Consider the following 56,427-nt stretch of genomic DNA (forward strand, 5'->3'; position numbering starts at 1 on the left):
ACCGCGACCCCGGCGACCTGCCCGCCGTGCTGCGCCGGCTGCCCGGGTCGCTGACCGCGACCGTCCACGCGGCCGCGCACGAGGAGGCCCGCGACCTCGTCCCGGTCCTGAACCGGCTGGCGGGGCGGCTCATCTGGAACGGCTGGCCCACGGGCGTCGCCGTCTGCTGGGCGATGCACCACGGCGGTCCCTGGCCCGCCTCCACCACCCCGGCGCACACCTCCGTCGGCGCGGCCTCGATCAGGCGCTGGACGACCCCCGTGGCGTACCAGGACTGGCCGGGGGATCTGCTGCCCCCGGAGCTGCGCGACGACAACCCCCTCGGCGTGCCGCAGCGCGTGGACGGCCGCCTGCGCGTCTGACACCGGCGCACGCGTCTCCGCGCCGCCCCCGCACGCGTCTCCGCCGCGAACGCGCGTGTTTCCGCCGCTCCCGCAGTGTTTCCGCCGCTCCCGCTTAGGGGGCGGCGCGGACGCCTATCCGGGATCGAGCCCGAGGAGCCGGCCGAGGAGGGCGACCTGGTCGGCGTAGTGCCGGACGAAATCGGGGGAGCGGGGATCGACCCCGCAGACGCCTTCCACGACGTGCGGCAGCGTCGTGGTCGCCATCGCGGCGGCCATCAGCATGACGGTGAGGCAGGCCGGGTCCACCTCGTCCGGCAGCCGGCCGGCCGCCTGCCGGGCGCGGACCTCCTCCACGTAGCCCCGCAGCCGCTCCGAGCGCGGCGCCTGGTCGGGGTCGGTCCGCGGCCCTTCGTACTCCAGGCCGCTCCACGCCAGCAGCCGGACACCGTCCGGGTCGTGCAGCACCTCCAGCGCGTACCGGCGGAGCTGCTCGGGCAGCGGAGTGCCGGGCGCAACCAGCTCGCTCTGGCGCTCCCGCCAGCGTTCCCCGAGGGCCCGGTAGAGGCCTTCCTTGCCGTCGAAGTAGTACGAGATCAGCTGCTGGTTGACGCCGGCCCTGGCGGCGATCGCGCTGAGCCGGGCCCCCGCGTATCCGTGCGCGGCGAACTCCACCGTCGCGGCGTCCAGGATGAGCCGGCGGGTGCGGTCCGGGTCGCGCTGCCGCTCCTGGGGTCCGGGAGACCGGCGTGGCTTCGTGGGCACGCCCCGATCGTATAGCCGACGGCCGTAATCAATCGGATGGTTGACACAATTTTAGGTTCGGTTGATTATCGGAGAGGCGAGGCCGGCGGCCCGGCGCGACCCGCCGGGCACAGACGGGAGCCGCAGCGATGACCGGACCGTACGACCGCAGGACCGCCGTCCTCATCGTGGGAGGAGGCGTCACCGGCCTGTCCGCCGCGCTCTTCCTCACCCGTCTGGGGGTCCGTCCGATGCTGGTCGAACGGCATCCCTCCACGGCGATCACGCCGCAGGCGCGGGCGTTCAACCCGCGCTCGATGGAGATCTACCGTGCCGCGGGCCTGGAGGAGGAGATCCGCGGGCGTCAGTCGATCCTGGCCGGCCTTCCGGAGATGATCGGCGCGGAGACGCTGGCCGGTCGGGAGCGCTTCCGCGTCGACCTGCTGGCGCACGTCCGGCCGCCCGCCGCGGTCAGCCCCGCCGACTGGGCGATGATCGACCAGGACGAGCTGGAACGCGTCGTGCGCGCCCGTGCGGAAGACGGCGGCGCGGAGGTGTGCTTCGGCACCGAGCTGGTCTCCTTCGACGCCGACGACGACGGCGTGACGGCCGTCGTCCGCGACCTCGGCACCGGGGACGCGCGCCGCGTCCGCGCCGACTACCTGGTCGCCGCCGACGGTCACCGCGCGGGCATCCGCGACCGGCTCGGCATCGGCGCGGACCGGCCCGGGCCCACGACCGACGTGTCGTATTTCGTCTTCGACGCCGATCTGTCCGCCGTGCTGCGGGGGCGGCGCTTCCTGCTGGCCTACCTCGACCGGCCGGCGCCGGGCACCGTCCTGGTGCCGCTGCGCACGTACGGACGGTGGATGCTCGGGGTGCCCGCGCAGCCGGGGCAGGGTGAGCCCCACGGCGACCTCTCCGAGGAGCGCTGCGCCGAGCTGGCCCGCCTCGCGACCGGGGTGGCGGACCTCGACGTCACCCTCGTGCCCCCGGTGCCCGGGCGGCCGGGGATGGTGTCCCGCAGCACGATCGGCGGCTGGGTCGCGCACCGGTTCCGGTCCGGGCGGGTGTTCTTCGCGGGCGACGCCGCCCACGTCGTGCCGCCCGCGGGTTCGTACGGCGCGAACACCGGCATCGCCGACGCGCACAACCTGGCGTGGAAACTCGCCGCCGTGCTCGCGGGCCGGGCCGGGCAGACGCTGCTGGACACCTACGAGCGGGAACGCCGGCCGGTCGCGTGGCTGACGCTGGGGACCGCGACGCGGCACCTGGCCGGCCGCCACTCGGGAGGGGACGTCACCGGGACCGACGACGTGACGATGATCTTCGGCTACCGGTACGACTCCGCGGCGATCGTGCCGGAGACACCCGCCTTCGGGATGTCGGCCTTCGGGACACCGGCCTTCGGGACACCGGCCTTCGGGACACCGGCCTTCGAGACGCCGGCTCCCGTGGCGACGGCCGAGGACCCCCGCGGTCCCAGCGGGCGCCCGGGTCTGCGCGCGCCGCACGTGTGGCTGGAGCGGGCGGGGACCAGGCTGTCCACGCTCGACCTGTTCACCGGCGCCTTCACGCTGCTGACCGGCTCGGACGGCGGGGAGTGGGCCGCCGGGGCAGCGGGGGAGGCCGGGCTGCACGTCCATCGGATCGGCGTGGGCCTGCGCGACCCCGAGGACCGGTTCCTCCGCGCCTATGGCATCACGGGGACCGGCGCGGCCCTCGTCCGGCCCGACGGCTTCGTCGCCTGGCGCGCACGCGAGTTGCCCGCGCACGCGAGTCGCCCGCGTCCAGGGCGCCTGTTGCGGGACGCTCTGACGCGGCTGCTCTGCCTGGACGGCGCGCCGCCCGATCGGCCGGTCCTCCCGGCCTGGCCCGGCCCGCCGCCGCCCCGATAACCTGAACTACCAGGTGAGAGGATCGGGGGGTCTCGCCGTGGCCGACGTGGTGGACCGGTATTTCAGCGCGTACAACGCCCACGACCTGGACGCGGTGATGCGGTGCTACTGCGCCAAGCCCGTCGCGGTCGGCCCGGGCGGGCCGGCGGAGGGCCGCTCGGACGTGGCGTCCTACCACACCGGCATCTGGCAGGCCTTCCCCGACGTCCACGCCACGGTCCTGCAGAAGGTCGCGGACGGCGCGACCACGGCGGTCGCCGCGGTGGGGACCGGCAGGCACACCGGGCCGTTCGCGATCACCACGGGCGAGGTGCTCGGGGCCACCGGGCGGTACGTCAGCGTACGGTGCTGCTGGTTCTTCGGCACCGAGGGCGGCCTGATCGTCGATCATCAGGTCTTCTACGACCAGCTTGAGCTGTATCTCCAGCTCGGGTTGCCACTGGCCCGCCTCGCCAAGTGACGCCGGGGGACGCGCGGCCCCTCCGGGCGGAGGGGCCGAACGCCGCCGGCCGTCAGTGGATCTCGCCGGCCCCGGCGTGCCGGGAGACCTCCCTGCGCACGGTCGCGGCGGGATCGACGGCCGTGTGGAGGGTCGGGGTCCAGCCCGCGTCGGCGCCGAGGTCGGGGTCGTTCTTGGTGTTATAGGCGGCGATCAGGTCGATCGGCGTCTCCTTGCCGCCGACCCGCAGCAGGTTGCCCTTGGCCGTCAGCGTCGTGCCGCCCCAGTTGTAGAGCAGGTCGGCGGGGTCGACGCTCCGGCTCAGCCGGAAGTAGTTGTTCTCCGCGTAGATCTGGGACTCCACCCCCACGCCCAGCGCGTACTCGAAGGGCCCGGCGTCGGGCACCTGGTAGTAGTTGTTGTAGACGTGCACCTTGCCGAAACGGACGCGCGGCAGCCGCTGGAGGTTGTTGTCGAACTCGTTGTGGTGCACGGTGACGCTGAGCTTGCCCCGGTCCGTCGCGGGGTTGTTGGTCGACCCGATCAGCATGGTCTTGTCGTGGTCGGTGAACTTGTTCCACGACACGGTCACGAAGTCGGACCCGGACGTGATGTCCGCCTGGCCGTCGTGCACCTGGTAGGGCCGGCCGAAGTAGACCGGCTGCGCCGAGTCGGGGTTGTCCCCGTCGCTGAACGTGTTGTGGTCGATCCAGACGTGGGTCGAGCCGGTGACCGAGATGTTGTCGTAGAGGGAGTTCCAGTTGCCCTCGGCGCCGTCGGTGGGGTCCCACTGGGGGAAGCAGTCGGCGGCGTCCTCGAACCGGATGTTGCGGATGATGACGTTGTCGGCCTTGTCCACGTGCAGGTTGACGCCCCGGATGGTCGCCCCTGGCAGGCCCACGATCGTGGTGTTCGACGGCACCTTGAGCTTGATGTACTTCGTCTGCGCCGCGGCGGAGGCGGCCCGCGCGTCCTCCATCGGCCCGGACGGCTCGGTGTCGCGGCCCCACACCGCCGGGTCGTACGCCGCGAGATAGCCGGCCAGCGTGTAGCCGCCGGTGGCGAAGTCCGCGCAGGTCTTGTCGACCTCGACGACGCCCTTGACGTAGATGATGCGCGGGCCGGGGGAGGCGAGGGCCGCGGCCAGGCCCGCGCGGTCGGCGACCACGCGGACGTTCGCGGCGGGGGCCGCGGCGCCGCCGGTGGTGCCGGTGCCGGCCGAGGCCCAGCCGTCGCCCGCGGGCAGCGTCTGCCTGCCGAGGTCGGGCCGCGGGGCGGCCGCGGCGGGGCCCGTCCCGAGCAGGGGGACGGCGGCCGTGACCGCGAGGGCGGCCGACAGGAGTAGGGATCTTCCGGGCATGACAGTCTCCGTTCTGCGATCGCTCCCCCGAAACTCGTCGCCCGGCGCTCAGGCCGGATCGGGCGACCGCTCCAGTTCGTCGAGAAGGGCGAGACCGCGGTCGATCAGCGCGGCGAGCCTGTCGATGTGCTCGGGGCTGGGATCGGACAGCGGCCGGCGGACGGGTCCCACGTCCAGACCACGCAGGCGCACACCCGCCTTGATGAGCGAGACGGCGTATCCCGGGCCCTCGCCGCGCAGGTCGACCAGGGGCCGGTAGAAGCCCTCGATCAGGCGGTTCGCGACGTCGTCGCGACCGTCCCGCAGCGCCTCGTAGCAGGCGAGCGCGAGATCGGGGAGGAAGCAGAAGACGGCGGAGGAGTAGCGGACCACGCCGAGGTCCCGATAGCCGGCCTGGGACAGCTCCGCCGTCGGCAGGCCGTTGAAATACAGCAGGGAGGGCGGGGCGGCCTCGATGATCCGGCGCATGAGGCCGAGGTCGCCGTAGCCGTCCTTGAGTCCGATGACGCCCGGGTGCTCCGCGAGCGCCGCGACCGTCTCCGGCTCGAAGACGGCGTTGTCGCGCTGGTAGAGGATGACCGGCAGCCGGGTGCCGTCCGCGATCGCCTCGTAGTGGCGGCGCAGGCCGTGCTGGCCCGCCTGGACGAGGTACGGCGGCAGCGCGAGCAGGGCCGAGGCTCCGCCGTCCTCGGCGGCTCTGGCGAACTCCAGGGCCATCGCGGTGCCGTAACCGGTCCCGGCGACCACCGGGACGCGTCCGGCGGCCTCCTCGACGGCCGCGGCCACGCAGGCGGTGTAGTCCCGCAGGCTGAGCGAGGGGAACTCGCCGGTGCCGCAGCAGGCGAACACCGCGCCGCACCCCGCCTCGACGCCCTGCCGTACATGCCGGCGGAACACCTCGAGGTCGAGCCGCTCCTCCTCGTCGCACGGCGTGACCGGGAAGAACAGCAGGCCGTCGAACGTCACCGGCATCCTCCGTCATCCTCCTGCGTCATCCATCTGAACCTGATTCATATTCGTGAACACCGGGACCGTACGGCGCGCGGCGGCGCGTGGTCAAGACGCCCGCCGCAGAAGGGTGAATGTTTCGAAAAGGACACGGGTCCTTGACAGGACCGAGGCCCGAACATCACCGTTGATCCGTCCACGCTTGTGAACGAAGTTCAGGAATATGTCCTGACCGAGTTCCGAAAAGTCCGTGTTCCAAAAGTCACATAGGAGATGCGCCGGTGACGACGATGCGCCGCAGGGCCGTGCCGTACCTGCTGATCTCACCGACGGTCGCGCTCATCGCGGCGTTCCTCGTCTATCCCATCGGCAGCGTCGCGTACTACAGCCTGCAGCACCAGAACCTCACCAGGCCATGGGCCAACGGGTTCGCCGGGCTGGACAACTTCCGGCGGATGCTGTTCGAGGACGAGCTGTTCTGGCAGAGCCTCGGTTTCACCGCCAAGTGGGTGATCGTCGAGGTCGGCCTGCAGTTGCTCCTCGGACTCGCGCTCGCCCTCATCGTCAATGAAAGTTTCATCGGCCGGGGGCTCGCCCGGTCGCTGGTCTTCTCCCCGTGGGCCGTCTCCGGGGTGCTGACGACGGGCATCTGGATCCTGCTCTACACCCCCAGCACCGGGGTGCTGCGGTTTCTCGGGCAGCCGGAGGCGGCGGTCCTCGGCAACCCCGACACGGTCTTCCCGGCCGTCGTGGTGACCGAGCTGTGGCGCGGCGTGCCGTTCTTCGCGATCCTCCTGCTCGCCGGCCTGCAGGGCATCCCGGGCGAGCTGTACGAGGCCGCGGCGGTGGACGGGGCGGGCCGGACGAGGCGCTTCTTCCACGTCACGCTGCCGCACCTGCGGGACGCGATCGTGCTGGCCACGCTGCTGCGCGGGGTCTGGGAGTTCAACAACGTCGACCTGCTCTACACGCTCACCGGCGGCGGTCCCGCGCAGGCGACGACCACGCTGCCGCTGTACGTGGCCCAGCGCGCCGTCGACTCCAAGGACTTCGGGTACGGCTCGGCGCTGACGATGGCGGGCTTCGTGATCCTGCTGTTCTGCTCCATCCTCTACCTCCGGCTGAACCGGTTCGGGGAGGACCGAGACCGATGAAGAGGCGAGGGTTTTCGCAATGAGCGCCGACGTCATGACCCGCCCCCGCAGCCGGGCGGCGGTGCCCGCGGGGGCACGCCGCCGTCGTTCGAAGAGGAAGGACCCCGGCCGCGTGCTGCGGCTCTACATCCCCCTCGGGCTGTACCTGGTCTTCACCCTCGTGCCGTTCTACTGGATGCTCGTGTTCGCCCTGCGGCCGGCGGGCTCGACCGACCCCGTCCCCTGGCCGATCACGTTCGAGCACTTCGAGACCGTCTGGAACGACATCGGCTACGCGGTGTTCTTCAAGAACAGCGTGATCGTCGGGGTCTGGTCGCTGCTGTTCACCACGGTCATCGCGGTGATGGGCGGGTACGCGCTGGCGCGCTACCGGTTCCGCGGCCGGAGCCTGTTCATGGTCGTGCTGCTGTGCACCCAGTTCATCCCCGGCGCGATGATGCTGATCCCGCTGTTCTCGATCTTCAAGTCCCTCGGCCTGATCAACAGCCTGGGGAGCCTCGTCCTCGCCGACACCGTGTTCAACCTGCCTTTGTCGATCATCCTCATGAGCGGTTTCATCTCGGCCGTGCCGTTCACGGTGGAGGAGGCCGCGATGGTCGACGGCTGCACGCGGTTCCGCGGCTTCCTCGCGATCGTGCTGCCGCAACTGCGGCCCGGCCTGATCGCCGTGGGGTCGTTCGCGTTCATCCACACGTGGAACAACTTCCTGTTCGCGCTGATGTTCGTCAGCAAGCAGGACAGCTTCACGATCCCCGTCGGTCTCAGCTACACGATCGGGGAGTACAGCGCCGACTTCGGGGCTCTAGCGGCCGGGGGCGTCGTCGCCGCCCTGCCGGTGGTCTGCGTGTTCGCTGTGGTCCAGCGCTATCTCGTGCACGGCATCAGCGCCGGCGCGGTCAAGGGATAGCACCCCCACCCATTCGAGAGACCAGCCTGTCGAGAGCAGGAGGAACACAGATGAGAATGAAAGTGGCCTGGGCGGCGCTCGCCGTTCTCGCCGTCACCGCCACGGGATGCGGGTCGGACTCGGGCTCGGGTTCCGGCGACGGGTCCGGCAAGACGACCATCACGTTCTGGGACAACAACGGGGGCACCCGCACCCCGATCTACCAGGAGCTGATCAAGCGGTTCGAGGCGGCCAACCCCTCGATCCACGTCGAGTACGTCGGCGTCCCGATCGCGTCCGTCCAGCAGAAGTACGACACCGCCATCGCGGGCGGGGACACCCCCGACGTCGGCGGCGTCACCACGTCGTACCTGGCCAACCTGACCGGCCAGCAGGCGCTGGAGCCGGCCGACGACTGGCTCGCCAAGAGCGCGGTGAACGGCAAGCTCGCCACGCCGATGCTCGACTCGGTCCGCAAGACCGTGCCCGACGGCAAGCTCTACCTCGTGCCGGGCACCTCCAACATGGACGTGGTGTGGTACCTGAAGGACAAGCTCCAGCAGGCGCCGAACACCTGGGACGACTTCTTCACCAGCGCCGACGAGCTGACCAAGAAGCCCGACCAGTACGGCTACACCATCCGCGGCGGCGCCGGCTCGATCTTCCAGATCCTCGCCGAGATGTACTCCTACTCGGGCGTGGGCGAGTTCTTCGACGCCTCGGGCAAGAGCACGGTCAACGACCCGAAGAACGTCGAGTTCCTCGGCAAGATGGCCGGGCTGTACAAGAAGGACACCCCCGAGGCCGACGTCACCAACGACTTCCCGAAGATGGTCGCCGCGTTCGGCACCGGGAAGATCGCGATGATGCACCACAACCTGGGCTCCTACAACGACCACGTCAAGGCGCACGGCAAGGACAAGATCGCCGCCTTCGCGCTGCCGACCGGCCCCGGCGGCAAGCGGACCATCGTGGCCAACCCCGTGGACGGGTTCGCGGTGTTCAAGAACAGCGAGCACAAGGACGCCGCCTGGAAGTTCGTGGAGTTCCTGGTCTCCCACGACAGCAACAGCTACTGGAACCAGCAGACCGGCCAGATCCCGGCCAACACCGAGGCGCAGGGCGACTCCTGGCTGCAGGACCTCCAGCACGTGAAGACGGCGGTCGACACGCTGAACGACCCGAACACCCAGGTCGTGTCCCCGCCCTACTACCTGCCGCAGTTCTCCTCCATCACCAAGGCCGACACCGAGCCCCTCTTCCAGAAGGTCCTGCTCGGCCAGATGAAGCCCCAGGAGTTCCTCGACACCCTGGCGCAGAAGCTGACCGACGCCCAGGCCGAATGGAAGAAGGCGACCGGCGGCTGATCAGCCCGCCGGCATCGGGACCGGGCCGGTGCGTCCCTGACCGCGCACCGGCCCTCCCCGAACTCACTCAGGAAAGGGAAGAGCCCATGGCGGTCGTCGAACGCGTCATCGTCACGGTCTTCACCACGGTCACCAGATCCGTGGTGGACGGGCACGGCCACCGGCATCCCGGGCCGCCCAGGGAGGTGCGGGAGGCGCTGCTGGCCGTCTCCGACAGCGACGGCGCGACCGGGTACTGCCTGGCCGCACCGGACACCGTCAGGGAGGCGGTGATCACCGGTCACATCGGCCCGGCGCTGATCGGCCAGGACAGCCTCGACCGGGAGCGGCTGTGGCACCGCGTCGCCCGTCGGCAGCGGGGCGCGCAGGGCAACCTGTCCGACCGCGCGCTGAGCGCCGCCGACCAGGCCCTGTGGGACCTCGCGGGTCGCAAGCTCGGCCTGCCGGTCTGGAAGCTCCTCGGCGGCGCGCGATCCGAGGTGCCCGCCTACGCGAGCACCATGTGCGGCGACGACATCCCCGGAGGCCTGGCCACCCCCGAGGACTACGCCGCGTTCGCCAAGGAACTGGTGTCCCGCGGCTACCGCGGGATCAAGCTGCACACCTGGATGCCGCCCATGCCGTACGGCGTGGACCGCGACATCGAGGCGTGCGCCGCGGTCCGCGAGGCGGTCGGCCCGGACGTCGCGCTCATGCTCGACAGCAACCACTGGTACTCCCGCTCCGAGGCCCTGACCCTCGGCCGGGCCCTCGACGAGCTGAACTTCACCTGGTACGAGGAGCCCATGGAGGAGGCGTCGGTACAGTCGTACCGGTGGCTCGCCGACCAGCTGAAGACGCCGATCCTCGGGCCGGAGACGTCCTGGGGCAAGCACATGGCGCGGGCCGAGTGGGTCGCGGCGGGCGCCTGTGACATCCTCAGGGTGGGGGTGGTCGGTTCCGGCGGGATCATCCCGGCGATCAAGGCCGTCCACCTGGCCGAGTCGTTCGGCATGGACTGCGAGATCCACGGCAACGGCTCCGGCGCGCTGGCCGTGATCGGCGCCACGCTGTGCGGGCAGTGGTACGAGCGGGGGCTGCTGCACCCGCACTCGGACTACGACACACCCGCCCCGCACCTGCGGTCGATCGTCGACCCGCTCGTCGACGGCAGGGTGCGGATGCCGGACGCTCCCGGACTGGGGGATGATCTGGATATGGACTACATCGCCTCCCGCACGGTCGCCAGCTGGGGAACCGGCTCACAATAGGAGGCGGACAGGCGGGTCAGGGAGGTACACATGGCGGAACCCGTGCCGCACGTGAAGTCGGCACTCCGGACGGTCGAGCTGCTCGACTTCTTCGCGCAGTATCCCGGACTGCACAGCCTCACCGACCTTCAGGGCAAGCTGGGCTATCCCAAGAGCAGCCTGCACGCACTGCTGCGTACGCTGGTCGACCTCGGCTGGATCGAGACCGACGTCACCGGCACGCTCTACCGGATCGGCATGCGGGCTCTGCTGGTCGGGGCGACGTACATCGACGGGGACCCGGTGGTCCAGCTCGCGCACGACGCCCTGGACTGGCTGGCCGAGGTGACGGGCGAGACGGTGCACCTCGCCCGGCTCGACCACTTCGACATCGTGTATCTCGCCACGCGCGCCTCGCGGCACTACCTGCGGCCGTTCTCGCGGGTGGGCCGCCGCCTGCCGGCGAGCACCACGTCGCTCGGCAAGGCGATCCTGGCGAGCAGGGACGAGGGCGAGGTACGCGCGATGCTGCCCGCCGAGCTGCCCTCGCTGACGGCCCACACGATCGTGGACGCCGAGGAACTGCTGGTCGACCTGCGCCGGGTACGCAAGCAGGGCTACGCGGTGGACCGCGAGGAGAACACCGAGGGGCTGCGGTGCTTCGGCGTCGCGCTGCACATCAGCGACCCGCCGCGGGACGCCATCAGCTGCTCGGTGCCGATCCCGCGCCTGACCCCGGAACGGGAGAAGGAGATCGCCTCCTGCCTGCTGGAGGCCCGCGAGCGCATCGAGCGCTCCGCCATGCGCCAGCGCCGGGCGTACTGACCGGCGCCCCGCCGCCCGTCCGGAGGAGCCGCCCGCACCGGACGACGAGCGCCCCGGGACGTGGCCGCCACGTCGCGGGGCGCCTCGCCGTGTCCGCGTGCGGCCCGGGCCGCCCGGGGAACGCGTGCGCGCCCTGATGAGACGCGTGCGCCGCCGGGGAAGATCCGGCGAGCATCCCGGAAGATGCGCGGGTCACAGCCCGGACGTGACGATGACGGGGTGACGGTCGCGCTGCCTCCCGCTGCACGGGTCCACCGGCCGCGACCCGACCGGAGCCGCCGCCGTGGTGCCGGTAGCGGCCGCTTCCGTACCCAACCTATGGCGGGGTGAGAGATGACTCTGGTCGAGACCGAGACGTCAGTCGATTTCGACGGCGAGACCCTGGACGTCGCGACCGTACGGCGCGTCGCGGAGAACCAGGTGCCGTGCGGCGTGGCGCCCTCCGCGCTGGCCAAGGCCGCGGCCAACAGGCGGCAGTTCGAGGACATCATCCGGCAGGGCATCCCCGTGTACGGGGTGACCACCGGGTACGGCGAGATGATCTACATGCTCGTGGACACCTCCAAGGAGGTGGAACTGCAGACCAACCTGGTCCGCAGCCACAGCGCGGGGGTCGGGCCGACCTTCGCCGAGGACGAGGCGCGGGCGATCGTCGCGGCCCGGCTCAACGCCCTCGCCAAGGGCTACTCCGCGGTCCGGCCCGAGCTGCTGGAGCGGCTCGCGCTGTACCTGAACCTGGGGATCACCCCGGCCATCCCCGAGATCGGCTCGCTGGGCGCCAGCGGCGACCTCGCCCCCCTGGCGCACCTCGCGTCCACGATCATCGGTGAGGGGTACGTCCTGCGCGACGGCCGCCGGGTCGAGACCGGCCCGATCCTGCGCGAGCTCGGCATCGAGCCGCTGCGGCTGCGTTTCAAGGAGGGGCTCGCCCTGATCAACGGCACCTCGGCGATGACCGGGGTCGGCTCCCTGCTCGTCAGCAGGGCGCTGGACCAGGTGCGGCAGGCCGAGATCGTCACCGCGCTGATCTGCGAGGTCCTGCAGAGCTCCACCAGCCCCTTCGTCGCCGACGGGCACGACGTGGCCCGCCCGCACCGGGGGCAGATCGACGCCGCCGCCAACATGCGGGCCCTGCTGCGGGGCAGCCGCCTCGCCGTGGAGCACGGCGACCTGCGGCGGGCGCTCAAGGACGGCGCGGAGGCGTCGCCCGGCGCCGAGGGCGTCCACCGCACCGAGGTCTACCTGCAGAAGGCGTACACGCTGCGGGCGATCCCGCAGGTCGTCGGCGCCGTCAGGGACGCCGTCTACCACGCGTTGAGCACGCTGGAGATCGAGCTCAACTCCTCCAACGACAACCCGCTGGTCTTCGAGGGCAAGGAGGTCTTCCACGGGGCGAACTTCCACGGCCAGCCGGTCGCCTTCGTGATGGACTACCTCACCATCGCCCTCACCCAGCTCGGGGTCTTCTCCGAGCGCCGCACCAACCGGCTGCTCAACCGGCATCTGAGCAACGGCCTTCCCGAGTTCCTCGTCGCGGGGGACCCCGGCCTCAACAGCGGGTTCGCCGGCGCGCAGTACCCCGCCACCGCGCTGGTCGCCGAGAACCGGACGATCGGCCCGGCCAGCATCCAGAGCGTCCCGTCGAACGGCGACAACCAGGACGTCGTCAGCATGGGCCTCATCGCCACGCGCAACGCCCGCAGGGTGCTGGAGAACAACCACAAGATCCTCGCGGTGGAGTACCTCGCCGCCGCCCAGGCCGTGGACCTGTCCGGCAGGTACGACGGGCTCAGCCCGGCCGGCAAGGCGGCGTACGAGATGGTGCGCTCGCTGGTGCCGACCCTCGACAGGGACCGTTACATGGCCGACGACATCGAGCTGGTCGCCGCCGCGCTGTCCCGGGGCGAGCTCGTCAACGCGGTCGCCCGCGCCGACCTCGAGCTGCGCTGAGCGACCGGCCGGAACGGCCGGGACAGGAAAGCCCGGGAACGCCCGGGGCGGGACTCCCGCCCCGGGCGTTCCGCGTGCGGGGCACGCGCGGGCGTGGCGGGGGAGGACCCCTCCGGCACCTGGTGCGCCAAGGACGAGGTGCTGGTGCGTCGGGTGACCACGAAGTGCGCGGCCGGGCGAGGGGGCCCGACGAAGGGTTGGTGCGCGGGCCTGCAGCGAGAGGTCCTGCGGCGCGAGACCGGGCCGGGAACGGCGAACGCGCCGGACCTCGGGAGAGATCCGGCGCGCCGGTGGTCGTGGTCGCGACACGGGCCGCGGCCGGGGCGGCGGTGGCCGCCCCGGCAAGGCTCACAGGTCGAACAGGCTCTTCTTCGCCTGCCGCAGCTCCTCGAACGAGGACAGGTCGGGGACCGTCCAGCCGTCCAGGTCGTACTCGCTCAGGCACTCGTCGACGAACGCCTTGTAGCCGTCGACCTGGCCGTTGGCGATCTGCGCCGACAGCAGCTCCACCCGCGTGTTCTCGTGGTTGCCGGCGTAGTTGCGCTCGTACAGCTCGTGCCGGCCGCCGAACTCGGTGCCGACGGCGTCCCACAGGAGCTTCATCACCTTGATCCGCTCGACCGAGTCGATGCCGTCCGAGCCGCGCAGGTACTTGTCCAGGTACGGCCGGACGTCGGGGTTGCGGAAGTCCTCGGCGCCGGAGTTGACGTAGATGAGGCCGCTGGCGATGTCCTGCTCGACGATCTCCTTGACCCGGGGGTAGCCGATCTGCATGAACCACCGGTAGGCCAGGCCGTACGCCGGGTTGGGCAGGACGGCGCCGTTCACCCACGGGACGGGGTTGCGCGCGGCGGCGTCCGACAGGCCCCAGAACAGGTTGCGCCAGGCCAGCACCTCGCCGATGCGGCTCTGCACGCCCCGGAAGTCCTTGGTCCCGGTGATCTCCACCGCCTTGGCCAGCAGGCCGGCGATGAACTCCAGCTTCACCGCCAGGCGGGTGCACCCGTGGAAGGTGAAGCGCTCGGGGAAGCCGGACCGGCCGGTGAAGAGCTGGACCTTCCCCAGGTGCCCGTAGATGAAGACGTTCTCCCAGGGGATGAGCACCTTGTCCAGCACGAGGATCGTGTCGTTCTCGTCCAGCCGGGACGACAGCGGGTAGTCGAACGGGCTGCCCATCACGGCGGCCATGGCCGAGTAGGACGGACGGCAGATCAGCTTCAACCCGGGCGCGCCCATCGGCACGGTCGCGACCAGGGCGAACTTCTTGTCCTTGATCGGCAGGCCGTAGTGGGCGATGAAGTTGTAGTGGGTCAGCGCCGAACCGGTCGCCACGACCTTGGCGCCGCTCACGACCAGGCCCGCGTCGGTCTCCTTCTCGACGTGCACGAAGACGTCGGCGACCTCGTCCGGCGGCCGGTTGCGGTCGACCGGCGGGTGCACGATCGCGTGGTTCCAGAACAGGACCTTCTCCTGCGACTCGCGGTACCACCGGCGGGCGTTGTCGGAGAAGGGCTCGTAGAACTCCGCGTTCGCGCCGAGCGTGCCGAGGAACGCGCCCTTGTAGTCAGGACTGCGCCCCATCCACCCGTAGCTCATCCGGGCCCAGGCCGCGATCGCCCGCTGGTCGGCCACCAGGTCGTCGGCGCTGCGCGGGGTGGTGAAGAAGCTGTGGGTGTAGCCGTCGCTGCCGGTGTCGGTCGGCACGACGAGGGCGTCCCGCCGGTCCGGGTCGTGCAGGGCGTCGTACAGCCGGGCCGTCATCCGGATGGGGTTGTGGAACGCCGGATGCGTGGTGACGTCCCTGACCCGCTCGCCGTACAGGTAGATCTCGCGGTCGTCGCGCAGGCTCTCGACGTACTCGGCGCCGGTCAGGGGACGCGTGCGCCGCGGCGGAGCGTGCTCCGCCGCGAGCGGCGCGTCGTGGAGGTCTGTCATCGCCAGATGTCCCTTCCTTCTCGGTCGTCCGGGGCTCACCCGTGGTCCGCGACGCCGAACCGGGCCCGGGCCAGGTCGCGCTTGGCGATGGTGGCGAGGAAGGTCGAGACGCCGGCGTGCGTGACGAACATCGACATGTCGCGCCACACGCGCTCGATCCGCTCGCCCCGCCGCACGGCGCTCGACCCGGCCGTGGGGAACAGGTAGCGCTCGACCGCGCGCCAGCACAGCGACACCACCTCGGCGCAGATCGCGGCCAGGCGCAGCTCGTGCTCGTGGGTGACCGCCGCCGGGCCCTGGGCGCAGGCCTCGCGCCACTGCCGGATCGCGTCCATGGTCGCGGCCTCGGCCGTGGCGATCAGGCCGGCGGCCTTGCCGTACCTGAGCTGGAAGTCAGGGTCCTGCGAGCGCACCACGATGGGCGGGAACGGGGTGGTGCGGGTGCGCATCAGGTCCTCGTACGCGTCGAGCGCGCCCTTGGCCATGCCGACGGCGAGCACCGCGTCCTCCATGACCATGAAGCTGAGCTGGCCGCCGCCGTACTCGGGGTTGCCGTGCAGGGCGCGCCCCGGCGAGCCCTCCCTGACGTCGATCTGGCTCATGTGGGTCTTGATCGTGTAGCGGTCGGGGACGCGGCCGCCGGTGATGCGGATGCTGTGGGAACCGCTGCCCTTGAGGCCCAGCGCGTGACCCCAGTCGTCCAGGCGAGTCCACTGGTCGCGCGGCGCGATGAACATCATGGGCTCCGGCTCGCCGCCGTCCTCCGGGGTGACCATCGCGTGGCCCATGAAGTGCGTGGCGTACGGCGAGCCGGAGCAGTAGCCCCAGGTGCCGTCGATCACCCAGTCACCGTCCGCGGTGCGCTCGGCCGTGCCGCCGGGCACGACCGTGGCCGGGCAGATGAACTCACCGGAGGCGAAGATCTCGTCCTGGACCTCCCGGGGGAACACGGTGGCGGCCGGGAGCGCGTGCGCGGCGCCGAGGCAGAACATCCAGCCGGTCGAGGGACAGCCCCGGGTCAGCGCGATGGCGACCCGCATGAACGTGTCGATGCCGAACTCGTAGCCGCCGTACCGGCGGGGCACCAGGATCCGGTAGAACCCGGCCTTGCGGAACTCCTCGTGGACGTCCTCGCCGTAGTACGTGCGCTGCTCGGTCTCCGCCTGGCGTTCGACCAGGAGGGGCACCATGGCCTCGGCTCTCGCGACCACCTGCTCGGGCGTGAGGCCGGGCTCGGGAGGGGACGGGAGGCGGTGCTCGGGAAGATCGGTGATGACTCCCATGCTGCGCGGTTCCTCACGGTCTCGTGGGCGTACGGATACGCGGTCAGCGTCACACCCCCCACCGGCCCGGTGCATCTCCCGAAATGCCCTGCCATATCGCGGGACGTGCGGTCATGGCATTCCGCGATAAGACAGCGCGCCGGTGCCCCGGAGAGAATCCGAGTGCGGTTCCCCGTCCCGGAGACGGTCAAGTAGCGGACGAGGCGCCCCCGCGACGCCGGACGCGCCCGGCGTCCGCGTGGCGGGCGCCCTGGCGGTTGGGAGTTGCGGTGACCACAGTCGACAGCCGAACGCGGGACGACAACGTCTACGGAGAGGACGTCAGCGAGATCTACGACCTCCTCTACCAGCGGCGCGGCAAGGACTACGCGAAGGAGGCCGCCGTGGTGGCCGGCCTGATCCGCGACCGCGCCCCGCACGCGGCGACGCTCCTCGACGTGGCCTGCGGCACCGGGGAGCACCTCAAGTCGCTGCGGGCGATGTTCGAGCACGTCGAGGGCGTCGAGCTGTCCGACGCCATGCGGGAGCGGGCCCGGGCCAAGCTGCCCGGCGTCGCCGTCCACCCGGGGGACATCCGCGACTTCGACCTCGGCCGGTCCTTCGACGCCGTCTGCAGCCTGTACGGCACGGTCGGCTACATGGCGGGCACCGAAGAGCTCGACGCCGCGATCGGCAGCATGGCCGGGCACGTGGCCCCGGGCGGCGTGCTCATCGTCGAGCCGTGGTACTTCAGGGACGGCTTCACCGACGGCCACATCGGGCACGACGTCGTCCGCGACGAGCACCGGGTGGTGGCGCGGGTCGCGCGGTCCGTGCGCGTCGGCGACACCGTCGAGGTGCGGGCCCACTACCTGGTGGGCGACGGCGACGGGGTGCGCCACTTCGAGCACGTGCAGGTCATGAGCCTGTTCTCCCGGGAGGAGTACGCCGCCGCGTTCCGGCGGGCCGGCCTCGACGTGACCTGCCTGGAGGAGACGGGCGACATGCTCGCCGGGCGCTCGCTGTTCCTCGGCGTGCGCCGGTGAGGGGGAGGGGCGGGCGGTGATCCCCCTGTTCCGGTCCGCGGTCGCGCCCGGCGCCGCCGACCTGGTCGCCGACGTGCTGCACAGCGGCCGGTTCGGCCACGGGCCGCGGGTGGAGGAGTTCGAGCGCGCCCTCGCGGCGCGCGTCGGCCATCCCCGCCTGGTCGCGCTGAACAACGGCACGTCGGCGCTCCACCTCGCGCTCCATCTGGCGCTGCGGCCGGCGGGCGGGCCCGAGCCGGACGGGCCGCCGGGCGAGGTGCTGACCACCCCGTTCACCTTCGAGGCCACCAACTGGAGCATCCTCGCCAACGGGCTGCGGATCACCTGGGTGGACGTGGACCCGGCCACGCTCAACATGGACCTCGACGACCTGGCGAAGAAGATCTCGCCGGCCACCCGGGCCGTCATGGTGGTGCACTGGGGCGGCTGCCCGGTGGACCTCGACCGGCTGGGGCGCATCCTCGACGACGCCGAGGCGGCGTACGGCGTCCGCCCGGCGGTGATCGAGGACTGCGCCCAGGCGTGGGGGGCCGTCTGCCACGGACGGCCGCTGGGCAACCACGGCAACCACTGCGCCTACAGCTTCCACGCGACCAAGCACCTGAGCTGCGGCACCGGGGGCATGCTCGTCCTGCCCGACGAGCGGTCGCTGGAGCGCGCCCGGCGCCTGCGCTTCTTCGGCATCGACCGCGACGCCGACCGGGTGAACGCCGACTACGACGTGCCCGAGTGGGGCTACAACTTCTATCTGAACGAGATCGGCGCGGCGATCGGGCTGGCGAACCTCGCGGACGTGGACGCCCGGGTCGAGCGGCACCGGCGCAACGCGGCCTTCTACGACCGCGAGCTCGCGGACGTGCCCGGCCTGGAGCCGACGGCGCGCACGCCGGGGCTGGAGTCGTCGTTCTGGCTGTACCCGGTCAAGGTCGAGGACCGCGCCGCCTTCATGCGCAAGATGACCGCCGCGGGGATCACCGTGAGCGTGGTGTGCCGGCGCAACGACGCGCACGGCTGCGTGACCGCGGCGCGTACGGCCCTGCCCGGCCTCGACGCGGTGCACGAGCGCGTGGTCAACATCCCCGTCGGCTGGTGGCTGTCGGACGAGGAGCGCGAGCACATCGTGGCGACGGTGAGGTCCGGCTGGTGATCGCCGCGCCATTGGCGGAATGCACCGCAACCGCCGATAAGAAATGCCGCGGACGGCGGTGTTAACGTCCAGTCATGGATATTTCCTGCCGGATTTGCGGCGGCCCGGTCAAGGCGTCGGTCGACCTGGGGTCGCACCCCCGCGGAAACGCGTTCCCCAAGCCCGGGGATATCGCGGACGAGTTCTTCTTCCCGCTCATCGTCGGAATGTGTGACTCGTGCACGATGGTTCAGCTCATGGCTGACATCCCGCAGGAGGTCAGATATCACGACGAATATCCGTACCACGCCTCGAATTCGGTGGTGCACAGCCGGCACTTCGAGGGCATCGCCGAGCGGTTCCTGGAGACGGAGCTGACCGGTCCCGACCCGTTCATCGTGGAGATCGGCAGCAACGACGGCGTCATGCTCGCCCGGATCGCCAGGGCCGGGGTGCGGCACCTCGGCATCGAGCCCTCGCGGCAGGTGGCCGAGATGTCCCGGGCGCGCGGCGTCCGGGTCCTGTCCCGGTTCTTCGACGAGGCGGCGGCGGGTCCGATCCGCGCCGAGCACGGCCCGGCCGACGTCATCTTCGGCGCCAACGTGATCGCGCACATCGCCCACCTCGCCTCGGTGCTCAAGGGCGCCAAGCTGCTGCTCGGCCCGCGCGGCGTGTTCGTCTTCGAGGAGCCCTACCTGGGCAGCGTCGTCGAGCAGACGGCGTTCGACATCCTCTACGACGAGCACTCCTTCGTGTTCTCGGTGCGCGCGATCAAGGCCGCGGCCGAGCGCTACGGGCTCGAGCTCGTGGACGCCGAGCACGTCGAGCTGCACGGCGGCTCGATGCGCTACACCCTGTCCCAGCCCGGCGCGCGCGAGGTCCGCCCCGCGGTCGGCGAGTGGCTCGCCCGGGAGGCCGCCCAGCGGCTCGGCGAGCACGCCACGCTGGAGGAGTTCGCCCGGCGGGCCGCGCGCGTCCGCGACGATCTCACCGCGCTGCTGCGGAGCCTGCGCGCGGAGGGGAAGACGATCGCCGGGTACGGCGCCCCCGCGAAGATCACCACGGTGACCAACTACTGCGGGATCGGAACCGACACGGTGCCGTTCGTCTGCGACTCCACACCGTCGAAGCAGGGCCGCCTGGTGGCCGGTTCGCACATTCCCGTCGTGTCGCCCGAGGTTTTCGCGGCGAACCCGCCGGACTACGCGATCCTGTTCGCCTGGAACCACGCCGGGGAAATCATGCGCAAAGAGCGGGAATTCGCCGAGCGCGGCGGCCGGTGGATTCTCTACGTGCCCGACGTCCACGTTGTCTGAGTGCTATTCGGAATAAGCACGGGGGGAGATGCGGCGACGCGCGGCGGATGCGAATGATGGAGTCGCCGGAAAGCGTCATTCCGTGATTGCCCAGCGTTCTCCCGTTCGCCGGCAGGGGCAGTCCGAGTGGAAAGGAAGACCCACCGTGTCCGTGGCGACGTCGTCCGTTCACCGCGGCGCCCTCCAGGAGGAGCGCCGCCCCGATCTGCCAGCACTGACCGGCATGCGGATCATCGCCGCGCTGCTGGTCTTCATGAGCCACGTCATCTACCCGATGACCGCGGGCGACCTCGATCCGGCGACGCCGTACCAGGACGACGCCATCACCCAGAACCTCATGTGGTTCTTCTCCCCGGGTGGCTCCATCGGGGTGTCGTTCTTCTTCATCCTGAGCGGCTTCGTGATCACCTGGTCGTACCGGCCCGGCGACTCGGTCCGCGCCTACCTGCGGCGCCGCTCGGTGAAGATCCTGCCCAACCACGTGGTGACCTGGGCGCTCGCGATGCTCCTGTTCGCCGCCGCCTACACGCCGCTGTGGGGGCTGCCGAACCTGCTGCTCGTCAACTCGTTCTCGCCCGACTCCAACTACTGGGGCGGGGCCAACATGCCGGCGTGGTCGCTCAGCTCGGAGATGCTGTTCTACCTGCTGTTCCCGCTGCTGATGATCCCGATCGGGAAGATCAGGGAGAGCCGTCTGTGGGCGTGGGCCGGCGTCACCGTCGTCGCCATGGCCGCGGTCTGCCTCGTCACGTTCACGCTGCTGCCCGACGAGCCGCGCTACCCGGGTGACCCGCTGTCGCTGCCGCAGTTCTGGTTCGTCTACATGTTCCCCCCGGCCCGCCTGTTCGAGTTCGTGCTCGGCATGATCCTCGCCCGGATCGTGATCAGCGGCCGGTGGCCCCGGATCGGCATCACCCCTGTGGCCGTCCTGCTCGCGGCCGCGTACGCCGCCACGCTGTGGGTGCCCTCGCCGTACAGCCTCGTCCTGGTGACGGCGGTCCCGTTCGGCCTGGCGATCGGCACGTTCGCCGCGGCCAACCTGCGCGGCCGGCGCACCGTGATGGGCAGCAGGCCGATGGTGTGGCTGGGCAACGTGTCCTTCGGGTTCTACATGACGCAGGCCGTGGTGCTCTTCTGGCTGCGTCCCGCCGTGCTGGGCCGCGCCGAGTACGGCGTCGTGGGCGGCACCCTGCTCGTCCTCGCGCTGATCGGCGTGAACGTGCTCGCGGGATGGCTGCTCTACCGGTTCGTCGAGCAGCCCGCCATGCGGCGGTGGAGCCGGTCCCGCAAGACCGGGACCGAGGGGCCGCGCCTGCAGGCGGCCTCCGCCGGCTCGTCCGACTGAGCGATTCCTCGTCCAACGCACCGAAGCAACCCTGGAGACATCCGTGGAAAGACGCTGCCCAGTCCTCGACACCACCGGCCGGGACATCCACGCGGAGACCGACCGCCTGCGCGCACAGGGTCACGCCACCCGGGTCGAGCTTCCCGGCGGGGTGATCGCGTGGTCGGTCAACACCCATGCCGCGATCCGCAAGCTGCTGACCGACCCGAACGTCACCAAGAGCGCCAGGAACCACTGGCCCGCGTTCATCAACGGCGAGATCCCCCCGGACTGGGAGATGATCAGCTGGATCGCCATGGACAACATGGTCACGGCGTACGGCAAGGACCACGTCCGGCTGCGCCGGCTGGTCGGCAAGGCCTTCACGCCGCGCCGCACCGAGGCGATCAAGCCGCGGATCGTCGAGCTGACCACCATGCTCCTCGACGGGCTGGCGGCCACCCCGCCGGGCGAGGTGGTCGACCTCCGGCAGCGGTTCGCCTACCCGCTGCCGGCGATGCTGGTCGCCGACCTGATCGGGATGTCCGAGGCCGCCCGGGTCGAGACCGCCAAGGTCATCGACATGATGGTGGACACCACGGTCACCCCCGAGCAGGCCCAGGCCATCCTGCGCGGCTGGCGGGGCGCGATGGAGGAGCTCATCGCGGAGAAGCGCCGCAACCCCGGCGAGGACATCACCAGCGACCTGGTGGCCGCGCGCGACGAGGACGGCTCGCGCCTGTCCGAGCAGGAGCTGGCCGACACGATCTTCGCGATCCTCGGCGCGGGCTCGGAGACCACGATCAACTTCTTCGACAACGCCATCACGGCCCTGCTGTCCCACCCCGAGCAGCTCGAACTGGTCACCTCGGGCCGCGCGAGCTGGGACGACGTGATCGACGAGACGCTGCGGGTCGAGTCGCCGCTGGTGCACCTGCCGCTGCGGTACGCCGTCACCGACATCCACCTCGACGGGGTCACGATCCCGAAGGGCGACCCGATCCTCGTCAACTACAGCGCGGTGGGGCGCGACCCGGCCCTGCACGGCGACGACGCCGGCCGCTTCGACATCACCCGCCCGGACAAGGAGCACCTGTCGTTCGGCCACGGGCCGCACTACTGCCTCGGTGCGGGCATCGCCCGGGCGGTCGCGACCATCGGCCTGTCCAGCCTCTTCGAGCGCTTCCCCGAGCTGACCCTCGCCGTCTCGAAGGACGACCTGCAGCCGCTGCCGACGTTCATCATGAACGGCCACCGGGCCCTGCCGGTGCGGCTGACCGCCCCGGTGCCCGCCGGCGTCCGCTGAGCGCGGCGGCCCCCGCGGCTCCACGACAGAGCCCCCCGCATCCGGTGACCCCGGTGCGGGGGGCTCTGCCGTGACCGGGCATCCGGACGCTGGCATCCGGTCACCCTGGCACCCGGCACCCTGGCGCTCGGTCACCCTGGCACTCGGTCACGGCGGGCATCCGGCACACACGGCAGGAGGGCCGGGCGGCGCCCGGCCCTCCTGTTCGTCCGCTGGTCCGGCCTCCCGTCACGCGGCGCTGTCCAGCACGGCGGGCTCGCGCACGCCGACCGCGCCGGTGTCGGGCAGGGCCAGCCACCAGGGGTTGGCGCGGGCCCAGGCGATGGTCCGGGCGACGCCCTCCTCCAGCGAGGTGGCGCACCGCCAGCCGAGCACGCGGCGCGCCTTCGTGCTGTCGGGGATGCGCCGGGGGACGTCCTCGTAGGCCGAACCGAGCGCGTGGCGGGTGTCCACGGCGTCCACCGGGTCCTGCGCCGCGTCGGCCCCGGTCAGCCTGGCGACCAGCGCGCCGGCCTCGCGGACCGTCGTCTCGACCATGCTGCCCAGGTTGAACGACTCGCCGACGGCGGCCGGGTGGCCCGCGGCCAGCAGCGTGCCGTCGACGGCGTCGTCCACGTAGGTGAAGCACCTGGTCTGCCCGCCCCGGTCGTACATCACGATGGGCCGGCCGTTCAGCGCGCGGTGGATGCTGCGGCTCAGCACGAACGCGGGGCGCTGGCGCGGGCCGTAGGCGTTGAAGTAGCGGACGACCGTCGCCGGCAGGCCGTGCTGGCGGGCGAAGGCGAAGGTCAGGTGCTCGGTCAGCGCCTTGGCCGTGGAGTAGGTCCAGCGGTCGGCGGAGGTGGAGCCGAGCACGCGGTCGGCCTCCTCCGTCCACGGCACCGCGGGGTTCTTGCCGAACACCTCGCTCGTGCTGGCCACGACGACCCGGGCGCCGGCGCGGACGGCCTGCTCCAGCACGTTGCGGGTGCCCTGGAAGTTGATGTCGATGACGTCGAGGGGCCGGGCCAGGTACTGGTCCACGCCGACCACGGCGGCCAGGTGGTAGACCACGTCCACCCCGGCGGTGATCGCCCTCGCGAGCCGGTCCGGATCCCGTACGTCGCCCTGCACGAGCCGGGCGTGCTCACGGGCGAGCCGCTGGTGCTCCGGCAGCGGGCCGCTGTCGAAGACGGTCACCTCGTCCCCCCGGGCGATGAGGCGGTCCACCAGATGGCTGCCGATGAAGCCGGAGCCGCCCGTCACCACCACGCGGGAGGGACGGTGTCCCGTCCCGTGCGGCGGTGACAGCGGATTCACCCTTCTTGCGTCTCTTTCCACGGCCGCTGATCCCTTCCGTAGACGACGACGCGCCTGGTCAGGCGCGCATCCGAAATGGCGCGACGGCCGCCCGCGACCGGCGCGGGGGCCGTCGCGGGCGACCGGGTTGTCTCCTAGTCCTCCGAAGCCTTCGGTGCGGTGGGCCGGTAGTTGAGGATGACGATGCCCGAGGCGAGCGTCCTGCTGTCCACGAGCTCAAGCGGCGAGGCGACGCCCTTGCGGTGCAGCTGCCCCTCCTCGCTGCCCACCAGAACGGGGTGGAGCCAGACGTTGACCTCGTCGAGCAGGCCGTGGCTCAGCAGCGACTCGGTGAGCCGCCCCCAGCCGAAGGTCAGGATGTTCTGCCCCGGCTGCTGCTTGAGCTTGGCCACCTCGCCGGCGACGTCGGACCCGATGACGGTGGAGTTGTTCCAGTCGGCCTTCTCCAGCGTCGAGGAGACGACGTACTTGGGCAGGCTGTTCATCCGCTCGGCGTACCCGCTCTCGTCGGTCATCTCGGGCCACGCCTCGGCGAAGCCCTCGTACGTGACCCGCCCGAGCAGCAGGGCGTCGCTGGCGAACAGCAGCTCGCAGGCCTGGGCCTCCGCCTCGTCGCTCCAGTAGTCCATCGACCAGACCTCGGGGTGTTCGATGGCCCCGTCGAGCGACGTCATGACCGATGCGATGAGCTTCCTCATCCGCTGACCTCCTTCGTGTTCGCGGCCGTGCCCCCGCACCCTCCCACGCGGAGGGGGTCGAGCGGCGGCGCCGGCTGGATGTGGCGCGTGGCCGGATCCGGCCGCGCGGGGGAGTGAAGATGCGTTTCGACCGCAATGCCGGAGAGGCCGGTGACGTTCGCGGCTGGCGATCCGTCGGGGTCCGGCGCTCTCCGGCGTTGCGGTCGTAATCGTGCGTCGCGCACGGTCAGGCACGGTCAGGCGCGGTCAGGCGCGGTCGGTGGACGCGCCCACCGGCACGCCCGGCTGGGCCGGGTCGGTGGCCGTCACGCGTGCCCTGGTGTCCTTCCTGAACCAGACGTTCCACAGCTTCATCACCGGGCGCTCCAGGGCGTAGTAGCTCACGGTCGACAGGACCACGCTCACCGCGAGCACGAAGGCCGTCGTCTCCCAGAAGCCGACGGTGCCCCGGAACTGGGTGGCGTCGAGCGGGTCCACCCCGAAGATGTTGCCGTTCTTCAGGTAGAACTCCTGGACCAGCACGTGCCAGAGGTAGATGCCGTAGGAGATGCGCCCGAGGTAGCGCATCACCGGGTTGGCCAGGACCGCGTCCATGAACCGCGACTTCGCCTCCGGCAGCGTCAGCGGCACGATGAACAGCACGCCGAAGACGAGCACGAGGGTGTGGCCGACCAGCTCCTGGATCAGGGCGGGCCAGTCGCCCATGCCCGGGGTGCCGAAGGGCTGCGGGGCGTACGCCAGGTAGACGACCAGCGCGGCGAGCCAGAACAGGTTCGGCCGCCGGGCCGCCAGCCGGTAGAGGCCGGGCACCCGGCCGGTCACCTCGGAGTAGGCGTGCAGGATGCCCAGCGCCATGCCGCAGGCGAAGGCCGTCATGTAGTAGAAGGGCCAGAACCAGAACTCGTACGGACCCTTGAACGAGGGCAGGTTCGTGTAGACGATCCACGCGAACCCGCCGGCCAGCACGAGGGCGGGCGTGATCATCATGAGCCGCATCCGCCGGGCCGGGTCGGCGCTGCGGCGCGCGAGCCGGTTGGAGGCCAGCGCGAGCAGCGGGATGGCAAGGTAGAACGTGAGCTCGGTCGGGACGGTCCAGGTGTGCAGCAGGCCGGTCAGCGGCTGGCCTTCCTGCCAGAAGAAGTGGATCGCCAGGAACGGCCGGATCACGTCGCGGATGCCGTGGATCCCGTTGAGGTTGATGAACAGCAGCGCGACGGCCAGCATCAGCCAGTAGGCAGGAAGGATGCGGAACGCGCGCCGGGTGAGGAACGCCGGCACGTTCGGCCCGCGGGTGCCGGCCAGGACCGCGCGGGCGAAGGGCCGGTAGAGGAACAGACCCGACAGCACGAAGAAGGGCGGCAGACAGACCGCCAGGCCGTCCGCCAGGTATCCCCAGATGCCGTTGCCGGGCTGGTCCATGAAGCTGGTGACGCCCGCCAGCCACGCGGCGTGGAAGACGAGCACTCCCAATGCGAGGACGCCGCGCACGCCCTCTAGTCGCGGAATTCGTTCACCGCTGTCGGCTCTCGCGCCGTGCGCGCTGGATGTGGCCACCATTTTCCTGCTCCTATCAGGAGTGAATCCGTTCGCAATCGTTTGGCGATGCCAATCGACCCCCCTTGCGTCGTTATCATCAGGTTCAGCCTGAAATGCGCACATCTTTTGAAATGCTGGATTCGGCGCGGTTTTCCGCCCGCCGCGGCGCGCTCGCCTGCGGACGGCCGCCCTTCAGCAGGACGCGCAGGATCATGCCGGGGCTCATGAGCGCCTGTGGGGGGTCGACGAGCCCGGCGACGCGCATGAACGTCCTGGTGACGACGCCGTCCCTGGACATGGCGTTCTGCAGCCTGCCCATGTAGGCGTTCATCACCCGGACCATGAGCGGGCGCTCGCCCTCGACCTCCGGGAAGCTCAGGTCGCCGCCGGCCGAGATGTTCCAGGGCACGTCGATGACGGCGGCGATGTCGCGCAGGAAGTCGAGCGGCCTGGGCTCGGTCCCCTTGCGCAGGTGCGTGCGCAGGGTGAGCGCCTCCAGGGCGGCCACGGTCATGCCCTGGCCGTACACCGGGTTGAAGCTGCACGCGGCGTCGCCCATGACGAGCAGGCCGTCGGGGAAGCGGGTGAGCCGCTCGTAGTGCCGGCGGACGCTGGCCGGGTAGCGGAAGGAGACCGGGTCGTCCAGCGGCTCGGCGTCCTTGATGACGTCGTGGATGTCGGGGACCGGCAGGGACCCGACGAAGTCCATGAAGCCCTCGGGGGTCGCGGGGGCGCTGTCGCCCAGCACGCCGGTGAGGGACACCACGCACCGGCCGCCCTCGATCCTGGAGAAGAAGGCGCCGCGCGGGTGCGAGGGCGAGGAGACGGGGTTGATGGACAGGTCGCCGTGGAGGATGCTCTCGTCGGGCAGCCGGAAGTGCCGGGTGGTGTAGGTCAGGTTGATCTTGACCTTCTCCTCGGCCGGCCGCTCGTAGCCGAACTCCTCCAGCCACACCGGGGTCCGCGACCCCCGGCCGGTCGTGTCCACCACGAGGTCGGCCTCGATGGTCACCTCGTCGCCGTCGCCGGCCTGGGGCCGTACGCGCGCCCCGGTCACCCGGCCGCGGTCGGGCGTGGCGACCAGCCCGGCGATGTCGTGCTCCTCCAGGAACGTGACGTTGGGGAGCGCGGCCACCCGGGCGCGTACGTGGCTCTCCAGCACGGGACGGGCCGCGGAGACGCAGATCAGCCCGGTGCGGGCCGGCTCCAGCCGGGCCCCGTTGAAGAACCAGCGCAGCTCGCCCAGGTCACCGGTGGGCACGCCGGCGGCCACCGCCCCCTCGGTGAACCCGGGGAACAGCTCCTCCAGGATCTGCTGGCCGCGGGCGAGCAGCCCGTGCACGTGCCGGCCCTGGGGGACGCCGCGGCGCGCGGTCGTCACGCCGCTCAGCCGGTCCCGGTCGACCACCACCACCTCGGCGTAGCCGTCCGCGAGCACCCGCGCCGCGAGCAGGCCCGCCATGCTGCCGCCGAGCACCACCGCGCGGTTTCCCACGAGACTGCTCATCGGGTTACCTCCCTGTGTACCGGATCGCGCGGAAAGTGCGGCGATCCGCCGTTTCGCACCCCGTCATCGTCAGACGCCCCCGGGAAGCGGCGCATCTTCCGCAGTGCTCCGGTGTTCCGGTGCCCGGCGGGCTGTTCGCGGGCACGCCGAAGGGCCGGGCGGCAGGGACCGGCTCCGGTCCCGTCCGCCCGGCCGTGACGTCCGGTGCGCTTACGGCGTCAGGCGTTCACCGGCGCCGGCCGCAGCGAGCGCGCGAAGGCCCGCACGTCGCCGACCAGCAGGCCGGGCTGCTCCAGCGCGGCGAAGTGCCCGCCGCGGTCGAACTCCGTCCAGCGCGTGATCGTCGGCAGCGTCTGCTCGGCGAAGCGGCGGATCGGCCGGGTGGCGTCATTGGGGAAGACCGCGACCGCGACGGGCACGGTGAGCGGCCACGGCCCGCCCCACGTCCGTGCGAAGGCCGCGTCGCCGTAGCTGGACTCGTAGTAGAGCTGCGCGGACGAGCCCGCGGTGGCGGTGAACCAGTAGATGGACACGTTGGTCAGCAGGTCGTCGCGGTTCACCGCTTCCTCGGGGGCGTTCTCGACGCCGCTCCACTCCTTGAACTTCTCGGCGATCCAGGCGAGCTGGCCGACCGGGGAGTCGGTGAGCGCGTAGGCGAGGGTCTGCGGACGCGTGGACTGGATCTTCTGCCAGCCCACCCCGTCCTGCTGGAACCGGCCGCCGTGCTCCAGCCGGGCCAGCTCGTCCGCGTCCAGGTCCATCGTGGAGGGGTCGCCGGGCGGGAACGTCACCAGCATGTTGATGTGCACGCCGGCCACGTGCTCGGGGTCGACGAGGCCGAGCTGCAGCGAGATCACCTTGCCCCAGTCGCCGCCCTGCGCGATGTACCGGTCGTACCCGAGGCGCTTCATGAGCTCCGCCCACGCACGCGCGACCCTGGTCACGTCCCAGCCGGTCTCGCCGGTGGGACCGGAGAAGCCGTAGCCGGGGATGGACGGGATCACCACGTGGAAGGCGTCGGCCGGGTCGCCCCCGTGGGCCGCCGGGTCGGTCAGCGGGCCGATGACGTCGAGGAACTCGGCGACCGAGCCGGGCCAGCCGTGCGTGAGGATCAGGGGAGTGGCGTCGGGCTCCGGCGACCGGACGTGGACGAAGTGCACGTCCGTGCCGTCGATCTCGGTCACGAACTGGGGGTACTGGTTGAGCCGCCGCTCGGCGGCGCGCCAGTCGTAGCTCGTCCGCCAGTACTCGGCGAGTTCCTTGAGGTACGCCAGGGGGACGCCCCGGTCCCAGCCGACGCCCGGCAGCTCGTCCGGCCACCGGGTGGCGGCGAGCCGCCGCTTCAGATCGTCCAGGTCGGCTTGCGGGATTTCGACACGGAATGAACGCATGTGTGCACCTGATTCGGTAGTAGCGCTGCCTGATGCGATGCGATCTCGGGCGCCGGCGGAGTCGGCGGGCCGCGTGAGGACCTGTCCTCACCCCGCCATCGTCGGCCGGTGGCCCGCCGTGCCGCATCTCCCGCAGTGCTCCGTGCGCTCTCCCGTAACGGCAAGGGCTCCCTCTCCGCCGCACCAGGCGCGGTACGGCGGAGAGGGAGCCCGTGACGGAAGGACCCCGGCGTCGGTCACACGGCGTCTGTCACACGTTGGCGTCGGCCTTGGTGATGACGTCGGAGACCGCGGCGACAGCGGAGTAGTCGCCGGGGCTGAACCGGGTCTTGGTCAGCGCGAACGTGGTCCCGCTGGACAGGTCCATGTCGGCGTGGGTGCCGCCCGCGCCGGGCCAGCCGAGCACGCTCGACGGGTCCGGGCCGTTCTCCACCGGGCGGCCCAGGCCGAAGCCCAGCGCGTACTGCGTGGGGTGACCGAAGATCTCGTCGACGCCGTCGACCGCGACGGCCGAGACCTCACGCAGCCGCTCGGGCGAGATCAGGCGGACGCCGTCCACCTCGCCGAGCAGCGCGGCGTACAGCTTCGCGAGCGCCCGGGCGCTGAACGTGCCGCCGGCCGGGATGTCGGCGGCGAGGTAGTCGCGCCGGTTGCACATCTCGACGCTGAGCTGCACCGCCTTGGGGACGGCCTTGAAGTAGGTGGGCATCCACTGCTCCAGCTGGTCGAGGTCGACCGGGTCGCCCACCTGGACGAGCGGGGCCACCTTGTCCAGGTGGGAGGCCGGCACGCCGAGGAACAGCTCGTCGGCCACGCCCAGCGGGGTGGCCACCTCCTCCTTGAGCACCTGGGAGATCGGCTTGCCGGTCGCGCGGCGCACGGTCTCGCCGAGCAGCCAGCCGAAGGTCTGGGCGTGGTAGCCGGTCTTGGTGCCCGGCTCCCACCACGGCTCGGCGTCGGCGAGGGCCGTGACCATCTTGTCCCAGTCGATCAGGTCGTCCGGGGTGGTGTCCGCGGGGACGCCGGGGGTGCCGAGGGTGTGGGTCAGCGCGTGCCGGATGGTCGCCTTGTCCTTGCCCTTGGCGGCGAACTCCGGCCACACCTCCGCGATGGGAGTGTCGTAGCCGAAGACGCCCCGCTCCACGAGCACGTGCACCACGGCCGAGGTCAGAGCCTTGCCGGCGGAGCTGCTGTAGATCAGGCTGCCGGACGTGATCGGGCTTCCGGTCGCGGCGTCGACGCCGGCGACGGCGTCCACCACCTGACGGCCGTCCTGGTAGACCGCGACCTGCAGACCGGTCTCGGCCCCTGACTCGACCAGCTGGTCAATGGTTTCCTGAACTTTCCGCTGGAGTTCGCTCATGTCCTTTTCCCTTGTCGTCGGCCATTCCGTCGTATTTTCTCGCCCGCGGTGGCCGTCCGACAACGCGTTGTCAGGACAGCGCAATCTGAGAGAAGTTTTCCCCGCAATTTCAGAGATGCGGCGTGCGACGCGGCCCGACCACGATGTCACGGTAATCAGGGATTTATCGACAAGTTTCGTGGTGCCGCGCCGGCGCCTGTCGCGCCGTCACCGCAGCCGGTTGTCGACGAGGTCGTAGGGGAGGCTTGATGGCATCGCTCGGACCGGCCCGCCCGGAGACCGCCGAGTACTGGAACCGCAAGACGGAGACCATGCCGCGCCGGGAGCTGGAGCAGTGGCAGTGGCGCAAGCTGTCCAAGGCCCTGGACTACGCCCGGAGCAACTCGCCGTTCTGGCGGGAACGGCTGCCCGAGCGGATCGGCTCACTGGAGGAGTACTTCGCGACCGTCCCGTTGCTGCACAAGTCGGAGCTGATCGCCGCGGAGGAGGCGGCCCCGCCGTACGGCGCCTGGCCGTCGACCGATCCCATACTGGGGATCCGGCACCACCAGACCAGCGGCACGAGCGGCAGCCCGCCGGTGCGCACGTTCGACACGCTGCGCGACTGGACCTGGGGCGTGGACCTGTGGTGCACCGTGCTGTACGGCATGGGCGTGCGCCCCGGCCACCGGGGGATGGTCGCCTTCGGCTACGGCCTGTTCATCGGCTTCTGGGGCATGCACTACGGCCTCGAACGCATGGGCTGCCGGGTCGCCCCCTCGGGCGGGCTCGACTCGAAGGCACGCGTCCGGCTGCTGGTGGACCAGCAGATCGAGGTGCTCGGCTGCACGCCCAGCTACGCCATGCGGCTGATCGAGACGGCCCGCGAGATGGGCGTCGACCTCGCCAGGGACGCCAACGTGCGGATCATCATGGCGGGCGGCGAGCCGCGCCCCGAGTCGACCACGCGGACGATATCCGAGGCGTTCGGGGCCCGGGTGTTCAACGCCGCGGGCACGACCGAGTTCGGCACCGTGTCGATGTTCGAGTGCCCCTGGCAGAACGGCGGCTGCCACATCATCGAGTCCGGGCTCATCGAGGAGGTGCTGCACCCTGAGACCCTGCAGCCCGTGGGGTACGGCGAGGAGGGCGTCCGCGTGACGACCGGCCTCGGCCGTGAGGGCGTGCAGCTGTTCCGCCACTGGACCGACGACCTGGTGGTGAAGAGGCCCTGGCACGAGTGCGGCTGCGGCCGCACCTGGGACTGGTTCGACGGCGGCATCCTTGGGCGGCGCGACGACATGCGGAAGATCCGCGGTGTGTCCGTCACGCCGGTGATGATCGAGGACGTGCTGCGGGGCTTCCCCGAGGTGAGCGAGCACCAGGTGATCCTGCGTACCGTCCGCGGGCTCGACACGATCGTCGTGCGGGTGGAGCCGCACGACCTCGCCGGCCTGGACGCGCCGGGCCTGTGCGAGCGCATCAGCAGGGCGGTGAAAGAGGAGATCGGCATCCGCCCGGAGGTCGAGACGGCCGAGCCGGGCAGCCTTCCCCGATTCGAACTGAAAGCGGCGAGGTTCCATGATGAACGCTCCAGGTGAGCTGTCCCCCAAGCAGGAGCGGCAGCTCCGCGAGTGCTACGCGACCCTGCACGAGCTGGCCGAGTCGTGCGGCGTCCCGTCCGTCGCCACCGCCGCGCGGGTGGCCGTGGCGGAGCTGCACGCGGCGCTCGACGGGCAGGCCCTCGACTTCGAGTTCTACTCGCACCGGTGGAGCGGCGAGCGGGAGATCCCGTTGCGGGAGGCGTCGTGACGGGCCGGCGCAAGCGGATCGTCGCCATCAACGGCTCCGAGCGCGACGGCAACACGGTGGACGTCCTGCTGCACGCGGCGGAGGTCGCCGCCAAGCGCGGCGTCGACCTCGAGGCCGTCGACCTGCGGAACATCCGGATGGTGGCCTGCGGGCCGTGCGGCGACTGCAACGACCGCGTGGTCCGCTGCGTGCAGACCGACGACGTCGCGGGCGTGGTGGAGAAGATGAGCGCCGCGGACGGCATCATCTACGCCGCCCCCGTCCACGGCTTCGGCACCTGCAGCCTGATGCAGACGTTCCTGGAACGTGCCGGGGTCGGCTACCTGCGCTTCGACCGGCCCCTGCGCAACAAGGTGGCCGGCGTGATCGCGCTCGCCCGCCGCTACAGCGCGGGAGAGGTGTGGGCGCAGCTCACCGCCAACGCGCTGCTCAACCGGATGATCGTGGTCGGCAGCGGGTTCCCCGCCACCGTGCACGCCCTGCACAAGGGCGACGCCGCGTACGACGAGGAGGGCATGATCAACGTGACCCGGCTGGTGGACCGCATGATCGACATGATCGAGCTGCTGGACGAGTACCGCGAGCTGACCGGCAGGGAGGAGATCCTCCCGCTGCGGGAGCGCAGCGAGCGCGACGGCCTGACCTGGGACGCCGCGCGGGAGCGGATGTGAGTGCCGTCGCGGCCCGGCCGGTGGTGAACGCCGTCGCGGCCGAGCCGGCCGGCCCGCCCGCGCTGCGCGCGTTCTGGCAGGAGTACCGGCGCACGCTGCGCGCCTTCCACGACGGCCGCATGACGGAGGCGGACTGGGACCGCTGGTACGGCGAGCGGCTGACGGCGGTGCTGCGGCACGTGACGTCCCGCTCGCCGTTCTACCGCCGCCACCTGGCCGGGGTGGACGTCGAGCGGGTCACCCCGCGCACCCTGTCCACGCTGCCCTTCACCACCAAGGACGACCTGCGCCGCGAGATGTACGACGTGCTGTCGGGCAGCCCGGCGGAGGCCGCCATCTTCTACGAGACGACGGGCACGACCGGCGCGTCGACGCCGTGCCCGCGCGGGGCGAAGGACATCCTGACCAGCAACTCGGCGGTGGAGGAGTCCTGGCGGCGGCTGTTCGAGGCCCGCTTCGGCGACCGGAGACCGGTGGTCGGGCTGATGGGCCCCTCCGAGCTGTACGCGTTCGGCGACGTGTTCACGGCGGTGACGGCCGCCCTCGGCGCGTGCCACGTGAAGATCTGGCCGGAGTCGCCGCGCGTCGGGTTCCGCAAGGCGCTGCGCCTGATCGAGGAGCTGGGCATCGAGGTCCTGGTCTGCGCGCCGGCGATGTGCCTCAGCCTGGCGAAGGCGGCCCGGCACTACGGCTACGACCCGGCCCGGCTGCCCGTCTCCCTGTTCCTGGTGCTGGGCGAGGTCTGCACCCCGGCCTTCGCCGCCAACGTCTCCTCGCTCTGGCCGGAGGCGATCGTCCGTCCCGCGTTGTACGGCTCGCAGGAGGCGCTGTGCATCGCGACCGGCGCGATCACCGGCGACCTGCACCTGTCCAAGCTGAACTACCTGGTGGAGGTCGTCGACCCCGACACCGGCGACGTCCTCGGCGACGAGGGCGTGGGGGAGCTGGTGCTGACGATGCTGGTCGACGGCATCAAGCCGCTGATCCGCTACCGCACCGGCGACCTCGTGCGGATCACCCCGGCGCCGGACGGCGCGCCGCTGCCGGGGCCGGTCGTCGAGGTCATCGGCCGCGCCGCCGACCGGATCCACCTGGGCACCGCGGTGCTCCAGCCGGCCGAGCTGGAGACCGCCGTGCTCACCGGCGTGCGCGGCTGCCTCGGCTACCAGATCGTCATCGACGGCGACGGCGCGGGCGGTGACAGGGTGACCGTGCGCATGGACCTGCTGCCCGAGATCGCCGGCGACCCGCGCGACATCGGCGCGGGGGTGGCCGCCCGGCTGCGCCGGCTCGCCGGGGTGGACGCGGACATCACGGTCGAGGCCGAGCTCGACCCGGTGACCAACACCGGGGCGTTCGTGAGCTGGAAGGCCGCCAGGATCCTGGACAACAGGTCCGCGCCGGACCCCGCGGCGCTGGTCGCCCGCGAGGTCGCGCACCGCTACGCGATCACGACCTGAAAAGGGGCCGCCCGGCCGGCGTGCCGCCCGCACGCCGGCCGGGCTCCTCCATGTCCTCCGCCCGGCCCACCGCCCGTCCCCGCGGACATGCCGCGCGAACGTCTCACGTCGGCCGGTCGCGTGGACGTTCAGCGTGGACGTCCTGCGTAACGTCTCGCGCGGACATCTTTCGCGGACGCGGAACGCCGCCCGGCCGCGCGTGAGGCGTGACCGGGCGGCGCGTGCGGGGTCGCCGGGGAAGGGCTAGCCGGGGAAGGGTTAGTTGGCCGAGTCGACCCTGATCGCCTGGGCGATGTAGTCGCGCAGCGCCTCGTGGTTGATCTGGTCGGGCTTCTTGATCTTGACGTGCCGCGTCTGCTTTCCCACGCCCGCCAGCAGGCCGTGCGCGTCCTCGAACTCCGCGCCCCGCTCGAAGGCGAAGGTGATGTGGGTCTTGCTGCTGCTGATGATCGCCAGGATCTTCTTCTGCTGCCAGGCCGGGGAGCCGAACTTGATGACCTCCGCCGCGTCCGGCGCGCACTCCGCCATCAGCTCGCGCAGAGCGGTGACGATCTCCTGCTGCTCGGGCGTGAGCCTGGTCTTCATGTACTCGTCCACGTCCGGGTTGCCCATCCGGGGGACCTCCTTCGGAATCGTCCGCGCCGGGCGTCGGACCTCGGCGCCATGGTCATCTTCGCAATCCCGTCCCGCGCGCGGTGCGCGTTTTACAGACGGGAGGCATTCGGGGTGATGTCGCCGCGGAACAGCCCGTCCGGGTCGACGCGCTCGCGGACCCGGTCGGCCGCGGCGATCTGGTCGGGGCCGAGGTGGCCCTGCGGCTGCTCGACGTTCTCCACGAACGAGGGCGCGGTCCGCCCGGTGTCCCACGGGCTCAGCGCGGCGCGCACGGCCGCGCAGTGCTCCTCGATGGCCGCCAGGCTCGCGGCGTCCTCGACGACGCCCGCGCCGGAGTACGCGTACGCCGCGTCGAGGTGACTGAGCGCGCCGCCCGTCGGGTCCGGCACGGCGTACGCGCCGCCGAGCTGCCGCAGCCCGGCGGTCACCAGCGGCGAGGGTCCCCCGAGCAGCCGGAGGAACTCGGCGGCGCCCTCGTCGCCGAACTCACGCAGCAGCATGTGGTCGCCGGCGATGGCGATGGGGTCGTCGGGCTCCATGTGCGCCTCCAGCACGGCGGCCGGGACGGTCTCCTCCCAGGTGTCCATGACCGGCTCCGCGACGGCGCGCAGCGGGGCGAGCAGGTTCTCCGCCTGCCGCCGTGCGAGGGTCAGGTCGTCGCCCGCGGTGCCGAGCACGGCGCCGTCGACGCTCACCACGGGACCGGCGCTCAGCGCGGGCGGGATCTCCGGCAGCGGCGGCAGGTTCATGATTCGCAGCGACGTCGTCACCTCCCAGGGGGCGTCGAGCGTCCACCGCCGCCACTCGGCCAGCAGCCGGGGCGCGTGCGCGGCCGGCCAGAAGGACGCCCCGGTGATCACCCGGGCCGCCGGGAACAGGTCGATCTCGATCGCGGTGACGACGCCGAAACCGCCCCCGCCGCCGCGCAGCGCCCACAGCAGCTCGGGATCGGACGTCGCGTCCGCGCGGCGCAGCTCGCCGTCGGCCGTGACCAGCTCGACCGCGCGCACGCTGTTGGCGGCGAGCCCGTGCAGCCGGCCGTAGAAGCTCAGCCCGCCGCGCAGCAGATAACCGACCACGCCGACGGTCGGGGCCGAGCCGTGGGGCGCGGCCAGCCCGTGGGCGGCGGCGGCCTCGACCACCGCGGCCCAGCGCGTGCCGGCGGGGACGCGCGCCACCCGGCGGTGGGAGTCGATCTCGACGCCGCCCCCCAGCTCGGTGCGGATGAGCAGCGCGTCCTGCACGGGACGCCCCGCGGGGGCCGCGTGTCCCGTCGTGTGGACGCGCACCGGCAGCCGCCGCGCTCTGGCGTACCGGATGGCGGCCCGGACCTCGTCGACCGTGCGGGCGGTCGTCGCGGCCACCGGCCGCACCCGCCCGGCGAGGTTGAAGATCTGCGTGGCGGCGTCGAACGCCGCCTCTCCCGGCAGCGCGATGCTCACGCCCTGCTCGCCGACCATCGTCATGACTGGCGTGCCCTCCAGCTCAGCGGTGCCAGGCCGGTGTCCTGGCGTTCGGCCGTTTCCCAGGCTCGCACGCCGGTCGCGCGCGCCGCGTCTCCCAGCGTGCGCAATGCGCGGCCCCGCCGCCGGGCCCGTCCGCCCCCGCACTCTGGGAGATGTGGCCGCGCCGCCCGCCACGGACGATGGCGTCGACGCGTTGTGTCCCGGGTCCGAGCCCGTCCGCCCAGATGAGGGCGGCACGATGGGAGCGACATCTCCATGGCTTTCGAAGTGGGTTCCGAAGCCGTCGATACGGCAGAGATCGGCAGGCACTACGACGAGCGCTCGCCCATCGGCGACGTGCTGCGCGACGGCCAGATCCACATGTGGTACTGGTACGACGACGAGGACGACACCCCGCTGGCGGAGGCGATCCACCGCCTCGGCCGCAAGGTGACCGACACCCTGGGCCTGCGGCCCGGCGAGCACCTGCTGGACGCGGGGTGCGGGCCGGGCGCGACGGCCGTCTTCCTCGCCCGGACCTACGGCGTGCGGGTCACCGGCGTCACGGTGAGCCGCTTCGAGATCGACACGGCCAGGGCGCGGGTGAGCGACGCCGGCGTCGGCGACCTGGTGCGCGTCGAGTACGGCGACTACGCGGCCCTGCCCTACCCGGACGCCTCCTTCGACGCCGTGCTGGCCCTGGAGTCGCTGCAGAACGCGGCCGACCTCGACCGGGTGCTCGGCGAGCTGCACCGGGTGCTGCGGCCGGGCGGCCGCCTCACCCTCTCGGACTTCAGCCTGGAGTCGCCGGCCGAGCCCGAACGGGTGGCGAAGTTCATGGACACCCTCAAGCTGCGCGAGCTGCCCACCACACAGGGCTGGCTCGACCGCGTGCGTGCCGCCGGGTTCGCGGTGGAGGAGCACACCCAGTGCGGCCCGCGCGTGTTCGGCAGGAAGTCGAAGTACATCAAGGCCGCGATGGCCAGGCGGGACGAGGTGGCCGGGAGGTTCGGCGAGGAGGCCGTGACCCGGTTCTCGCAGCGTCATCTGGGCTTCTTCGCCCCCCGGCCGGACCAGATCGGCTACGTGATCGTCTCCGCGCGCAAGCCCCGCAACGACCAAGCCCCCCGCGAGTTCCCCCGCGAAAGGACGCGCAAATGACCACATCCCTTGTGCAGCCGGCCGTCGCCGATCTCCTGCACGCGTTCGCCGACGCGCCGCCGGAGCGCCGGGACGAGGAGTTCCGGCGCCTGGTGGACGCGCTGTGGCACGACGGCGCCCTGACGGACCTCGCCCTGCCCGCCGTGCCCCTGCTGGTGGAGACGCTGGAGCGGATCGGCGACGACGGCGGGGCCCACCTCGCGGTCCTGCTCGGCATGCTGGCGGAGGCCGAGGACCCCACGGACGGCGAGGTGGCCGCGGCCGTACGGCAGGGCCTCGACCTCTACCTGGAGCTGTGGGCCGGCAGCGCGAACGGGCAGCCGTTGTCGCTGGCGCTGGCCTACCTGCTCGGGCACTTCCCCGAGGACCGGGAGCGCGTCCTGGCCGCGGCCGAGGGCCGGGGGCTCGACGTGTACGACCTGTCCAAGCTCGACCGCGCCCTGCAGCGGCTGGACCCGGACAACCCGGTGCTGGGGCGGGTCTTCCCCTCACCGGCGGTGTGGGCGCTGATGGACGAGGCCGAGCGGGACTTCGACAACTCCTGGATCAAGCGGCTGCCGGCCGAGCAGATCACGCGCAACTGGAACAACGACACGCAGACCGTGCTGGGCAACCTCGGCGCCATGGCGTACTGGGCGGCCGGGAACGGCGCGCCCACGCCCGTGGAGGTCGGGACCGTGCCGCCCCGCGACACCCTCCCGCCCCCGCCGGAGGCCGGCGTCGACCTGTTCGCGCGGCACGCGGAGGCGTTCCGCTGCCCGCACTGCCGCGGCCCGCTGGCCTTCGAGGGCGACGGGGTGCGGTGCGCCGACTGCTCGGCGTCCTACCCGATCGCGAGCGGCATCCTCAACCTCACCGAGGACGCCGAGCGCAACGCCGGCGACTTCCTCTACAAGCTGGCCGAGGTGCCGAGCATGGGCCACTTCTACGAGGCCTACGCGCGGCCGAACTTCCTGCGGCTGGCCGGCTCCAACTGGGGCGCCGCGGTGACGCCCGCCGACGAGGACGCCTACATCGCCGAGCACGTGCGCCCGGTGGACGGGCCGGTGCTCGACCTGGCCGCCGGCGCGGGCCGGTGGACGGAGACCCTGATGAACGCGGTGGGCGCCGAGCGGCTCATCGCGCTGGACATGTACCCGCCGATGCTGACCGCGCTGCGCAGGAGGCTGCCGCAGGTGCCGGCCGTGATGGCGAACGCCCGCAGCCTGCCGTTCGGCGACGCGACGCTCGGCGCGGTGATGTGCTGGAACGCCCTGCAGGCGTTCCCCGACCACGCGGCCGAGGCGATCGCCGACGTGGGCCGCTGCCTGCGTCCCGGCGGCACGTTCACGTTCCTGACGTTCCGCACGCCCTCCGACCCGATCGCCCGCTACTTCCAGTCGCGCCACTTCTTCCCCGGGCACCAGGGCGGGCTGGAGCTGTTCGACCTCGACGACATCAAGGCGTGGCTGGCCGCGGCGGGGCTGACGATCCGGGACGAGCGGGGCCCCGGCACCTTCGTCATCATCACGGCCGAGCGTCCCAGCTGAGAAGTCACCCGCGCGGCTGAGCGGGCGTACGTCAGGGCCGGTCCGGGCATCCGGGCCGGCCCTTCCGCTGCCGTCCTCCCGCCGTCCAGAGGGCCGTGCCCCTCTCCCGGGGCGCACAGGAGAAGGCCGCCGCCCCGGTGGGGGACGGCGGCCTCGGGGTGCGACGGGGGCTCAGCGGGCGAGCTTGAGCCGTACGACCTTCTCCAGGTCGGCGGCCGAGTAGTCCCGGCCGGCCGAGGCCTCGCTGAAGGACTCCACGGCGAGGCTGTGGCCGGGGGTGCCCGCCGGGTCGCGGAACCCGTTGCGCAGCGCGTACTCGTTGTACGCGTCCAGCAGCCGCTGGGCCTCCAGGGTGGCCTCGGTGAAGCGGACCAGCGGGTCGGCGCCGTGGGCCAGCACGTCGCCCATGGCGCGCGTCATGACGTCCTGGTTGCCGGCGAAGTCGCCGAACAGCGCGCCCTGGGAGAGCGGCACGCCGCCGGCCAGGGCGGGGTCGACGGTCGCCCCGCTCGGGTAGCGGCTGACGTGCTCGTAGGCCAGCCGGTGGTAGGGGTGCTTGTCGAACCAGCCCTCCTCCTCCAGCAGGTCATAGGAGGCGCGGGTGATCGGGATGAAGCTGCTGAACTTGTGCCGGTCGGCCGCGTTGCGCGGGTTGTGCAGGAACTGGATCAGGGCCAGCGCGCCGTCCTGGGTGGCCTCGTCCAGGCCGTTCGCCAGCCACAGCGAGGTTCCCGCCACCGCGTTGCCGACGTACGGGACCTTCTCGTTGTAGGGGAAGATGCCGATCTCGATGGGGAACCCGCTCTGCTCGGCCGCCTGGACCATGTAGTTGACGTCGTTTGACGAGGTGAACCTGATCGCCACGTCCTGGTCGGCGAAGGCCTTGAACGTGCCCGCCCAGTCGGGGATCTTGCCCGTGTAGAGGTAGTGGCCTCTGCGGTGCAGCCCCCGCCACCACTCGACCCAGGCGAGCATCTCGTCGGAGGCCAGGTAGGCGGTGGTGGCCCGGCCGGAGCGGCCGTTGTCGTTGTCCACCAGCAGCCCGCCCTGGCTGGCGAGCGCCTGCTGGAAGAACGTGCCGTGGTTCGACCAGGTGATGGCGTGCGCGGGACCGTTGCGGAGCTTGGCGATCTCGTCGCAGACGGCCTCGACCTCCGTCCACGTCTGCGGCAGCTCGGAGACGCCGGCCGCGCGCAGCAGGTTCGCGTTGGCGAACAGCAGGCTGGTCGTGCCGCCGGACGGCATCGAGGTGAGGTCGCCGTCCAGGGAGTAGTAGTCGCGGAAGGCCGGCAGCAGGTCGTCGATCACGACGGGCTCGCCGAGGATCTCGGTGCGTCCCCCGACGGCCTTCTCCACCGAGGTGAAGACCGGGCTGCCGTCCCTGTTGCGCATGTCCCGGGCGGCCTGGCCCATGTAGAAGTAGATCTCCGCGACCATCGGCGCCCGCCCCTCGGCGGCCGCCTCGGCCACCTTGAGCGGGAACGTCCAGAAGTCCTGGCCCACGATGTTCACCCGGTATTCCGGGTGCGCCTTCTCGAAGTCCCGGCCCTGCTCGTACCACCGGTCCATCCAGCCGGGGAAGGTCAGGTCCGGCACCCAGACGTCGAGGACGATTCGGTCCTTCATTCCATCTCCTCGTGCTCGCTCGCTCTTGCGTGGCTTCGGCGGGCCCGGCGCTACCGCCGGTGCTGGCCGGTCAGCTTCTCCAGGTCGGGGACGATGTCCGAGGGGCTCGGCTTGGCCAGCCACTCCTCGTGCACCGCGTCCGCGCCCGCCCGGATCGACGGGTCCTCCAGCGCCTTGACGATCAGGTCGCGGACCTCCTCGGCCGACTGCTTCTGGTGGTCGAGGCGCAGCCCCGCCCCGCGTCCGGTCACGTACGCGGTGGCGATCGGCGAGAGGATGTGCCGCTCGGGGATCGTGCTGCCGCCGTCCTCGTGGAACTCCAGCCGCTGGCTCTCGTCGGTGTCGGTGATGATCTGCGGGAGGTTCGCCGCCACCGAGGACCAGAAGGTGCCGCTCGACCCGTGGTTGATGCTCACCGCGCAGGTCGGCAGCAGCTGGGTCAGCGGGACGTAGTCGACCGTGCGCACGTTCGGCGGCAGCGGGGGCAGCCCGACGAGCTGGTCGGCGTTCAGCGTCGCGACGAGCTCGACGTCCAGGTCGGCGACGGCCTCGAGGATCTTGGGGGTCCGCCACTCGCCCTTGTGGTAGGTCCGGGTCGACAGGCCCACCGACAGGGCGATCCGGGGCCGCTCCGGCCTGCCGTACAGCCACTCCGGCACGACGCCGCCGCCGTTGTAGGGGATCCAGCGGACGGGCAGCGAGGAGAGGTCGCGGGACAGGCGCATCTCGGGCGGCAGCGGGTCGAGGGTCCACTGGCCGAGCAGCAGCTCCTCGTCGACCTCGACGCCGTAGCGCTCGGCCAACGGGCGCACCGCCTCGGCCAGCGGGTTGAGCACGTCGCCCGAGCCGGTGGCGCCGCCGGCGTGCTCGGCGAACCTCTCGGTCGCCCAGCCGCTGTAGTCGGGGCCCATCAGCATCCGGGCGTGCGCCGCGCCGCAGGCGCGCGCGGCCACGGCTCCGCCGGGGAACCAGGGGTCCCACAGGACCAGGTCGGGCCGCCAGCTCCGGGCGAACGCGACCAGGGCGTCGTTGTCGGTGCTGGGCTCCGGCGGGAGGTGGTACTTCGCCGCGGACAGCAGGAACTGGAAGAACACGTCCCAGCTGTCGCGGTCGGCGGAGCCGATCTTCACGGCGTCGGCGAGACGGTCCATCTCGCCGGGGTTGGGCGCGAGGTCGGGCCTGGCCCACCCCTGCGCGGTCGCCTCAGGGGTGCCGCAGACGACCGCGCTGAGCCCCGCCGCCACGATGTCGGCCTCGGCGCCCGGAGGGCAGGCGATGCGGACCTCGTGTCCCGCGGTCTGCAGGGCGTGGGCGTACGGAATGATCGGGTACAGGTGGCACTTCTGCGGCCAGACCGTGAGCATTACCTTCATCGAGGCTCCTGCATCTGTAACGACGGACGTGGACCGCGGCGGGGGAGCGCCGGGGCGTCCCACCCGGCCGCGCGATTTCGGGGCCGCCCGGCGGGCACGGCGGCGTGGAGCGAGCGGTGGCGGCGCGGGTGCTCGGCCGGGGCGTGCGCGCGAACAGCGGCACGCCGCGGTCGTGGCCGGGACCTCGCATGCCGCCAGCGTCACATCGCCGCCTGATCACGCGCATCTTCCCTCGTGCGAAGCACGGCTGAGGCGTCTCGTGCGGAGCACGGCTGAGGCGTCTCGTGCGGAGCACGGCCAGGGTGTCTCGCGCGGAGCACGGCCAGGGTGTCCCCTGCGGAGCACGGCTGAGGCGTCTCGTGCGGAGCCGGCTGAGGGCCCTTGATCAACTTGATGACGAATATCAATGACTTCGATGACAGAAAGGTGTCAAGTCGCGCGCAACATGCTGACAGGGATTTGTCTGGAATGCCGGTCGCGAATCAAGCACATTTGTTCTTGCAAGCACCACTGACCGCTCGAAGAAAGGATGCGGAAATGAGGAACAAGACCGGCGTTCTCGCCAAGCTCGGTGTCGCCGCCGCCATGATGGTCGGTCTGACCGTCGCCTCCCAGACGGCCGCGGCGGCCGCCGCGCCCACGTTCTCCGTGTCGCCGGCGTCCGGCCTGCACGACGGCGACACCGTGACGGTCACGGTGACCGGCGCCGGCGCGAACGAGGTGTACGGCATCGCGCAGTGCGCCAACATCGGCGCGTCGTTCGGGTGCGACGGGAGCACCGCCACCACGTTCACCACCAACGCGAGCGGCGCGGCCACGTTCACCTTGCCCGTGCACAAGACCTACCAGGCCGTGACGCACGACGGCGTGTCGCTGGGCACGGTGGACTGCGGCACGACGAGCTGCTACATCGGCGCAGGGAACCAGAACCTGGCTCTCGGGGACGTGGTGCTGTCCTTCCGCTGAGCCGGGTGCCCGCACCAGAAGATGGGCCCTGCCGGTAGCCAATTAAACCGGCAAGGCCCATCTCCGGGCGAATCTGGTCGATCACCGTCGTTCGCGCGAGACGGAGGCTCGCGGCCCGGGTGCGTGCGCGCCGCCCCCGGGCCCGCCTCCCGCCTCTCGTGCACGACGGACTGTTCGAAACGGCCTCAGGAAATACGCGCGGCCGCCTCGGCCGGCTCCTGGACGGACTCCGCCTCCGTCTCGGGCAGCCGCTCGCCGCCCTCCTCACCCGTGCCCTCCTGCTCCGCGTCGCCGCTCGCGGGAACGTGCCGCAGCGCGACCGCGGCCAGCGTGGCGAGCACGAGCGCGATGGCGGCGCTGACGCCGGCGGTGGAGTTCAGCGCCGTGGTGAAGGCCTCGCGGGCGGTGGTCAGCAGCTCGGTCGCGAGCGGGGCGGGCAACTGCTGCGCGGCGGCGTAGGCCCCGGCGATGCTCTCCCCGGCGGTGCCCGCGGCCTCGGCCGGGACCCCGGCCGGGATGGTGCCGGACAGCGCGCCCTGGTAGACCGCCGTGCCGACGCTGCCGAGGACGGCGATGCCGAACGCGATGCCGAACTCACCGGTGGTCTCCGAGATCGCCGACGCGGAGCCCGCCTTCTCCGGCGGGGCGGACCCGATGACGAGGCCGGTGCCCAGCGCTCCCATGGGGCCCGCGCCGACGGAGCTGACGATCAGACCGGCCACCAGCAGGGCGACGCCCGTCGCGCTGCCCACCTGCGTGATCAGCAGGTAACCGGCCGCCGTGACCACCAGGCCGCCCGCGATGACGTACGCGGGGCGGACCCGCCGGGCGATGGCCGGGGCCATCATGACGCTGGCGATCGTCGCGAGCGTCGAGGGGACCAGCCAGCCTCCGGCCTGCAGCGGCGAGAGCCCCTCGACCGTCTGCAGGTACAGGTTGACCAGCAGGTGGGTGCCGCTCATGACGCCGCCGCCGATCATGATCACCAGGGCGACGCTGAACGCGCGGTTGCCGAAGAGCCGCAGGTCGAGCAGCGGGCTGGCCAGGCTGCGCTGACGCCGTACGAAGACCGCGCCGATGATCAGGCCGGCCACGACGGAGACGACGGGCAGCACCTGCCAGCCGTTCCTGGCCACCTCCTTGAGGCCGTAGATGACCGGCATGATGGCGGCCAGGGAGAGCGCGACGCTGGCGAGGTCGAGCCGCCCGCCCTCGGGGTCCCGATACTCGGGCAGCAGGCGCGGCCCGACCAGCAGGAGCAGCCCCATCACCGGCACGCCGAGCAGGAACACCGAGCCCCACCAGAAGTTGGTGAGCATGATCCCGCCCACGACCGGGCCGATCGCCATGCCGCCCATGAAGCAGCTCATCCAGACGGCGATCGCCATCCCCATCTGCTTGGGGTCCTTGAACATGATGCCGAGCAGCGACATGGTCGAGGGCATCAGCGTGGCCCCGGCGACGCCCATCAGCGCCCTGGTGGCGATCAGCATCTCCGGGCTGGACGCGTACGCGGCGAGCGCCGAGGCGGCGGCGAAGCAGGCCGCGCCGATGAGCAGCAGTTTGCGGCGGCCGATCCGGTCGCCGAGCGTGCCCATCGTGACCAGGAAGCCGGCGATGAGGAAGCCGTAGATGTCGGTGATCCACAGCTGCTGGGTCGCGTCGGCCCCCAGGTCGATGCTGAGGTGCGGCAGTGCCAGGTACAGCACGCTCATGTCGAGCGACAGCAGCAGCGTGGGCAGGGCCAGGACGGCCAGCCCGATCCATTCCCTGCGCCCGGCCCGCTCGGCCGGGCCGGATTCGGTGCCTGCGTGCATGAAGGAGTCCTTCCGTCTGGTCGCCCGGGCCGTTGCGGGGGAGCGACGACGAGCGATTGTCGGGTGGGGGGTGCGCGCGCGTCGCTCTTCACCGGCTCCGCACACGCGGCGGCTTCCGGCGGGGCCGCGGCCCCGCCGGCGAGCCTCAGCGCAGGGGGGCGTCGGGAGTGGTGACCACCGCTCGCAGCACGCTGTCGAACTCGGTCATCCACTCGGCCATCGTGTCGGCCCGCCACAGGTTGGTGTTGAAGCCCAGGGTCCCGATGATCTCCCCCGACGGGGTGAGGTTGAGCTCGCACAGCGAGCCGTCCGGGATGTCCCCGCCCACCGGCTGGGAGACGAGCCGTGGCACCTCGGCGTACTCGACGTCGCCGACCACCTCGCCGGCCATCCCGAAGGGCGACTGGAAGACCTGGAAGAGGAACAGCGCGCGGTCGTCGGCCGCCGCCGGGGCCATCAGCTCGGGCGCCTCCGCGGCGATCTGGGCGAAGGGGATGTCGTGGGAGTAGGCCTCCAGGCAGGTGGCGCGGGTCCGCCGCACCGCCTCCCGGTAGCTGTCGCACCCGGTGAGGTCCGTACGCAGCGGCACGAAGTTGAAGAACGACCCCACGGTGGTGTGGAACCGCTCCTGGGTGCGCCCGGTGGTGAACGTCGGGACCACGACGTCGCTCACGCCGGTGATCCGGTTGAGCAGGATGTTGTTGGCCGCGAACAGGACCATGAACGTGGAGCAGCGCAGCTCCTTGGCGGTCCGGCGGGTCGCGGCGCTCAGCTCGGGGCCGAGTGTGAACCGGTGCCACCCGGTCGTCTTGGCCAGCCCGGCCGACCGCGGGTGGTCGGTCGGCAGCGTCAGGATGCTCGCCCCCCGCAGCTTCTCGCGCCAGTACTCCCGCGCGCGGTCCAGGGCGGGGGACGAGGCGCGCTCCTGCTCCCACAGCGTGTAGTCGCGGTACTGCGGCGCCTCGGGGAGGGCGGCGGCCTCCCGTCCGCGCCGGGCGGCGTAGCTGTGGGCCAGGTCGCGCATGATCACGTGCATCGACCACGCGTCGGCCGCGGTGTGGTGCGCGATCAGCACGAGGACGGCGTCCTCGTCGTCGAACCGGGCCAGCACGGCCCGCAGCAGCGGCACATCGCGGGCGCTGTAGGAGCCCGCCTCGATCTCGTTGACCAGTTCGCTCGCGCGGCGGTCGCGGTCGGCGGGGGCGACGCCGGACAGGTCGCGCAGCGTCAGCTCCACCGGGCCGGACGGGAGGATCCGCTGGTGGCGGTCCTCGGGGTCGCGGACGATCAGCGTGCGGAGGGCCTCGTGGCGCTCCGCGACGTCGTGCAGGGCCGCCCGCAGGGTGTCGACGTGGACCCTTCCGCGCAGCCGGCTCGCGTAGAAGATGTTGTATCGGGGGCCGAAAGGCCCGGAATCGTCTCCCTCGTCGAAAATGCAGAGGAATTCCTGATTGAGAGAGAGGGGCACCCGGCTCGCCGGCTCGCTCGGCGCGTTCGGGATCTCGGAGACGCTCACACCACAAGCCTTTCGCTAGCAGGCGGTTTCGCCCTGTGTCTGCGCGCGCGGGTAGCTCAGATGGTAGGAGCGGCTTTCCCGGGCACGCTTATTCTGGATTGCCGTATGCGGATGTCCGGCGTGGAATTCACCGCCCGACGCCCTGGTAGACGTAACCGAGCCGGCGCAGTTCCGCGATCTTGTCTTTCGGGTAGTAGGCCCGGCCGTCCAGCACCAGGCAGTCCGGCGCCACCGGCAGGTCCGCGAAGTCGATGTCCCTGAACGGCCGGTGCAGGGCCATGACGGCGACGCAGTCGGCGTCCCGCACGGCCTCCCGCAGGTCGGCGCAGGGAGCGACGCCGAACAGCGCCTCGGCCTGCACCGGGTCCACCAGCGGGTCGTGGACGCGGACCGTGGCCCCGGCCTTGGCCAGCGTCGTCACGAAGGCCTCCACCGGCGTCGCCCGCAGGTCGCCCGTGTCGTTCTTGAACGCCGCGCCCAGCACGGCCACCGTGGCCGTGGCGGGGTCCTTGCCGAGCCGCACCAGCGTGTCCACGACCAGCTGCGCCGCGTACTCCGGCATGCCGGTGTTGACCCTGCGCCCGGCCGGCGCCGTCTGGATCTCCAGGCCGCGCCGGCGGGCCGAGTGCCAGACCATCCACGGGTCCTTGACCAGGCACGACCCGCCCACGCCCACGCTCGGCAGCAGGATGTTGACGTTCCCCGTGCCCTTGGGGACCGTGTTGGCCGCCGCGATCACGTCGAGCACGTCCACGTCGTACAGCGCGCAGAACTTGGCCAGCTCGTTGGCGAGCGCGATGTTGAGGTCGATCCACCAGTTGTCGGCCAGCTTCACGATCTCGGCCGCCTCCGGGGAGTCCATCGGGACGATCGCGACGTCGAGCACGCGGCGCCAGAACTCCGTCCCGGCGCGGGTGCTGTCGTCGTTCAGCCCGCCCACGGCGATCGGGAGGGAGCGCAGCTCGCGCAGCGCGGTGCCCTCGGCGAACCGCTCCGGGGTGAAGGCGAGCCCGAAGTCCTCACCCGCGACGAGCCCGCCGCGCTCCAGCAGCGGCCGGGCCAGATCCCGGGTGGTGCCGGGCGGCACCGTGCTCTTGAGCAGCACGAGCTGGCCCTCGCGCAGGTGGGCGCCGAGACGCCGGCACGCCTCACGCAGGTGGTCGTCCAGCAGCGAGCCGTCCGGGTGGACGGGCGTGCTGACGGCGACGAGCACCACATCGGCGTCCCGTACGCCGGCGTAGTCGGCGGTCACCCGGAGGCGTCCGGACGCGACCGCGGCCGCGACGAGTTCGGGCAGGCCGTGCTCCTGGTAGCGGCAGTGCCCGCGGGCCAGTTCGCCGAGCAGGGCGGTGTCGATGTCCACGCCCGTGACCGTGCAGCCGCGGTCGGCCAGGATCGCCGCCAGGCACGAGCCGACGTAGCCGAGTCCGACGACCGCCACTTTCAGGTCCCGCTGGTCGGGTAGGAAACGCATGAAACGCTCCTGAGTCGAAATGGGAATGTGTTTCCTGGTGTTGCCGGGCGCGTCCCCGTCGATATTTCCGGCGTACCGCCGGATCCTGACGCGATTCTCCGTTCGCATCGTCATTCCCGCCCGCCGCCCGCCGCATCTCCCGGCGTGCGAAAGGGGAAAACGCCGCGCGTAATACGGCGCGAATTACGGCCCCTGGGCGGCAATCCAGGAGATGCGGGGCGATCGGCGCCGCCGGATGCTGGGACGGTGCGTCCGTGGCTCCCCCGTGACCTGCCCGTGGCCGGCCGGAAGACGACCGGCACCGTCCACTCGACCGACAAGGACCTGAGATGAACGATCACAAGGCGCTGATCCTGGACGAGGTCCGCAAGTATCACCAGGATGTCCAGACCGGCGGGGAATTCGTGCCCGGGGTGACCGAGATCTGGCCGACCGGGGCGGTGCACGACGTCGAGGACCGCGTGGCCCTGGTCGAGGCGGCGCTGGACCTGCGGGTGGCCGCCGGTCAGCGGGCGCGTAAGTTCGAGTCGCTGTTCGCCCGCAAGATGAAGCGGCGCAAGGCGTTCCTCACCACCTCCGGGTCCTCCGCGAACCTGCTGGCCGTCTCCGCGCTGACCTCGCAGCGCCTGCAGGACATGCGGCTGCGGCCGGGCGACGAGGTGATCACGGTCGCCGCGGCCTTCCCGACGACGGTCAACCCCATCCTGCAGAACGGCCTGGTGCCGGTCTTCGTGGACGTCGAGCTCGGCACGTACAACCCGACGGTCGAGGCGGTGGAGCGGGCGATCGGCCCGAAGACCAAGGCCATCATGATCGCGCACACCGTGGGCAACCCGTTCGACGTCGTGGACATGGCCCGGCTCGCGACCGAGCACGACCTCTTCCTCATCGAGGACAACTGCGACGCCGTCGGCGCCCTGTACGACGGCGAGCCCACCGGCACCTTCGGCGACCTCGCGACGGTGAGCTTCTACCCGGCCCACCACATGACGATGGGCGAGGGCGGCTGCGTCCTCACCTCGAACCTGGTGCTGGCCCGGATCGTCGAGTCGCTGCGCGACTGGGGCCGCGACTGCTGGTGCGAGCCCGGTGAGAGCAACACCTGCCTCAAGCGGTTCGACTACCAGATGGGCACGCTCCCGAAGGGCTACGACCACAAGTACATCTACTCGCACGTCGGCTACAACCTGAAGGCGACCGAGCTGCAGGCGGCGCTCGGCCTCAGCCAGCTCGACAAGCTCGACGACTTCTGCGCGACGCGGCGGCGCAACTGGCGGCGGCTGCGCGAGGGCCTGGACGGGGTGCCGCACCTGCTGCTCCCCGAGGCGACCCCGCGCAGCGACCCCAGCTGGTACGGCTTCGTCATCACGGTCGACCCGCAGGCGCCGTTCGGGGCGGGCGAGCTGGTGGACTTCCTGGAGAACCGCAAGATCGGCACGCGCCGGCTGTTCGCGGGCAACCTGATCAGGCACCCGGCCTACGCGGACCAGCCGTACCGCGTCGTCGGCGAGCTGACCAACACCGACATCATCACCACCCAGACCTTCCACGTCGGGGTGTATCCGGGCCTGACCGACGAGATGATCGACTACGTCGTCTCGTCCATCACCGAATTCGTGCGGGCACGTGGATGACCGCCCGGCCGCGCTGCCGGTTGCGCACGAGACGAGCCGCGTTCCGAGGGGGACCGAGATGCGCGTACCGCTCACTTTCCGGCCGGTCCACGAGCGGGTGCTCCGGCACGCGCTGACCCGGCCGGACGACGTCGCGATCGCCCTGGGCGGCCACGGCGTCGGATACGCCGAGCTGGCGCGTCAGGCGACCGCGGTCGCCGCGGCGCTGACCGCGAGCGGCGCCGCGGGCCGGCCGGTGGCCGTGCGGATGGACCCCGGCCCGCGTCAGGCCGCCGCCGTGCTCGGGGCGCTGAGCGCGGGAGCCCACCTGCTCTGCCTGGACCCCGGCGCGGCCGGACAGCGCGGCGCCGCCGTGCTGGAGGACCTGCGCCCCGCGTGGCTGTTGCTCGACGGCGTCTCCGGCGGCGTGGCTAGAGGTGAGGCGGCGGGGAGTGACGCGACAGAGCGGGACGACCTCGTCGATTGGTACCGCCGCACCCTCCGCGGGACGGTCCTGGACGTCGCCGGCCTGCTCGGGCCGGCCGAGGCCCCCACGCCGACCCCGGCCGCCGCATCCGACTCGTCCGACTCGTCCGACTCGTCCGTCTCGCCGGCCGCGTCCGGCGTGGACCCGGACGACCTGATGTACGTCGCCTACACCTCCGGCTCGACCGGCAGGCCCAAGGGCATCCCGCAGACTCATCGGGGCTTCGCGCAGTTCGTGACCTGGTTCGCCCGGGAGTTCCGGATCGGGCCCGGCGCCCGGGTGGCCCAGTGGGCGGCGCCGGGCTACGACGCGAGCCTCGTGGAGATGTTCGCCCCGCTCGTCGCGGGCGCGACGCTCTGCCCCGTGCCGCCGAAGATCAGAGCGCACCCGGAGCGCCTCGCCGACTGGCTCACCGCCGAGCGCGTCACCCACCTGCAGACCGTGCCCAGCTTCGCCCGCCGCCTGCTCGAGGCGATCGCGGCTGTCGGGCCGGAGGGCCGCCCGCCCGCCCTGGGCCACCTCCTGCTGGCGGGCGAGCCGCTCACCGCCGAGCTGGTCGGCGGCCTGCGCGCCGCCCTGCCCACGACCCGGCTGGTCAACCTGTACGGCCCGACCGAGTCGATCCTCGCCACCTGGCACGAGGTGACGGAGACGGGCGAGGGCCGCGTGCCGATCGGCCGGCCCATCCCCGGGCGTGTGGTGCTGGTGCTGGACGAGCTGGACCGCCACTGCCCGCCCGGCGTCACCGGCGAGCTCGTCATCCGCAGCCCTTACCTCACCCCCGGGTACGCCGGCGCCGCGGCGGGGGAGCGGTCCGCCTTCCGCCCGCCGCGCGGGTCCGCCCGCCGGGGCCGGTACTACCGCACGGGCGACCGGGGCCGGTGGACGGAGGACGGCGTGCTGGAGTTCGAGGGCCGCCGCGACTTCCAGGTCAAGTTCAACGGCATCCGGCTGGAGCTCGGCGACGTCGAGGCGGCCCTGAACGCGCACGACAGCGTGGCCGAATGCGCCGTCGTCGCCGTGCCGGGCGCGCACCGCCAGGTCGCCAGCCTGGCGGCGTACGTCGTCCCGCGCGCGCCGGCCGCGGCCGAGGCGACGCCCGCCGCCTGGCGCGCGGCGCTGCGCCGCTGGTTCGGCAGGGCCATGCCGCCCGTGAGCTTCACCGTCGTGGGCCACCTGCCGCGCACCGCCGGCGGCAAGGTGGACCGGGACCGGTTGCGGCGCGAGCGCGAGGACCGGCAGGCGGCCCAGGCGCGACCGAAGGGGTTGATCGCATGAAGGCCCTGGTGCTGTCCGGCGGCTCGGGCACGCGGCTGCGGCCGTTCAGCTACTCCATGCCCAAACAGCTCATCCCCATCGCGAACCGGCCGGTGCTTGAGCACGTGCTGGGCAACATCCGCGACTGCGGCGTCACGGAGATCGGGCTCGTCGTCGGTCACTGGAGCTCGGAGATCGCGCGTGTGATCGGCGACGGCGACCGTCTCGGCGTGCGGGTCACCTACATCCCGCAGCACGAGCCGCTCGGGCTGGCCCACGCGGTACGGCTGGCGCGGCCGTTCCTGGGGGACGACGACTTCGTCATGTACCTCGGCGACAACATGCTCCCGGACGGGATCGCCGGCATCGCCCGGGACTTCCGCGCCGGGCGGCCGGCGGCCCAGGTGGTGGTGCACCGCGTGCCCGACCCCCGCGAGTTCGGCGTCGTCGAGCTGGACGCGGCGGGCGCGGTGCGGCGGCTGGTGGAGAAGCCCGCGCACCCCCTCAGCGACCTGGCCCTCGTCGGCGTCTACTTCTTCACCGCCGCGATCCACGAGGCGGTCGAGGCCATCCGGCCCGGCCGCCGGGGCGAGCTGGAGATCACCGACGCGATCCAGTGGATGCTGGCGCGGGGCGCGGCGGTGAAGGCCACCGAGTATCGCGGCTACTGGAAGGACACCGGCAAGGCCGAGGACGTCCTGGAGTGCAACCGCCGCCTGCTCGGCGAGCTCGGCGAGCAGGTCCTGGTCGCCCCCGGCGCCCGCGTGGTGCGCTCCGTCGTCACCGGGCCGGCGATCATCGGCCCCGGCACGCTGGTGGAGGACTGCCATCTGGGCCCGAACGTCTCCGTCGGGGCGGGCTGCGTGCTGCGCGGCACCCGGCTGGCCGACTCCATCGTGCTGGACGGGGCCTCGATCTCCGACGTCCCCGGCCTGTACGGCTCGATCATCGGGCGCGGCGCCGTCATCGGCCCCACCCGGCCCGGCGCGGCGCGGCACCGCCTGCTGGTCGGCGACCACACCCGGGTGGAGATCTCCGCCTGAGCCGCCCGAGCGGCCTGAGCCGCCCGCGCCGCCGCGCCGCCCGCGCCGCTTGACCACTTGAGCACCTGGGCGTTCGGGCCCGCAGCACCGGCCGCTGACGAGCGGGCCCCCGGAAACGGAACGAGGAGGACTCCGCGGAGTCCTCCTCGTCGCCGGTTCCGCGCGCGGATCAGGCCGCCGCGCCGATCGGGGTGTTCTGGTAGGCCGTGATCAGCCAGGTGCCGTCCTGCCGGGCGAGCACCCAGGTGGCCCGGATGGCCCGCTCGGGCGCGACCTCGGTCTCGCCGGGCGCCAGGACGCCGCCCCGCGTGACCAGCACGGCCGCGTCGGCGCCGATGAACTTGACCGAGATCGGCTCGCCGGTCACCCGGGTGCCCTTGTACGGCCCGGCGTAGGCCGCCTTGAAGAAGTCGCGGATCGCCTCGCGTCCGCTGACGAAGACGCCACCGGGCAGGATCATGGTGGCGTCCTCGGTGCAGGCCGCGGCGAAGGCGTCGGCGTCGTTGCCGGCCCACGCGGCGACGATGCGCCCGGGCACCTCGCGGAGGGCCGCGATCTCGTCGTTGATCGTCGAAGTTGCGCTCATGCTCGTTGTTCCTTCGCTGGACGGCTGGAACTCACCTCCCCATCGTCGGGACCGGGCCGCTGACCACGCATCTCTGCGTGTGCGCTCCCGTACGGCGTCAGGCGCCCGGGGGCGGCGGCGGGCAGCCGAGGGCCGCGAGTTCGGCGCGGCCCTCGGCGGCGCGCCCGGGGAGCAGCAGCAGGGTGCAGGCGCGCTCGAACCGGGCGCCGACGCGCTCCCACCCCCGCACGGACGCCTCCAGCGCGGCGAGGTCGCCGTGCAGCCGCCCGGTCGCGCGGGCGAGGCAGGCGGCGGCCCAGTCGTTCTCGTTGCCCTCGGCGGCGGTCGCGATCCGGCGCGCGGCGTCGGGCAGCCCGGCGGCCACGGCGAGCTCGGCCCCGGCGGCCCGCGCGTACGTCTGGTAGCGCCCCTGCGGGAAGTCCGTGAAGACGAGGTCCACGAGCGCGGCCGCGTCGCCGTACCGCGCCAGGTGGACGGCGATGCGCGCGTCGACGAACGTCGCGAACGACGCGTGGTTGCGGGCCCGGCCCGCGACCTGGGTCGCCCGCGCGCGCCAGAAGCGGAATCCGTGCTCGTCGCCGCGCAGTCCGTGCGCGAGCGCGATCGCGGCGACCGCGGGGGACAGCCAGCCGGCGGTGGGGCTGCCGGCCCGCTCCCAGCCGTCCCACACGGCCGGCGCGTGGCGCAGGGCCTCCTCGAACTCCCCGGTGAGCACCAGGGGGATGACCAGATTGAGCGCGGACAGATAGGAGTGGTGGCCCAGCAGGTCGTCGTCCAGGGCGGCTCGCGCGGTCAGCAGCGCGGTGTGCAGGTTGCCGGTGGCCACCGCGTACGTCGAGGCCATGGTGAAGGTGTCGACGATCTCCGGGGCCGCCCGGGGATCGTCCCTGGGCATCGCGGTGAGCAGGGCGAAGCGCTCCCGGGTGACCCGGTGCGCCTCCCGCAGCCGCCCGGCCGTGGTCTCCGCGGCGCACACCGCGTCGAGCGCGGCGCTGACGAGCACGGGGTCGCCCGTGACGCGGGCCGCCGCGACCGCCGCCCGCGCGAGGGCGGCGTCCGGGTTCATCTTCTCCGGGCCGGCGTTCCAGGCCGTCGCGGCGGCGAGCGCCGCCGCGACCACGGGGTCGCCGGAGTCGCCGGCGCGCACCGCCTCGCCGAGCAGGCCGCACAGGCGTTCGTACGGGACCTCCTCGGCGAAGCCGGCCGAGAACCGGTTGGCCGTGACGACGGCGGAGGCGAGGGCGATCGCCCTGCCGTCGCCGTCGTCTCCGTCGCGGGCCCGCTCGGCGGAGGCGAGCAGCAGATCGAAGGCCCGGTCGCCGGAGGGAGCGATGGCGTGCGCGCCGTCGGCGGCGCTGCGCAGATCGCGGGCCGCCTCCGCGGGGGAGGGCGCCCGGCGCGCGGCCTCCGTGTAGTGGCGGAGCGACTCGGTGAGGAACCGCCGCGCGTAGGTGAGGTGGCCCAGCGCCCGGGCCAGGCGATGCGGCCGCTCGCCCGGGCCGGGCGGCGCCGCGGCGAGCGCCGCGCGCAGGTCGTCGGCCACGGCGTCGAAGCCGTCGCGCCATCCGCCGTCCCGCCACTCGCCGGGGAGCCGGGCCTGCAGATCCGCGGCGACCGCGGTCGCCCACGTCAGGTGCCGCTCCCGTGTCCCGGCCTCCTCGCCGCTGCCGGACAACTCGTCGGCGGCGAAGGCGCGCACGGTCCGCAGCAGCCGCCATCGGCTCGGCCGGCCCCGCAGATGGACCACGAGGCTCTTGTCGACCAGCCGCCCGAGGACGTCGGCGACCTCGCTCGTGTCGCCGCCGGGCGTCACCGCGACGGCGGCGTCGAGGTCGAAGCCGCCGGCGAACACGGCGAGCCGCCGGAACAGCGCCCGCTCGTCCTCGCCGAGCAGGTCGTGGCTCCAGCCGATGACCGTGCGCAGCGACCGGTGCCGCTCGTCGGGCCCGCGACCACCGACCAGCAGCCGCAGGACGTCGCCGAGGGCCGTCAGCAGGCCGTCGGCGCCCAGCGAGGCGCTGCGCGCGGCGGCGAGCTCGATGGCGAGCGGCATGCCGTCGAGCCGGGCGCACAGCTCCGCCACCAGGGCGGGATCGGCGGTGAAGTCGGGGTCGGCCGCGACGGCCCGCTCGTGGAACAGCCGTTCGGCCTCGGGCGCCGGAGGCAGCGGGGCGACCGGGATCGTGCGCTCGCCCGGGACTCCCAGCCGGGCCCGGCTCGTCACCAGGATCCGGGTGCCGGGGCACAGGTCGAGCACCCGCACCGCGAACGCGGCCACCTCGTCGAGAAGGTGCTCGCAGTTGTCGAGCACCAGCAGCGACCGGTCCCGGCCGAGACGTTCGGTCACCGCGTCGTCGAGCGGCTGCCGGGGCCGCTCCGTCACGTCCAGCGCGGTGGCCACCGCCTGCGCGACGAAGCCCTCGCTCACCGGCACCAGGTCGACGAACGCGCCGCCGGAGGCGAACGAGGCGGCGGCCGCCCCGGCCACCACCATCGCCAGCCGGGTCTTGCCGACCCCGCCGGGCCCGAGCAGGGTCACCAGCCGCGCGGTCTCGAACGCCGCGAGGACCGCCTCGCGCTCCCGTTCACGCCCGACGAACGAGGTCCGGGCCACGGGCAGGCCCGCCAGCCGGGCGGGCGGCCCTTCCGGCGTCGCGTGCCCCCCGGTTCCGTGCCCCCCGGCGTCGCGCTGCCCGGTTCCGTGCTGCCCGGTTCCATGTCCCCGGGACCCATGCCCCCCGGATGCGTATCCCTCGGTTGCGTATCCCTCGGCTCGGTGCCCCTCGGCTCGGTGCCCCTCGGCTTTGTGCCGCTCGGCCGCCGCCCGCTCGGCCGCGGCCTGCTCGAAGACGGCCGCGAGGGCGCGCCGGTCGGCGACGCCGTACTTGCGCAGCAACGACGACACGTGGCTCTCCACCGTGCGCACCGAGATCTGCAGCCGCCGTGCGATCTGAGCGTTCGACAGATGGGCACCGAGCGCCTCGAGCACCTCGGCTTCGCGTGCGGACACCTCACCGCGCCCCGTCGACGTCACCGCAACATCTTCACCCATTCGCCCCCATCCGTGGCGCGTCCGTGGTGAATCCGTGGTCGCCACGGATGCCCCGGAGCCCGTCCGCGGGAGATCATGGTCCGGAGCCAGGAGTAGGGGCGCACGGCGGACAACAGCCCGACCGCGCCGTCGACACGCGAGACGAGGGAAGGTTTTCCGAGATGAGCCAGCACGTCCAGCGGCAGGCGTACCAGGCCCGGCAGGCCGGGCCCGGCGACGGACCGGCCGTGGCGCGCGACCTGCGCCGCGAGTTCGGCGGCGCCGTGCACCTCCCCGGCGACACCGCCTACGACGCACTCCGGGAGGCGCCGTACTCGAGCATCGACCCGCGGCCGGCGCTGATCGCCGAGGCGACGAGCCCCGCGGACGTGCGGGCCGCGATCGTGGCGGCGCGCGAGTCCGGCCTGCCCTTCGCGGTCCAGGCCACCGGGCACGGCACGCAGGTCGCGTGCGACGGCGGCCTGCTGCTCAGGACGGGCGCGATGGGCTCGGTGCTGGTCGACCCGGACCAGCGCATCGCCCGCGTCGGTCCCGGCGTCATGTGGCAGGAGGTGACCGCGGCGGCCGAGCCGTTCGGCCTGGCGCCGCTGGCGGGCCCGGTAAGGCTGGACCCGATCGAAAGGGCCGTCAACGACATCAGGGACGGGCGGCCCGTCGTGGTCGTGGACAACGAGAACCGGGAGAACGAGGGCGAC

The 56,427-nt window shown here is 72.1% G+C and carries 44 protein-coding genes and 1 pseudogene; 25 read left to right on the forward strand and 20 right to left on the reverse strand.

Going from position 1 to position 56,427, the window contains the following annotated elements; genetic code table 11:
* A pseudogene (locus AB0J39_RS09365) lies at window positions 1–362 on the forward strand (aldehyde dehydrogenase (NADP(+))); the annotation flags it as partial.
* A 114-nt stretch (window positions 363–476) separates the two neighbouring features.
* On the opposite strand, the gene AB0J39_RS09370 reads toward AB0J39_RS09365, so the two are convergent.
* Window positions 477–1,106: a TetR/AcrR family transcriptional regulator gene (locus AB0J39_RS09370; protein WP_363462927.1), complete on the reverse strand. Its 630-nt coding sequence runs from the start codon at window positions 1,104–1,106 to the stop codon at window positions 477–479.
* A 128-nt stretch (window positions 1,107–1,234) separates the two neighbouring features.
* On the opposite strand from AB0J39_RS09370, the gene AB0J39_RS09375 reads away from it, so the two are divergent.
* Window positions 1,235–2,983 carry an FAD-dependent monooxygenase gene (locus AB0J39_RS09375; RefSeq protein WP_363462928.1) on the forward strand — a complete coding sequence of 583 codons (1,749 nt, stop codon included), beginning with the start codon at window positions 1,235–1,237 and terminating at the stop codon, window positions 2,981–2,983.
* 13 nt (window positions 2,984–2,996) lie between these two features.
* A complete protein-coding gene (locus tag AB0J39_RS09380; RefSeq protein ID WP_363462929.1) occupies window positions 2,997–3,443 on the forward strand; it encodes a nuclear transport factor 2 family protein in 447 nt (148 codons plus the stop codon).
* Between the two features lie 52 nt (window positions 3,444–3,495).
* Here the strand turns inward: AB0J39_RS09380 and AB0J39_RS09385 are convergent, their stop codons facing one another.
* Both AB0J39_RS09385 and AB0J39_RS09390 read right to left on the reverse strand, forming a co-directional pair.
* On the reverse strand, window positions 3,496–4,782 hold the full coding sequence (locus tag AB0J39_RS09385; protein WP_363462930.1) for a pectate lyase: 1,287 nt from the start codon (window positions 4,780–4,782) through the stop codon (window positions 3,496–3,498).
* Window positions 4,783–4,830: 48 nt separating this feature from the next.
* Entirely contained in the window at window positions 4,831–5,754 is a 924-nt protein-coding gene (locus AB0J39_RS09390) for a 5-dehydro-4-deoxyglucarate dehydratase (protein ID WP_363462931.1), read from the reverse strand.
* Window positions 5,755–6,020: 266 nt separating this feature from the next.
* Between AB0J39_RS09390 and AB0J39_RS09395 the strand changes: the two genes are divergently transcribed.
* The 6 genes from AB0J39_RS09395 (at window position 6,021) to cmdF (ending at window position 13,141) form a co-directional block, all read left to right on the forward strand.
* Window positions 6,021–6,884, forward strand: coding sequence for a sugar ABC transporter permease (locus AB0J39_RS09395; RefSeq protein ID WP_169979830.1), 864 nt, complete (start codon window positions 6,021–6,023; stop codon window positions 6,882–6,884).
* 19 nt (window positions 6,885–6,903) lie between these two features.
* Window positions 6,904–7,791 carry a carbohydrate ABC transporter permease gene (locus AB0J39_RS09400; RefSeq protein ID WP_169979474.1) on the forward strand — a complete coding sequence of 296 codons (888 nt, stop codon included), beginning with the start codon at window positions 6,904–6,906 and terminating at the stop codon, window positions 7,789–7,791.
* Between the two features lie 50 nt (window positions 7,792–7,841).
* Window positions 7,842–9,137, forward strand: coding sequence for a sugar ABC transporter substrate-binding protein (locus tag AB0J39_RS09405; protein ID WP_363462932.1), 1,296 nt, complete (start codon window positions 7,842–7,844; stop codon window positions 9,135–9,137).
* A gap of 86 nt (window positions 9,138–9,223) precedes the next feature.
* Entirely contained in the window at window positions 9,224–10,387 is a 1,164-nt protein-coding gene (locus AB0J39_RS09410; RefSeq protein ID WP_363462933.1) for an enolase C-terminal domain-like protein, read from the forward strand.
* A 30-nt stretch (window positions 10,388–10,417) separates the two neighbouring features.
* The gene (locus AB0J39_RS09415) at window positions 10,418–11,191 is read left to right on the forward strand and encodes an IclR family transcriptional regulator (RefSeq protein ID WP_363462934.1); all 774 of its coding nucleotides are present in this window, start codon (window positions 10,418–10,420) and stop codon (window positions 11,189–11,191) included.
* 333 nt (window positions 11,192–11,524) lie between these two features.
* The gene (gene cmdF / locus AB0J39_RS09420; RefSeq protein WP_363462935.1) at window positions 11,525–13,141 is read left to right on the forward strand and encodes a tyrosine 2,3-aminomutase; all 1,617 of its coding nucleotides are present in this window, start codon (window positions 11,525–11,527) and stop codon (window positions 13,139–13,141) included.
* A 348-nt stretch (window positions 13,142–13,489) separates the two neighbouring features.
* Here the strand turns inward: cmdF and AB0J39_RS09425 are convergent, their stop codons facing one another.
* Window positions 13,490–15,076 carry a 4-hydroxyphenylacetate 3-hydroxylase N-terminal domain-containing protein gene (locus AB0J39_RS09425; RefSeq protein ID WP_363462936.1) on the reverse strand — a complete coding sequence of 529 codons (1,587 nt, stop codon included), beginning with the start codon at window positions 15,074–15,076 and terminating at the stop codon, window positions 13,490–13,492.
* Window positions 15,077–15,111: 35 nt separating this feature from the next.
* Window positions 15,112–16,359, reverse strand: coding sequence for an acyl-CoA dehydrogenase family protein (locus tag AB0J39_RS09430; protein WP_363462937.1), 1,248 nt, complete (start codon window positions 16,357–16,359; stop codon window positions 15,112–15,114).
* 269 nt (window positions 16,360–16,628) lie between these two features.
* Between AB0J39_RS09430 and AB0J39_RS09435 the strand changes: the two genes are divergently transcribed.
* The 5 genes from AB0J39_RS09435 (at window position 16,629) to AB0J39_RS09455 (ending at window position 22,456) form a co-directional block, all read left to right on the forward strand.
* A complete protein-coding gene (locus tag AB0J39_RS09435) occupies window positions 16,629–17,384 on the forward strand; it encodes a class I SAM-dependent methyltransferase (RefSeq protein ID WP_363462938.1) in 756 nt (251 codons plus the stop codon).
* A gap of 16 nt (window positions 17,385–17,400) precedes the next feature.
* Window positions 17,401–18,531: a DegT/DnrJ/EryC1/StrS family aminotransferase gene (locus AB0J39_RS09440; protein WP_363462939.1), complete on the forward strand. Its 1,131-nt coding sequence runs from the start codon at window positions 17,401–17,403 to the stop codon at window positions 18,529–18,531.
* Window positions 18,532–18,605: 74 nt separating this feature from the next.
* Window positions 18,606–19,826, forward strand: coding sequence for a class I SAM-dependent methyltransferase (locus AB0J39_RS09445; protein WP_363462940.1), 1,221 nt, complete (start codon window positions 18,606–18,608; stop codon window positions 19,824–19,826).
* Window positions 19,827–19,971: 145 nt separating this feature from the next.
* Window positions 19,972–21,171 carry an acyltransferase gene (locus tag AB0J39_RS09450; protein ID WP_363462941.1) on the forward strand — a complete coding sequence of 400 codons (1,200 nt, stop codon included), beginning with the start codon at window positions 19,972–19,974 and terminating at the stop codon, window positions 21,169–21,171.
* Window positions 21,172–21,214: 43 nt separating this feature from the next.
* A complete protein-coding gene (locus AB0J39_RS09455) occupies window positions 21,215–22,456 on the forward strand; it encodes a cytochrome P450 (RefSeq protein ID WP_363462942.1) in 1,242 nt (413 codons plus the stop codon).
* Window positions 22,457–22,684: 228 nt separating this feature from the next.
* Here the strand turns inward: AB0J39_RS09455 and AB0J39_RS09460 are convergent, their stop codons facing one another.
* From AB0J39_RS09460 to AB0J39_RS09485, 6 genes are all read right to left on the reverse strand, one after another.
* The gene (locus AB0J39_RS09460; RefSeq protein ID WP_363462943.1) at window positions 22,685–23,755 is read right to left on the reverse strand and encodes an NAD-dependent epimerase/dehydratase family protein; all 1,071 of its coding nucleotides are present in this window, start codon (window positions 23,753–23,755) and stop codon (window positions 22,685–22,687) included.
* Window positions 23,756–23,889: 134 nt separating this feature from the next.
* Entirely contained in the window at window positions 23,890–24,453 is a 564-nt protein-coding gene (locus AB0J39_RS09465; protein WP_363462944.1) for a dihydrofolate reductase family protein, read from the reverse strand.
* 246 nt (window positions 24,454–24,699) lie between these two features.
* On the reverse strand, window positions 24,700–26,010 hold the full coding sequence (locus tag AB0J39_RS09470) for an acyltransferase (protein WP_363462945.1): 1,311 nt from the start codon (window positions 26,008–26,010) through the stop codon (window positions 24,700–24,702).
* Between the two features lie 82 nt (window positions 26,011–26,092).
* Complete coding sequence (locus tag AB0J39_RS09475) at window positions 26,093–27,496, reverse strand: FAD-dependent monooxygenase (protein ID WP_363462946.1); 1,404 nt, start codon at window positions 27,494–27,496, stop codon at window positions 26,093–26,095.
* Between the two features lie 218 nt (window positions 27,497–27,714).
* Window positions 27,715–28,887, reverse strand: coding sequence for an epoxide hydrolase family protein (locus AB0J39_RS09480; protein ID WP_363462947.1), 1,173 nt, complete (start codon window positions 28,885–28,887; stop codon window positions 27,715–27,717).
* 250 nt (window positions 28,888–29,137) lie between these two features.
* Window positions 29,138–30,250: a serine hydrolase domain-containing protein gene (locus AB0J39_RS09485; RefSeq protein WP_363462948.1), complete on the reverse strand. Its 1,113-nt coding sequence runs from the start codon at window positions 30,248–30,250 to the stop codon at window positions 29,138–29,140.
* 248 nt (window positions 30,251–30,498) lie between these two features.
* On the opposite strand from AB0J39_RS09485, the gene AB0J39_RS09490 reads away from it, so the two are divergent.
* Genes AB0J39_RS09490 through AB0J39_RS09505 form a run of 4 tightly spaced genes read left to right on the forward strand, consistent with a single transcriptional unit; the run spans window position 30,499 to window position 34,172 of the window.
* Complete coding sequence (locus AB0J39_RS09490; RefSeq protein ID WP_363462949.1) at window positions 30,499–31,830, forward strand: AMP-binding protein; 1,332 nt, start codon at window positions 30,499–30,501, stop codon at window positions 31,828–31,830.
* Window positions 31,814–32,041, forward strand: a complete 228-nt coding sequence (locus tag AB0J39_RS09495; RefSeq protein WP_363462950.1) for a DUF6052 family protein — start codon at window positions 31,814–31,816, stop codon at window positions 32,039–32,041. Before AB0J39_RS09490 ends, AB0J39_RS09495 begins: the two co-directional genes overlap by 17 nt.
* Window positions 32,038–32,712: a flavodoxin family protein gene (locus AB0J39_RS09500; protein WP_363462951.1), complete on the forward strand. Its 675-nt coding sequence runs from the start codon at window positions 32,038–32,040 to the stop codon at window positions 32,710–32,712. Before AB0J39_RS09495 ends, AB0J39_RS09500 begins: the two co-directional genes overlap by 4 nt.
* Entirely contained in the window at window positions 32,709–34,172 is a 1,464-nt protein-coding gene (locus AB0J39_RS09505) for an AMP-binding protein (protein ID WP_363462952.1), read from the forward strand. The genes AB0J39_RS09500 and AB0J39_RS09505 overlap by 4 nt, the downstream gene beginning before the upstream one ends.
* Window positions 34,173–34,430: 258 nt before the next feature.
* On the opposite strand, the gene AB0J39_RS09510 is transcribed toward AB0J39_RS09505, so the two are convergent.
* Together AB0J39_RS09510 and AB0J39_RS09515 are read right to left on the reverse strand one after the other, a co-directional pair.
* A complete protein-coding gene (locus AB0J39_RS09510) occupies window positions 34,431–34,784 on the reverse strand; it encodes a DUF1801 domain-containing protein (RefSeq protein ID WP_363462953.1) in 354 nt (117 codons plus the stop codon).
* A gap of 92 nt (window positions 34,785–34,876) precedes the next feature.
* Entirely contained in the window at window positions 34,877–36,253 is a 1,377-nt protein-coding gene (locus tag AB0J39_RS09515) for an FAD-binding protein (protein WP_363462954.1), read from the reverse strand.
* 255 nt (window positions 36,254–36,508) lie between these two features.
* Between AB0J39_RS09515 and AB0J39_RS09520 the strand changes: the two genes are divergently transcribed.
* Both AB0J39_RS09520 and AB0J39_RS09525 read left to right on the forward strand, forming a co-directional pair.
* Complete coding sequence (locus tag AB0J39_RS09520) at window positions 36,509–37,393, forward strand: methyltransferase domain-containing protein (RefSeq protein WP_363462955.1); 885 nt, start codon at window positions 36,509–36,511, stop codon at window positions 37,391–37,393.
* A complete protein-coding gene (locus AB0J39_RS09525) occupies window positions 37,390–38,922 on the forward strand; it encodes a methyltransferase domain-containing protein (RefSeq protein ID WP_363462956.1) in 1,533 nt (510 codons plus the stop codon). Before AB0J39_RS09520 ends, AB0J39_RS09525 begins: the two co-directional genes overlap by 4 nt.
* 171 nt (window positions 38,923–39,093) lie before the next feature.
* Here the strand turns inward: AB0J39_RS09525 and AB0J39_RS09530 are convergent, their stop codons facing one another.
* Both AB0J39_RS09530 and AB0J39_RS09535 read right to left on the reverse strand, forming a co-directional pair.
* The gene (locus tag AB0J39_RS09530) at window positions 39,094–40,548 is read right to left on the reverse strand and encodes an extracellular solute-binding protein (protein WP_363462957.1); all 1,455 of its coding nucleotides are present in this window, start codon (window positions 40,546–40,548) and stop codon (window positions 39,094–39,096) included.
* A 50-nt stretch (window positions 40,549–40,598) separates the two neighbouring features.
* A complete protein-coding gene (locus AB0J39_RS09535; RefSeq protein ID WP_363462958.1) occupies window positions 40,599–41,921 on the reverse strand; it encodes a nucleotide disphospho-sugar-binding domain-containing protein in 1,323 nt (440 codons plus the stop codon).
* A 537-nt stretch (window positions 41,922–42,458) separates the two neighbouring features.
* Between AB0J39_RS09535 and AB0J39_RS09540 the strand changes: the two genes are divergently transcribed.
* Window positions 42,459–42,887: an enediyne antibiotic chromoprotein gene (locus AB0J39_RS09540; protein ID WP_363462959.1), complete on the forward strand. Its 429-nt coding sequence runs from the start codon at window positions 42,459–42,461 to the stop codon at window positions 42,885–42,887.
* Window positions 42,888–43,072: 185 nt separating this feature from the next.
* On the opposite strand, the gene AB0J39_RS09545 is transcribed toward AB0J39_RS09540, so the two are convergent.
* The 3 genes from AB0J39_RS09545 to AB0J39_RS09555 form a co-directional block, all read right to left on the reverse strand.
* A complete protein-coding gene (locus tag AB0J39_RS09545; protein ID WP_363462960.1) occupies window positions 43,073–44,704 on the reverse strand; it encodes an MFS transporter in 1,632 nt (543 codons plus the stop codon).
* A gap of 145 nt (window positions 44,705–44,849) precedes the next feature.
* Window positions 44,850–46,220: a condensation domain-containing protein gene (locus tag AB0J39_RS09550; protein ID WP_363462961.1), complete on the reverse strand. Its 1,371-nt coding sequence runs from the start codon at window positions 46,218–46,220 to the stop codon at window positions 44,850–44,852.
* A 127-nt stretch (window positions 46,221–46,347) separates the two neighbouring features.
* Window positions 46,348–47,694 (reverse strand): nucleotide sugar dehydrogenase, encoded by a 1,347-nt coding sequence (locus AB0J39_RS09555; RefSeq protein WP_363462962.1) that lies wholly within the window; start codon window positions 47,692–47,694, stop codon window positions 46,348–46,350.
* 329 nt (window positions 47,695–48,023) lie between these two features.
* On the opposite strand from AB0J39_RS09555, the gene rfbH reads away from it, so the two are divergent.
* From rfbH to AB0J39_RS09570, 3 genes are read left to right on the forward strand one after another with little or no spacing between them, the layout of a single operon-like run.
* Entirely contained in the window at window positions 48,024–49,328 is a 1,305-nt protein-coding gene (gene rfbH / locus AB0J39_RS09560; RefSeq protein WP_363462963.1) for a lipopolysaccharide biosynthesis protein RfbH, read from the forward strand.
* A 58-nt stretch (window positions 49,329–49,386) separates the two neighbouring features.
* Window positions 49,387–51,072, forward strand: a complete 1,686-nt coding sequence (locus AB0J39_RS09565; RefSeq protein WP_363462964.1) for an amino acid adenylation domain-containing protein — start codon at window positions 49,387–49,389, stop codon at window positions 51,070–51,072.
* Window positions 51,069–52,094, forward strand: coding sequence for a glucose-1-phosphate thymidylyltransferase (locus AB0J39_RS09570; protein ID WP_363462965.1), 1,026 nt, complete (start codon window positions 51,069–51,071; stop codon window positions 52,092–52,094). Before AB0J39_RS09565 ends, AB0J39_RS09570 begins: the two co-directional genes overlap by 4 nt.
* Window positions 52,095–52,263: 169 nt before the next feature.
* On the opposite strand, the gene AB0J39_RS09575 is transcribed toward AB0J39_RS09570, so the two are convergent.
* Both AB0J39_RS09575 and AB0J39_RS09580 read right to left on the reverse strand, forming a co-directional pair.
* Window positions 52,264–52,680, reverse strand: a complete 417-nt coding sequence (locus tag AB0J39_RS09575; RefSeq protein WP_363462966.1) for an SgcJ/EcaC family oxidoreductase — start codon at window positions 52,678–52,680, stop codon at window positions 52,264–52,266.
* 97 nt (window positions 52,681–52,777) lie between these two features.
* Window positions 52,778–55,690, reverse strand: coding sequence for a LuxR C-terminal-related transcriptional regulator (locus AB0J39_RS09580; protein ID WP_363462967.1), 2,913 nt, complete (start codon window positions 55,688–55,690; stop codon window positions 52,778–52,780).
* Window positions 55,691–55,893: 203 nt separating this feature from the next.
* On the opposite strand from AB0J39_RS09580, the gene AB0J39_RS09585 reads away from it, so the two are divergent.
* Window positions 55,894–56,427: FAD-binding protein (locus tag AB0J39_RS09585; RefSeq protein WP_363462968.1), on the forward strand; the 534-nt coding region annotated here is incomplete at its 3' end.

The sequence above is a fragment of the Microbispora sp. NPDC049633 genome (assembly GCF_040675265.1).
GTDB classification, from domain to species: domain Bacteria; phylum Actinomycetota; class Actinomycetes; order Streptosporangiales; family Streptosporangiaceae; genus Microbispora; species Microbispora maris.

Coding starts and splice junctions, on each gene's coding strand:
- AB0J39_RS09430 (WP_363462937.1), bottom strand. CDS start 16,359: ATGGGAGTCATCACCGATCTTCCCGAGCACCGCCTCCCGTCCCCTCCC.
- AB0J39_RS09485 (WP_363462948.1), bottom strand. CDS start 30,250: ATGAGCGAACTCCAGCGGAAAGTTCAGGAAACCATTGACCAGCTGGTC.
- AB0J39_RS09475 (WP_363462946.1), bottom strand. CDS start 27,496: ATGAGCAGTCTCGTGGGAAACCGCGCGGTGGTGCTCGGCGGCAGCATG.
- AB0J39_RS09445 (WP_363462940.1), top strand. CDS start 18,606: ATGGATATTTCCTGCCGGATTTGCGGCGGCCCGGTCAAGGCGTCGGTC.
- AB0J39_RS09540 (WP_363462959.1), top strand. CDS start 42,459: ATGAGGAACAAGACCGGCGTTCTCGCCAAGCTCGGTGTCGCCGCCGCC.
- AB0J39_RS09530 (WP_363462957.1), bottom strand. CDS start 40,548: ATGAAGGACCGAATCGTCCTCGACGTCTGGGTGCCGGACCTGACCTTC.
- AB0J39_RS09565 (WP_363462964.1), top strand. CDS start 49,387: ATGCGCGTACCGCTCACTTTCCGGCCGGTCCACGAGCGGGTGCTCCGG.
- rfbH (WP_363462963.1), top strand. CDS start 48,024: ATGAACGATCACAAGGCGCTGATCCTGGACGAGGTCCGCAAGTATCAC.
- AB0J39_RS09410 (WP_363462933.1), top strand. CDS start 9,224: ATGGCGGTCGTCGAACGCGTCATCGTCACGGTCTTCACCACGGTCACC.
- AB0J39_RS09425 (WP_363462936.1), bottom strand. CDS start 15,076: ATGACAGACCTCCACGACGCGCCGCTCGCGGCGGAGCACGCTCCGCCG.
- AB0J39_RS09470 (WP_363462945.1), bottom strand. CDS start 26,010: ATGGTGGCCACATCCAGCGCGCACGGCGCGAGAGCCGACAGCGGTGAA.
- AB0J39_RS09385 (WP_363462930.1), bottom strand. CDS start 4,782: ATGCCCGGAAGATCCCTACTCCTGTCGGCCGCCCTCGCGGTCACGGCC.
- AB0J39_RS09405 (WP_363462932.1), top strand. CDS start 7,842: ATGAGAATGAAAGTGGCCTGGGCGGCGCTCGCCGTTCTCGCCGTCACC.
- AB0J39_RS09480 (WP_363462947.1), bottom strand. CDS start 28,887: ATGCGTTCATTCCGTGTCGAAATCCCGCAAGCCGACCTGGACGATCTG.
- AB0J39_RS09515 (WP_363462954.1), bottom strand. CDS start 36,253: ATGACGATGGTCGGCGAGCAGGGCGTGAGCATCGCGCTGCCGGGAGAG.
- AB0J39_RS09395 (WP_169979830.1), top strand. CDS start 6,021: ATGCGCCGCAGGGCCGTGCCGTACCTGCTGATCTCACCGACGGTCGCG.
- AB0J39_RS09545 (WP_363462960.1), bottom strand. CDS start 44,704: ATGCACGCAGGCACCGAATCCGGCCCGGCCGAGCGGGCCGGGCGCAGG.
- AB0J39_RS09525 (WP_363462956.1), top strand. CDS start 37,390: ATGACCACATCCCTTGTGCAGCCGGCCGTCGCCGATCTCCTGCACGCG.
- cmdF (WP_363462935.1), top strand. CDS start 11,525: ATGACTCTGGTCGAGACCGAGACGTCAGTCGATTTCGACGGCGAGACC.
- AB0J39_RS09465 (WP_363462944.1), bottom strand. CDS start 24,453: ATGAGGAAGCTCATCGCATCGGTCATGACGTCGCTCGACGGGGCCATC.
- AB0J39_RS09570 (WP_363462965.1), top strand. CDS start 51,069: ATGAAGGCCCTGGTGCTGTCCGGCGGCTCGGGCACGCGGCTGCGGCCG.
- AB0J39_RS09375 (WP_363462928.1), top strand. CDS start 1,235: ATGACCGGACCGTACGACCGCAGGACCGCCGTCCTCATCGTGGGAGGA.
- AB0J39_RS09495 (WP_363462950.1), top strand. CDS start 31,814: ATGAACGCTCCAGGTGAGCTGTCCCCCAAGCAGGAGCGGCAGCTCCGC.
- AB0J39_RS09575 (WP_363462966.1), bottom strand. CDS start 52,680: ATGAGCGCAACTTCGACGATCAACGACGAGATCGCGGCCCTCCGCGAG.
- AB0J39_RS09490 (WP_363462949.1), top strand. CDS start 30,499: ATGGCATCGCTCGGACCGGCCCGCCCGGAGACCGCCGAGTACTGGAAC.
- AB0J39_RS09390 (WP_363462931.1), bottom strand. CDS start 5,754: ATGCCGGTGACGTTCGACGGCCTGCTGTTCTTCCCGGTCACGCCGTGC.
- AB0J39_RS09535 (WP_363462958.1), bottom strand. CDS start 41,921: ATGAAGGTAATGCTCACGGTCTGGCCGCAGAAGTGCCACCTGTACCCG.
- AB0J39_RS09555 (WP_363462962.1), bottom strand. CDS start 47,694: ATGCGTTTCCTACCCGACCAGCGGGACCTGAAAGTGGCGGTCGTCGGA.
- AB0J39_RS09510 (WP_363462953.1), bottom strand. CDS start 34,784: ATGGGCAACCCGGACGTGGACGAGTACATGAAGACCAGGCTCACGCCC.
- AB0J39_RS09520 (WP_363462955.1), top strand. CDS start 36,509: ATGGCTTTCGAAGTGGGTTCCGAAGCCGTCGATACGGCAGAGATCGGC.
- AB0J39_RS09415 (WP_363462934.1), top strand. CDS start 10,418: ATGGCGGAACCCGTGCCGCACGTGAAGTCGGCACTCCGGACGGTCGAG.
- AB0J39_RS09400 (WP_169979474.1), top strand. CDS start 6,904: ATGAGCGCCGACGTCATGACCCGCCCCCGCAGCCGGGCGGCGGTGCCC.